This window comes from Streptomyces sp. MK7 (assembly GCF_032658145.1).
In the GTDB taxonomy this organism is placed as follows: domain Bacteria; phylum Actinomycetota; class Actinomycetes; order Streptomycetales; family Streptomycetaceae; genus Streptomyces; species Streptomyces spiralis.
This window is the reverse complement of record NZ_JAVACL010000029.1, coordinates 57,672-110,645: the sequence shown is the minus strand read 5'-3', so window position 1 is coordinate 110,645 and position 52,974 is coordinate 57,672. Positions and strand designations below refer to the sequence as shown.

Here is a 52,974-nt window from a genome sequence, read left to right as displayed (position 1 = left end):
CGTGGGCAGCGCGACGGTGACGGTGACCGCCACGGACTCGGGTTCGGGCGTCGCAGCGACCGAGTACTCCCTGGACGGCGGTCCCTACCTGCCGTACTCCGGGCCGGTGGCGGTCAACCGCGCGGGCAGCCATACCTTCCTGTACCGGGCCACCGACAAGGCGGGCAACACCTCCGCGGCCAAGTCGCTGACCCTGACCGTCGTCGACAGCAAGCCGCCCACCGACTGCCCTGAGACGGACGACCGTTCGACGGTGTTCGTCGGCACGGTCGACACGGGCATCCCGAACCGCGTCACGACGAACGGCTGCACGATCAACGAGCTGATCGAGGACCACGCGGCCTGGGCGAGCCACGGCGTATTCGTCTCGGCCGTCGAGGAACTCGTCGCGGACCTGCGGCACGAGGGCGTCGTCGACCAGCGGGAGGCCGGCGCCATCAAGAAGGCCGCCGGCCGCTGCGACGTAGGCAAGCCGCACACCGCCCGTATCGAGCGGTGAGCCGACGGCGGAGGACAGACGACGTCCTCCGCCTCCTGTCAGGGCCCGATGGAGTGGAGCCGGCCCGGCTCCACTCCATCGGGCCTGCCCGCTGTCGGGACCCCGTCAGGACCCGTCCGGCGGCTCCGTGCCGCGGACGCGGATCCCGGCGCACCCCCGCGCGACGGTGACTTCAACCCGGCTTTGTCCATTGCGAGATGAAAGTTCATCGGACTGCTGCACAACTTCTTTTGTGTTCGGCACCACGGTGCTACGGTCCTTTTGAAAGTCGCGCCCCGAAGCGCCGGGTGCGCGTACGGCTTCGGCGACGACGGGAGGGGCGGCGTGAGGCGTATGACGGCTCGACCGGCCAATGTCCACCAGGCCACGCTGCTCCGCCTGTTGCGCGACCTCGGTCCGCAGTCCCGGGTCGCCCTGGGCGACCGGGTCGAGCTGTCGCGTTCGAAGCTCGCGGTCGAGATCGACCGGCTGCTGGAGACGGGCCTCGTCGTCCAGGACGGTCTGGCCGCCTCCCGTGGCGGCCGCCGCTCGCACAACGTCCGGATCGCTCCGTCGCTGCGGTTCCTCGGCGTGGACATCGGTGCCACGTCGGTGGACGCGGCGGTCACCAACGCGGAGCTGGAGGTGCTCGGCCACCTTTCCGAGCCGCTGGACGTGCGTGAGGGGCCGGTCGCCGTGTTCGAGCGGGTGCTCGCCCTGGCCGCCAAGCTGCGCGAGGCGGGCGTGGCGGAGCACTTCGACGGCGCCGGGATCGGCGTCCCGGGACCCGTCCGGTTCCCCGAGGGCGTCCCCGTCGCACCACCGATCATGCCGGGCTGGGACGGCTTCCCCGTCCGCGAGGCGCTGAGCCAGGAACTCGGCTGCCCCGTCCTCGTCGACAACGACGTGAACCTCATGGCCCTCGGCGAGCAGCAGGCCGGTGTCGCCCGGTCCGTGCGCGACTTCCTGTGGGTCAAGGTGGGGACCGGCATCGGCTGCGGCATCGTCGTCGGCGGCGAGGTCCACCGCGGTGTCACCGGCAGCGCCGGCGACATCGGCCACATCCAGGTGGACCCCGACGGGCCGCCGTGCGCCTGCGGCAACACTGGTTGTCTGGAGGCGCACTTCGGCGGCAACGCCCTGGTGCGCGACGCGACCGCGCTGGCCGAGGGCGGCCGCTCGGCGGAACTGGCCGGACGGTTCGAGGCGACCGGACGGCTGACCGCGGAGGACGTCTCGGCGGCCGCCGGCGCCGGTGACGCCGCGGCCCTCGAACTGATCCGCCGGGGCGGCAGCCGCACCGGTCAGGTCATCGCCGGCCTGGTCAGCTTCTTCAACCCCGGCCTCGTGGTCATCGGGGGAGGGCTCACCGGGCTGGGCCACACCCTCCTGGCCAGCATCCGCACCCAGGTCTACCGGCAGTCCCTGCCGTTGGCGACCGGCAACCTGCCGATCGTCCTCGGCGAACTCGGCCAGGTCGCCGGCGTCGTCGGCGCCACCCGGCTGATCAGCGACCACATCTTCTCACCGGCCTGACGAGCCCCGCGCGGCCGGAATCCGTTCCCCGCGGACGGGCGTGACACCCGCGTTCGTTCCCCACGAACGGACGTGATTCCCGCGTCCGTTGCCCGCGCCACACGCATCCTTCAGGAGCGCCTATGGACAGTCAGCACGACTCGCCCACGATCGGGGTGGGCATGGTCGGATACGCCTTCATGGGCCGCGCCCACTCGCATGCCTGGCGCACCGTCGCCTGTGCCTTCGATCTGCCCAGACGCCCGGTCATGGCCGCCCTCGCCGGACGCGAGCGAGCGGCACTGGAAGAGGCCGCCCGGCGTCAGCTCTGGGCCGCCACCGACACCGACTGGCGGGCCCTGATCGCCCGGCCCGACGTCCAGCTGGTGGACATCTGCACCCCGGGATCCAGTCACGCCGAGATCGCGATCGCGGCGCTGGAGGCCGGCAAGCACGTGCTGTGCGAGAAGCCGCTCGCCAACACCGTCGAGGAGGCGGAGGCGATGGCCGCCGCCGCGGCCGCGGCGGCGCGTCGCGGCGTGCGCTCCATGGTGGGCTTCAGCTACCGGCGCACACCGGCGCTGGCCCTCGCCCGCCGCCTCATCGCCGACGGCCGCCTCGGCAGCCTGCGGCACGTACGTGCACAGTATCTCCAGGACTGGATCGTGGATCCGGAGTTCCCCCTGGTGTGGCGGCTTCAGCGCGAGCACGCCGGCTCCGGTGCGCTGGGCGACCTCGGAGCCCACATCGTCGACCTGGCCCAGTACCTCGTCGGCGAGCCGCTGACGGGAGTCTCGGCGCTCACCGAGACCTTCATCCGCGAACGTCCGCTCCCCGCGGCGTCCTCAGGGCTCGCGGCCGTCGCCGACGGGACGGCCCCACGCGGGCCCGTCACGGTGGACGACGCCGCACTGTTCACCGGCCGGTTCCCCGGCGGCGCCATCGCGTCCTTCGAGGCCACGCGGGTCGCCGCCGGTCGGAAGAACGCCCTGCGCATCGAGATCAACGGCGATCGCGGCAGCATCGCCTTCGATCTGGAGCGCCTCAACGAACTGGACTTCCACGACCACACCGAGGCGTCGGAGACGGCGGGCTTCAGGCGGATCCTGGTCACCGAACCCGACCACCCCTATCTCGACGGATGGTGGCCGCCGGGTCACGGACTCGGTTACGACCACACCTTCGTCCACCAGGTGCGCGATCTGCTGACGGCCATCGACGAGGACCGGGACCCCGAACCGTCCTTCGCCGACGGACTCCGGGTGCAGCGGGTGCTGGCCGCGGTGGAGCACAGTGCGGCGAACGGCAGCGCGTGGACGCCCGTCGCGCACGAGTCAGCGGTGCAAGGAGGGCCGCCGGCGTCGTCCGGCTCCGAGGCGCCGTCGTCCGGCTCCGAGGCGCCGTCGTCCGGCACCGACGACCCCGTGGCCGTCGCACCCTGAGCGACGCCGCGGCCGATGTCCACACTCCGTTCACGAAAAGGAGGTTTGCAAGGAAACATCTGATGGAAATCCGATCGGTCGAACAACAGCCATTCGCCGGCCGGTCGGACCGGAGGCGACAGGCGATGCCAACTGCCCGTGAGGTGCGGGCGCCGGAGAAATCCGGAGCGTATTCGACCGCACGCTCCGAAATATCCGCCTGCCTCCATGCAGGGTTCGCGCGCCAATGCGTGAGGAGTTCCGTGTGTCGTCGGGCGTGTGACGCGCGGTCGTACCAGATCCTGAACCCTCCAGGTCAGCAGGGCAACAGGCAGGACCACCCGGGTGGGTTGGCGTAGCGGCGGACGATACGGGGCGCCCTGGCATTCCACCGTGCCGCGAAGCCGATTGCCCAAAAGCGTTACACCTGTTGCCGCTTCTGGCCACGAACGATTCTGACGGTTCCCGAACCCTTTTCAAACAACGCCGTGAGAACTACCTTCCTCTCAGCTCGCTGTGTGAGCCAGGAACGGCCTGTACCGAGAAACCGCCGAGAATCCACGACCGGCCGGGCCCGCCGACACCACGACCGGCCCGGCCCGGGCCATCGACAAGTCGACGAACCGTCACCCGCCCCTCACGGGGCCGGCGGAGACCGCATCACAGGGAGACCCATGAGTGCCCCGCTGCTCGAGATGCAAGGCGTCGTCAAGGAGTTCCCCGGCGTCCGGGCCCTCGACGGCGTCGACCTCGACGTGGCCGCCGGCGAAGTGCACTGCCTGCTGGGCCAGAACGGCGCCGGCAAGTCGACGCTCATCAAGGTCCTCGCCGGCGCCCACCAGCCCGACGCGGGACACATCACCTGGGAGGGCGAGCCGGTGTCCCTCCCCACCCCGACGGCCGCCATGCGCCACGGGATCGCCACCATCTACCAGGAACTCGACCTGGCCGACGGTCTGACGGTCGCGGAGAACATCTACCTGGGGCACGAGCAGTCCCGGCTGGGCTTCACCCAGCGCTCACGGATGCACGAGGCCGCCCGGCACCTGCTGGGCAGGCTCGGGCACCCGGAGATACCCGTCACGCGCGAGGTGGGCGAGCTGTCCTCGGCCGGCAAGCAGCTCGTGTCCATGGCCCGCGCCCTCTCGCACGACACGAGGCTCATCATCATGGACGAGCCGTCCGCCGTCCTCGCCCACGACGAGGTGGACAACCTCTTCCGCGTCATCGGCGACCTCACCGCCGCCGGCGTGGCCGTCGTCTACATCTCGCACCGCATGGAGGAGATCCGCCGGATCGGGGACCGCGTCACCGTCCTCAAGGACGGCCGCACGGTCGCCCGCGGACTGCCCGCGCGCACCACCCCCACCTCCGAGCTGGTCTCGCTGATGACCGGCCGCACCGTCGAGTACGTCTTCCCCCCGAGGCCGCAGAGCCCGGGCCGCAAGGAGCGCCCGGCCCTTCTGGAGGTCGAGGGGATCAGCCGCCCGGGGGAGTTCCGCGACGTGTCCTTCACCGTCCGGGCCGGCGAGATCGTCGGGCTGGCGGGCCTGGTCGGCTCCGGCCGCTCGGAGATCCTCGAAACGGTCTACGGGGCCCGGCGCCCGGCCTCGGGGCACATCAGCGTGGCCGGGACCGCGCTGCGACCCGGCAGCATCACCGCCGCCGTCCGGGCCGGCATCGGGCTCGCCCCGGAGGAACGCAAGAGCCAGGCGCTGTTCCTGCACTCCTCCATCGCCCACAACGTCTCCATGTCCTCGCTGCGGCGCTTCGCCCGCGCCGGATTCCTCGACTCCCGCTCCGAGCTGGCCGCCACGACGGAAGCGGTCCGCAGCCTCGACCTGCGGCCCCCCGACCCGACCCGGCCGGTGCGCACCCTGTCCGGCGGCAACCAGCAGAAGGCCGTCGTCGCCCGCTGGCTGCTCAAGGACTGCCGGCTGCTGCTGCTGGACGAACCCACCCGTGGCGTCGACGTCGGCGCGCGGGCCGAGCTCTACACACTCATCCGGCGGCTCGCCGACTCGGGAGTCGGCGTGCTCCTCGTCTCCAGCGAGGTGCCCGAGGTCCTCGGCCTCGCCGACCGCGTCCTCGTGATGCGCGAAGGGCGGGTGGTCCGCGAGGCCGCCGCCCTGGACCTCGACGAATCGAAAGTGCTCGACCTCGTCATGGAAGGGAGCTCCGCGTGAGCCAGCAGACCAGTCCCCCCGGCGGGAGCGGTCCGCTGCCCGCCACCGGCCAGGGATCACCGTCCGGATCCGCCCGGAAGACCGGCTCGTCCCCGGGCAAGGGCAGCGGACCGTCCTTCCTCGGGCACATGGGCAGGGTGCGCAACCTCGGCCTGTTCGTCGTCCTCGTGCTGCTGTGCGTCATCGGCGCACTGACCTCGGGCAACTTCGCGACCAGGCAGAACGCCCTGGTGATCCTCAGCAGCGCGGCCGTCATCGGGGTCATCACGATCGGCCAGACCTTCGTCATCATCGGCGGCGGCATCGACCTGTCCGTCGGTGCGATCGTGGCGCTCGCCTCCGTGTGGTGCACCACCGTGGCGACCCAGTCCTACGGACTGGGCGGCATGGTCTTCTGCGCGCTCGCCGTGGGCGCGGTCGTCGGCCTGATCAACGGCCTGATCATCTCCTACGGCAACATCGTGGCGTTCATCGTCACGATCGCCATGATGGCGAGCGCCCGCGGACTGGCCGAGCGGATCTCCGACCGGCAGTCCCAGGTGGTCACGGTCGAGTCGTTCAACTCCATCGCCTCCACCAAGTGGCTCGGCATACCGCTGCTGGTCTACATCCTGGCGGTGGCCGTGGCCCTGGGCTGGGTACTGCTCAACCGCACCACCTTCGGCCGCCGGACGTTCGCCATCGGCGGCAACCAGGAGGCCGCGCGCCTCGCCGGCCTCGACGTGCGCCGCCACACCCTGGTGCTGTACGTCCTGTCCGGCCTGTGCTGCGGCATCGCCGCGGTCATGCTGACCGCGCGGACCACCTCCGGCGCGAGCAACCTCGGCAACCTCTACGAACTGGACTCGATCGCCGCGGTGATCATCGGCGGGACGCTGCTGACCGGCGGCCGGGGCTCGCTCGTCGGCTCGATCCTGGGCGTCCTGGTGTTCACCACGATCACCAACATCTTCGTGCTGAACAACCTCACCACCGACATCCAGCAGATCGCCAAGGGCCTGATCATCGTCGCCGCCGTGCTGATCCAGCGGCGCGGACGCCGGACCGCGACCCCGTAGCAGCGGCGCGGTCGGCGGCCCAGTCCCCGCTGCCGCCGACCGCGCCGCCCCGGCCCAGCCGCGCGGCACGTCCGCATCGACCACGGCAGGCACAACCCAGACAGGACACCCGTGACGGGAAGGACCAGCGAGATGGACAAGCGCGGACTCGGCGGCATGGACCGCAGAAGGCTGCTCCTCAGTGGCGCGGTACTCGGCGGCGGAGCCCTGGTCGCCGGCTGCACCAGCAACAAGAGCGACGCCTCCACCGACGACGTCAAGGGCGCGAGCAAGGCCGGCACCGACAACGACAAGCCGGGCAAGCAGGTGACGATCGGCTTCTCGGCCCCGGCCGCCGACCACGGCTGGATGGCGGCCATCACCAAGAACGCCCAGGCGCAGGCCAAGCAGTACTCCGATGTGCACTTCGAGGCCGTCGAGGGCACCAACGACGTCAACGCGCAGATCAGCCAGGTCCAGACGCTGATCGGCAAGAAGGTGGACGTCCTGGTCATCCTGCCGTTCGACGGCAAGGCGCTGACCTCCGTCGCCCAGCAGGCGATGGACGCCGGCATCCCCGTCATCAACGTCGACCGCGTCTTCGACACACCCCTCGCGTACCGGACGTGGATCGGCGGCGACAACTTCGGCATGGGGCTCAACGCCGGCCTCTACATCGGCAGGACCCTCAAGGCCAAGGGCGTCTCCTCGCCCGTGATCGGCGAGATCGCCGGAATCGACAATCTCGAACTCACCAAGCAGCGCAGCGCCGGGTTCAAGAAGGGCCTGGCCAAGTACGGCTACCGCGTGGGGATCCGGCAGGCCGCCGACTTCACCGCCGACTCCGGCCAGCAGGTGATGAGCAACGTGCTGCAGGCACGCTCGCATCTCGACGCGGTGTGGAACCACGACGACGACCAGGGCATCGGCGTGGAGGCGGCCATCAAGCAGGCGGGCCGCAGCGAGTTCTTCATGGTCGGCGGCGCCGGCTCCAAGCACGCCATGCAGGAGATCAAGGCGGACAACTCCGTGCTCAAGGCCACGGTCGTCTACCCGTCGAACATGTCCGCCTCCGCGATCAAGCTCGCCCGGCTCGTCGCCCAGCACAAGGGCATGAACGACCTCGTCGGTGAGGACCTGCCGTCCTCGGTGACCCTGTTCTCCGCCACCGTGACCAAGGAGAACGTCGACCAGTACCTGCCCGGCGCCTTCAGCTGACCCAGTGTCTCCCGTCCCCGTACAACAGGTCTCGAAAGGTTGATGATGTCCCGTAGAGGTATCGTCGCGCTCCTGTCCGCGGCCGCCGTGGCCCTGCCCCTGGCGGCCGCCGGCGCCACCACCGCGCACGCGGCGGAACCGGCGTTCAAGGTACTGGTGTTCTCCAAGACGACCGGCTACCGGCACGACTCCATCCCCGACGGCGTCGCCGCGATCCAGAAGCTCGGCCAGGAGAACGGCTTCGCCGTCGACACCACCGAGGACGCCACCCAGTTCAACGACGCCGACCTGGCGAAGTACCAGACGGTCGTCTTCGTCTCCACCACCGGCGACCCGCTGGACCAGCAGTCCGAGAAGGACGCCTTCCAGCGCTACATCGAGCACGGCGGCGGATACGTCGGCATCCACGCCGCCGCCGACTCCGGCTACACCTGGTCCTGGTACGGCGGCCTGGTGGGCGCGTACTTCCGCGACCACCCGTCCATCCAGCAGGCGACCGTGAACGTCGTGGGCCAGGGCACCGCCGCCACCCGCGGCCTGCCCAACCGCTGGATCCGCACCGACGAGTGGTACAACTACCGCTCCAACCCCCGCCCGAACGTACGTGTCCTGGCAACGCTGGACGAGCGGACGTACGACCCGGTCGGCTACACCGGCGGGTCGATGGGCGAGGACCACCCCATCGCATGGTGCCACCCCTACGACGGCGGACGGTCCTTCTACACCGGAATGGGCCACACCAAGGAGAGCTACGCCGATCCGCTGTTCCTGTCGCACATCCTCGGCGGCATCCGGATGACGGCCGGCGCGGCGAAGTTCAACTGCGACCCGGACAGCACCGACTGACCGGCACGGCCGCCCGCGGGCGAGGCGGGGACAGCGACATCGACAGCGAGGAACGAGGCGCCGGGCGCGACCGCGCCCGGGGCCGACGGAGGTGACGAGATGCCAGATCAGCGCAGTCGCACGGGTGTCTGGTTGGCGGGGGCGCGCGGATCGGTGGCCACCACGGTCGTCGCCGGCACCGCCGCACTGCGGGCGGGGCTGGCCGGGCCGACCGGATGCGTCACCGAGCAGCCGGGATTCCCCGACGCCGGCCTGCCCGCCCTGTCCGGCCTGGTCTTCGGGGGCCACGACATCGCCTGCACCCCCCTGCCCAAACGGGCCGAGCAACTGGTGGAGGCCGGGGTGCTGCCCCACGGGCTGCCCACGGCCGTCCACGACGACCTGGCCGCGGCCGACGCCGAGATACGCCCGGCCCCTCTCCCGGGCCCGGACACCAGCCAGGCGGACGCCGTCGAGGCGATCCGCGCCGACATCACCGCCTTCCGCGAGCGGCACGGCCTCGCACGCGTGGTCGTCGTCAACGTCTCCTCGACCGAACCGGTCGTGACGGCGCACCCGGCACACAGCTCGGCACAGGCCCTGCGCGCCGCGCTCGACGCCGGTGAGGACGTACTGCCGTCCAGCTCCCTGTACGCCCTGGCCGCGATCACGTCCGGGTGCGCGCACGTCGACTTCACGCCCTCCGCCGGCATGCGGATCCCGGCCCTGCGGGAGCTGGCCGAGCAGGCCGGCCTGCCGTACGCCGGGAACGACGGCAAGACCGGGGAGACCCTGCTCAAGGCGACCCTCGGCCCGATGTTCGCCGCCCGCGGCCTGCGGGTACGGGCCTGGTCCGGCACCAACCTGCTCGGCGGCGGCGACGGCGAGACCCTCGCCGACCCGGCCGCGATGGCCAGCAAGACCGCCTCCAAGCAGCGGGTGCTCGCCGAGACGCTCGGACACCCCGTCGAGGGCGAGGTCCACATCGACTACGTGCCCTCCCTCGGCGACTGGAAGACCGCCTGGGACCACGTGACCTTCGAGGGGTTCCTCGGCGTACGGATGAACCTCCAGTTCACGTGGGCCGGTTGCGACTCGGCACTGGCCGCGCCCCTGGTGCTCGACCTCGCCCGGCTGACGGCCCGCGCCCATGAGCGGGGCATCTCCGGCCCCCTCGGCGAACTGGCCTTCTTCTTCAAGGACCCCGTCTTCAAGGACCCCGCCGCAGGCGGCGACCACGCCGTGATGAGCCAGTACGAGACGCTGCGGGCCTTCGCCGCTCGGCTCGGGGCCGGGCTGTGACCCGCCCGCCCACGCTCCGGCCCGACCCGGGCCCCGCCCGGAGGGGGGCCGGGGACACGGGGCCGGGCGTCGACCAGGCCGGAGGTCCGCACCCGGGGCCCACAGCCACCGGGCCCGCAGAATCCGCAGGATCCGTTGGACCCGCCGGGTCCGCGGGGGCCTCCGGGTCTGCTGCCGGGTCTGCCGAGGCCATTGGGTCTACCGGGGCTGCCGGTCCCGCGGGGTCCGCCAGGTCCGCCGGATCTGGGTCAGCGGGGGCCGGGCCCATTGGGCCTGTTGGGTCCGCCGGATCTGCCGTGCCCGCTGGGGCGATTGGGTCGACTGGAGCCTTCGGGTCTGCCGGGGCCGCTGGGTCCGCAGGATCTTGGTCTGCCGGGGCCGGGCCTGCCGGAGCCGCCGGGTCCGCAGGATCTGGATCTGCCGGGGCCGGACCCGTTGGGTCTGCCGGGGCCTCCGGGGCTGTCGGGTCCGATCCGGCCGGGAAGCCGTCGTTGCGACCGCGGCTGCGCGACCTGGCCGAACTGGTGCGCGCGCCGGCCGCGCTCACCGTGCCGGGGGACGTCCTGGCGGGAGCGGCCGCCGCCGGCCAGCGCCCCGATCTGTCCACGGCCGTTCTGGCCGCCTCCTCGGTCTGCCTGTACTGGGCCGGGATGGCGCTCAACGACTGGGCCGACCGCGACCTGGACGCGGTCGAACGCCCCGAACGGCCGATCCCCTCCGGCCGCGTGGCCGCACCCGTCGCCCTGGGCACCGCCGTGGCCCTGACCACGGCCTCCCTCGGCCTGGCCGCGGCCGCCGACGGCCGTCGCGCGCTCGGCGTCGCCGTGCCCCTCGCGGCGACCGTCTGGGCGTACGACCTGTGGGCCAAGCCCCGCCCGGTGGGCCCCGCGGTGATGGCCGCCGCCCGGGGGCTCGACGTCCTGCTCGGCGCCCGCGCGGGCCGGACGCGGTCCGTCCTCCCGGCGGCCGCGACCGTCGCCGGGCACACCCTCGCCGTCACCGCGCTCAGCCGTGCCGAGGTCACCGGCGCGCAGCCGTGGCTGCCCCGGACGACACTCGCGGCCACCACAGCCGTCGCGGCGGCGACGGCGCTCGGCGCCGGCCCCGCCCGCCGCCACGGCACGGGCCGCCGGCACCGACTGGGCGTCGTCGGCGGCCTTCTCGCGTACGGCGCGACGGCCGGACGCGCCCAGGCACAGGCGGTCGCCGACCCTTCACCCGGCACGGTCCGCACGGCCGTGGGCGCGGGAATCCTCGGCCTGATCCCGCTCCAGGTCGCGCTCACCGCGGGCGCGGGCGCCCTTCGCTCCGCCCTTCCGCTCGCCGCGGCCTTCCCGCTGGCCCGAGCCCTGTCCAGGCGGGTGTCCCCGACATGAGCGCACCACACGACCGCGACACCACGACCGCCGCGCCCGTCACGACCCCGGAGCCCGTCACGACCACGCAGCCCGCGCCGTCCGCCGTGCCCGTGACATCCGCCGAGCCCGCCCTGCGCTACGGGTTCGGCACCAACGGTTTCTCCAATCACCGTCTCCAGGACGCGCTCACCGTCATCGCCGACCTCGGCTACGACGGCGTGGCGCTCACCCTCGACCACCACCACCTCGACCCCTTCGCTCCCGGCCTGGCCGCGCGGACCGCGGCCCTCGCCCGGCAGCTGGACCGTCTCGGGCTCACCGTCGTCGTCGAGACCGGGGCCCGCTACCTGCTCGACCCCTGGCACAAGCACGAGCCCACCCTGCTGGCGGCCGAAGGACGGGAACGCAGGGTGGACTTCCTGCGCCGGGCGGTGGCCGTCGGCGCGGACCTCGGCGCGCAGGCCGTCTCCTTCTGGGCCGGCGTCAGACCCGCCCGGCTCGACCCGCGCACGGCCTGGGACCGGCTGGTCGCCGGATGCGCGGACGCCGTCGAGGCGGCGGAGAAGGCGGGCGTACCACTGGGCTTCGAACCCGAACCGGGGATGCTCGTGGAGAGCATCGACGAGTACACCAGGCTGGCCTCCGCGCTCGGTGACCCGGCGCCGTTCGGCCTGACCCTCGACATCGGCCACTGCCGTTGCCTGGAGCCGTACCCGGTGCCCGAGTGCGTGCGCCGGGCAGGCGACCGGCTGGTGAACGTGCAGATCGACGACATGCGCCGGGGCACCCACGAGCACCTGGAGTTCGGCAGCGGCGAGATCGACTTCCCGCCCGTGCTCAGCGCCCTCGACGAGGTCGGCTACCGAGGGCTGGTCGCCGTGGAACTTCCCCGGCACAGCCACGACGCCCCGGGCGTGGCCCGCCGCTCCCTGGACTTCCTGCGCTCGTGCGACCCCGCGATCCGTCGCGCGGTCCGTCGTGAGGAGGAGATGGCATGACCCCCGATCACCTCAGAACCACTCTGACCGACCGGATGACCGAGCAGGGCTCGAAGTGGCTCGCCGGCGCGTGCGCCTCGGTCGCCGCCGAACCGGGAGTCGTCTGCGGTCTGTTCCCGCTGGCCGGACGCCGCTGCGGACGCGGCCCGCTGGACCCCGCCGACCCGTACGGCTGGACGGTGGACGACGCGGCCCGCGCACTCCTGCTGGCCGCCCTGCCCCTGACCGGCGCCCCGCTGCTGGAGGAGATCGGCGAGCTCTACCGCACCGGTGACGCGGCCGAGCGGCGCGCCGTGCTGCGCGCCCTGCCCCTGCTGCCCGTCGGTGACGGCGCGCTGCCGCTCGTGCGTGACGCCCTGCGCACCAACGACACCCGGCTGATCGCGGCGGCCCTCGGCGACTACGCGACCGACCACCTGGACGCGGAAACCTACCGCCAGGGCGTGCTCAAGTGCGTCTTCACCGGCATTCCGCTGGCCGCGCTGCCGGGTCTGCCCGGCCGGGCGGACGTGGAAACGGCCCGCATGATGGCCGCGTTCGCCCACGAGCGCAGGGCCGCGGGACGCACCGTGCCCGACGACATCGCTCCGGTCCTCGCGCTCTTCCCGGACGTGACCGTGCCCGGCCCCCGGGACCTTCAGGACGTCTCCACCGCGACCACCCCCGCCACCGCGACCTCCTCGACCACCGACCGTCCCAGCCACCGGGAGGCGTGATGCGCATCTTCGACCCGCACATCCACATGACCTCGCGCACCACCGACGACTACGAGGCGATGCACGCGGCCGGCGTACGCGCCCTGGTGGAGCCCGCGTTCTGGCTCGGCCAGCCGCGCACCTCCGTGGGCAGCTTCCTGGACTACTTCGACTCCCTCATCGGCTGGGAGCCCTTCCGCGCCGCCCAGTTCGGCATCCGCCACCACTGCACCATCGCCCTGAACCCCAAGGAGGCCAACGACCCGCGCTGCGCGGAGGTGCTCCAGCACCTGCCGCGCTACCTGCCCAAGGACGGTGTGGTCGCCGTCGGCGAGATCGGCTACGACTCGATGACGCCCGAGGAGGACGAGGCGTTCGCCGCGCAGCTGCAGCTCGCCGTCACCCACGACCTGCCGGCTCTGGTGCACACCCCGCACCGCGACAAGGCGGCGGGCGTGGACCGCACCCTGGCCGTGGTGAAGGAGTCGGGAATCGCCCCCGAGCGCGTCGTCGTCGACCACCTCAACGAGGTGACGGTACGGCAGGTCGCCGGCTCCGGCTGCTGGATGGGGTTCTCCATCTACCCCGACACCAAGATGGACGAGCGCCGCATGGTCGCCGTGCTGCGCGAGTTCGGCACCGAGCGGGTCCTCGTCAACTCGGCCGCGGACTGGGGCCGGAGCGACCCTTTGAAGACCCGGAAGACCGCGGACGCCATGCTCGCCGCCGGCTTCACCGCCGACGAGGTGGACACCGTCCTGTGGCGCAACCCCGTCGCGTTCTACGGCCAGAGCGGCAAGCTGGAGCTCGAGGACTCGGACGCGGCCGGCGCCGACGCCACCTACGAGGGCAACTCCGTGCTGCGCGGCGTCCGGGCGGAGGTGTAGCGGTGCGTCTGCTCCACCCCGACGGCACGGTGGTCCACCTCGCGTACTGCACCAACGTCCACCCCGCCGAGGACCTCGACGGGGTGCTGGCCCAACTGGCCCGGCACGCCGAGCCGGTGCGCGAGCGGCTGGGCGCCCCCGTCCTCGGCCTGGGCCTGTGGCTGGCCCGCGACGCCGCGGCGGCCCTCGCCGCGGACGACGCGGCGGTCGGCGGCCTCCGCCGGGAGCTGACCGCCCGCGGCCTGGAGGTCGTCACCCTCAACGGCTTCCCCTACCGCGGCTTCCACGACCCCGTCGTCAAGCACGCCGTCTACCGGCCGGACTGGACCGAGCCCGACCGGCTGCACTACACCCTCGACCTCGCCCGTGTGCTCGCCGCGCTGCTGCCCGAGGACGCCGCGCACGGCAGCGTCTCCACCGTGCCCCTGGGCTGGCGGACCCCGTGGACGGCCGGACAGGCCGACCAGGCCGCCCGAACGCTCGACACACTGGCCGACGGCCTCGCCGACCTCGCCGCCGACACCGGCCGGACGATCAGGGTCGGCCTGGAACCCGAGCCGGGCTGCGTCGTCGAGACCACCGCCGAGGCCGTCCGGCACCTCGCCCGTGTGGACACCGACCGCATCGGCGTCTGCCTGGACGCCTGCCACCTGGCGGTCGGCTTCGAGGAGCCGGCCGCCGCGCTCGCCCGCCTGGAGGCGGCCGGACTGACGGTGGTCAAGACCCAGGCGTCCTGCGCCCTCCAGGCCGCCGACCCGTCCGATCCGGCCACCCGGGCGGCACTGGCCCGGTTCGCCGAGCCCCGCTTCCTGCACCAGGTCCGCGAGCAGGGCGCCCCGCCCCGGGCCGTGGACGACCTGGACGACGCCCTCGCCGGCGGCCTGCCCGGCCGCGACCCGTGGCGCGTCCACTTCCACGTGCCGCTGCACGCCGACCCGGAGCCGCCGCTGACCACCACCCGCCCCGAACTGGAGGCGACCCTCGCCGCCCTGCTCGGCGGGGACACCGCCCGCACCGCACACGTGGAGGCCGAGACCTACACCTGGGGAGTGCTCCCCGAGGCCGCCCGGCCGCAGGGCCCCGACGCCCTCGCCGACGGCATCGCGGCCGAACTCGCCTTCACCCGCGACCACCTGATCTCTCTCGGCCTGAAGGAGGTCGCCCCATGAGCCCCGGCCCCACACCCCTCCTCGTCCTCGACGTCGTCGGCCTCACCCCCCGGCTGCTCGCCCACATGCCCCGGCTGCGCGCCCTGGGCGAGGCGGGCTTCACCTCGCGTCTCGACACCGCCTTCCCCGCCGTCACCTGCACCGTGCAGTCCACCCTGCTCACCGGGCAGCCCGCCACCGGCCACGGCATCGTCGGCAACGGCTGGTACTTCCGCGAACTCGGCGAAGTGCTCCTGTGGCGGCAGCACAACGCCCTCGTCGGCGGGGAGAAGCTGTGGGAGGCGGCGCGGCGCGCCCACCCCGGCTACCGTGTGGCCAACATCTGCTGGTGGTACGCCATGGGCGCCGACGTCGACCTCACCGTCACGCCACGGCCGATCTACTACTCCGACGGCCGCAAGGAACCCGACTGCTACACGTACCCGCCGCAGCTGCACGACGAACTCACCGCCGAACTGGGCACGTTCCCGCTGTTCACCTACTGGGGACCGACCGCCTCCCTCACCTCCTCCCGGTGGATCGCCGAAGCCGCCCGGCACATCCTCACCACCCAGGCCCCCGACCTCACCCTCGTCTACGTCCCCCACCTCGACTACGACCTCCAGCGGTACGGACCCGACGACCCCCGCGCCGCCGCTGCCGCTGCCGACGTCGACCGCGTCCTCGCCCCGCTGCTCGACGCCGCCGCCGCACGCTCGGTCACCGTCGTCGCCCTGTCCGAGTACGGCATCACGAACGTCTCCCGGGCGGTGGACATCAACCGCGTCCTGCGCCGGGCCGGGCTGCTGCACGTCCACACCCAGGACGGCATGGAATACCTCGACCCGTGGACGTCGGCCGCCTTCGCCGTCGCCGACCACCAGGTCGCCCACGTCTACGTCGCCGACCCGGCCGACACCGAACGCGTCCGCGAACTGGTGGCCGGCACCGACGGCGTGGCCGAGGTGCTCACCGAGGCCGGCAAGAAGGCGTACGGCATCGACCACCCGCGCGCCGGCGACCTCGTCGCCGTCGCCGAGCCGGACTCCTGGTTCACCTACTACTACTGGCTCGACGACGACCACGCCCCGGACTTCGCCCGCCTGGTCGAGATCCACCGCAAACCGGGATACGACCCGGCCGAGCTGTTCATGGACCCCAAGGACCCCACGGTCAAGCTGCGCGCCGCCGCGGCGCTCGCCCGCAAGAAGCTCGGCATGCGCTACCGCATGAGCGTCGTCCCCCTCGACCCGTCCCCGGTGCGCGGCAGCCACGGCCGCCTGCCCGACCACCCCGACGACGGCCCCGTACTGCTGTGCTCCCGGCCCGACGAGGCGCGTGACCACTACGACGCCACCGAGGTGAAGGACCTGCTGCTGCGCCTGGCCGACCTGGCGAACTGAAACCGAGCGACGAACCACCGGAGGAACCGAGATGCCACGCCCGATCACCCTGTTCACCGGCCAGTGGGCCGACATGCCGTTCGAGGAGGTCTGCCGGCTGGCGGCGAAGTGGGGCTACGACGGGTTGGAGATCGCCTGCTGGGGCGACCACTTCGAGGTCGACAAGGCCCTGGCCGACGACGACTACATCCCGCGCCGCCGCGCCCTGCTGGAGAAGTACAACCTGCGCTGCTGGACCCTCTCCTGTCACCTGACGGGCCAGGCCGTCTGCGACCACCCCATCGACGAACGCCACAAGGGCATCCTCCCCGCCCGCATCTGGGGCGACGGTGAACCGGAGGGCGTCCGGCAGCGCGCCGCCCAGGAGATCAAGGACACCGCACGCGCCGCCGCGGCCTTCGGGGTGGAAACGGTCGTCGGCTTCACGGGTTCCTCCATCTGGCACACGGTGGCGATGTTCCCACCCGTACCGCCGGAGATGATCGAGCGCGGCTACGCGGACTTCGCCGAGCGGTGGAACCCCATCCTCGACGTCTTCGACGAGGTCGGCGTGCGCTTCGCCCACGAGGTCCACCCTTCCGAGATCGCCTACGACTACTGGTCGACGGTGCGCACCCTGGAGGCGATCGGCCACCGGGAGGCGTTCGGGCTCAACTTCGACCCGTCCCACTTCGTCTGGCAGGACCTGGACCCGGTCGGCTTCCTGTGGGACTTCAAGGACCGCATCTACCACGTGGACTGCAAGGAATCGGTCAAGCGGTTCAACGGGCGCAACGGCCGCCTCGGCTCCCACCTGCCGTGGGGGGACCCGCGCCGCGGCTGGGACTTCGTCTCCACCGGCCACGGGGACGTCCCCTGGGAGGCCTGCTTCCGCATGCTCAACTCCATCGGCTACGACGGCCCGATCTCGGTGGAGTGGGAGGACGCCGGCATGGACCGCCTGGCCGGCGCCCCGGACGCCCTGAAGTTCATCCGGGGTCTGGTGGCGATCGAGCCGTCGGCGCGGTCCTTCGACTCGGCGTTCTCGTCCGGCGACTGACGAGGTGACGGCCGGGGCTTCGTTGCGGGCGCCCTCGTGGTCCGGTGAGGCACGGGACCCTCGCGTGCCCGCGAGAGTCCCTGCCGGTCACCGCGCCCGCGCGGTCGCGGGCGACTGATCGGACCGCACGGTGCGCCGCTGCGGCAGTGCCGTGCAAGCAGTGCTCCCACGCCCACCGCGCCGCGGACCCGCCCGGGAACTGGAGGGGCTCCAGGGGCAGGGCAGGCGACCTTGACGGGTGCCGGGCCGCAGCCGATATTGGTCCGGCGTTCCCGGCGCGTTGTCATGCTCGACTTCGGCGTGCGCTCTTGTCCTGCTCGACTCAGCACGGCCTCGTCCCGGCCATTCGTCCATTCCTTCCAGGCGGAGCAGATGAAGAAGAGCAAGAGACTGTGCGGCGCGGCCGGGGTCCTCGGCGTACTCGGCGGCCTCGTCATGGCCGGCGTGACACCGGCGCAGGCGTCCATGGACCTCACGGGCTCCATGGGCGCCCCGGGCCCCACGGCCCTCCGTTCGAACCCGCAACCGGGCCGGCACGCCTACCCGCCGGACGCCCTGCCGCTGGGCCCCTCCGACCTCACCGAGACGCGTACGACGACAACCCTGCAGCCCGGTGTCACCCTCACCCGCATCGTGCGCGGAGAGTCCGACCCGGCGCTCGGCTGGACCGTAGAGGTGTCCATCCCCGGCGGTGACACCTCACCGGACCCCGACGCCCCGCCGACCGCCCTGAAGGACAGGGCGAGCGCCGACGAACTGGCCGGCCGGCTGGAGCGGGACGGCTTCAGCCCCCGGGTCGAGCAGGTCACCACGCCGAAGACGGCCGACTACGCCGGCGGCACGCTCGGGTGGCGGGTCCGGGTCGGACGGTACGACACGCAGTCCGCCGCGACGGACGAACGCGGGCGGCTGAAGGCGGCCGGATACACGGGATCCGCCGTGTACACCGGCTGGGACGGCGATGCCACGGACCGGGGCCCGTGGCACATCGACGTGCTCACCATCGACCCCCGCCGGTTCCGCGGCAGCCTCGAGGCGTCGTACGGCCCCGACCTGGAGAACCGCGAGACGACCAGCGAACTGTCGAACGCGGCCGGCGCGACCGCGGCGGTCAACGCCGGCTTCTTCGTCCTCGACCCCAACGCGGGCGCCCCGGGTGACCCGGCCGGCGTCGGCGTGTACGACGGACGCCTGCTCAGCGAACCGGTGAACGGACGCCCCGGCCTGGTGATCCACGGCAACGGCCGGCAGTCGGAGATCGCCCGGTTCACCTGGCGGGGGCGGGTCGTCGGCGCGGACACCTCGCTGAGCCTGACCGGCATCAACCGGGTACCGGGCCTGATCCGGAACTGCGGCGGCGAGCACGACATCCCGACCTCACTGCCGCTGCACGACGTGACGTGCACCAACCCCGACGAACTCGTGGCCTTCACCCCCGACTTCGGTCAGCGCACGCCGCAGGGTGAGGGAGCGGAGGCCGTGCTGGACGCCCACGGCCGGGTCGTACAGCTGCGCTCGCCGCGCGGCGGCCCGCTTCCGGCGGGCGGCAGCTCCGTACAGGCGACCGGACGGCGCGTCGCGGAGCTGACCGCCCTGGCGCAGGCGGGCCACCGTCTGCACATCAGCACGACGTTGCTGGACGGGCACGGGCACCCGGTGAAGCCCTCACCCACGACCGACATCGTGAACGGCGGCCCCGAACTGGTCCGCGACGGGCGGCTCCACGTCACCCCGGCCACCGACGGCATGGTGCACCCGGGCGACCCGAGCTGGTACTACGGCTGGGTGCACAAGCGCAACCCGCGCACGCTGGCCGGCGTGGACGCCGCCGGCCGGACCGTGCTCGTCACCGCCGACGGACGCAGCACCGGCGCACTCGGGCTCAGCATCACCGAGAGCGCCGAGGTCGCCAAGGCCCTCGGACTGCGCGACGCGATGAACCTCGACGGCGGCGGCTCGACCACCCTGGTCGCCGACCACACCGTCCTCAACCACCCGTCCGACGCCACCGGCGAACGCCCCGTCGGAGACGCGCTGCTGATCCTGCCCGACAGGAACTGACCCCGCGACGCCGCGCCCGCGGGCGCCCCGGCAGGGCACCGCGGGCGCGGGGAATTTCAGGCGCCGGAAGTTCCGGGGCGTTTTCCGGAATCGGCACAGGTCCGCTGGTCGGCCAGTGGACTGGACCACAGACGGTGCCCGAAACCCCTTTCGGACGAGGGGTATTCGCTGCTTCTATTGACGTGTTCGCGACAAGCGTAACGCGCGAGGGCCCTGTCGCGGCGCCGCACAGGCACAGCTCCGCCCAGCACGCCCAAGCCCCCACCCCGGTGACGCGCTCCCCGGATCGCCCACGGCCCCACACCCTTGTCCGCAGCCGCGGCACCGAAGCCGCGGTGACGAGCGCCAGCCTCGGTGCTACGCGAGTAGACCCGCACGAACCGTACCTCCTTGCACATCCCAGCACCTCCTTGCACCTCCCCACACCCCACAACCGGAAAGCCCAGGAGGAAAGCCTTGTTCTCGCGAATTCGCAGTGCCCGAACTCTGACCGTGGCCGGCGTCCTCGGCGCGAGCATCGCCCTGACGGCGACCATGACGGCGGGCACGGCCTCCGCCAGACCCGCGCCGTCGGGCGACACCATCCCGCTCGGCCAGGGATACGCGGGCGTCGGCTACGTCCAGGACAGCAAGGACTTCAAGCCGGACACGCGCCAACTCCAGCTGAGCAGCACGGCCGTGGTGAGCCCGTCCTTCGCCACGAACCCCCCGCCCGGCATCGACGTCTCGCACTACCAGGGGACGATCAACTGGGCGTCGGTGAAATCGGCGGGCATCCAGTTCGCCTGGATCAAGGCCACCGAGGGCACCTCGTACAAGGACTCCCAGTTCAGTGCCAACTACCTGCACGCCTACAACAACAACGTGATCCGGGGCGCGTACCACTTCGCGCGGCCGGACCTGTCCACCGGCGCGACACAGGCGACCTACTTCGCCAACAACGGCGGCGCCTGGTCGAGGGACAACCTGACGCTGCCCGGGATGCTCGACCTCGAAGGCGGCTGCTACAACAAGTCGGCCAGTGCCATGCAGTCATGGATCCTCGACTTCTACAACACGTACAAGTCGAAGACCGGCCGCGACGTCGTCATCTACACGAGCGCCAGCTGGTGGAACACCTGCACCGGCGGTTGGAGCGGCATGTCCGCCAGGAGCCCGCTCTGGGTGGCGAGCTGGACCTCCGCGTCGGACCCCACCATCCCGAACGGCTTCCCGTACGCGACGGTCTGGCAGTACACCTCCACCGGCAGCGTCAGCGGCATCTCCGGCAACGTGGACCGCGACCGCTTCAACGGCGACCGCACCCGGCTGCTGGCCCTGGCCAACAACACGGCGTGACACAGCTCAAGCCCCAGGTGGAGCAGGACACGGTCCCGCTCCACCTGGGTACCGCCGCAGGAGTGTGGGCACCGGCGCTGAGTCACCGGTTCGCCGTCACGCCGGGGCGCCGCCCGAGTAGTCGCTGTTGAAGGTGGTCTCGACGGTGGTGGCGACGGGCTCGGCGACGCCCGTGCCCGTCAGGATGAGCCCCAGCTCTCTGTTGTTGTCGAGCGAGTTGCTGCTGATGTTCATGGAGCCGGCCTCCACCTTCTGGGTGGACAGGCCGTAGTCGGCGACCATCGCCTTGGCGTGGATGTAGAAGCCGTTGGGGTCGGAGTAGCCGACGACCTTGCCGCCCGCCGCCTTGATGGCGGACACCTGGCCGGCGTAACTGGACGGGTTCTCCAGCACCACCCGCACGGCCACGCCCGCCTTGGCCCGGGCCACGATGGCGTTGACCACCGTGCTGTCACTGAACTCCAGCTCCTCGACGTCGAGTTCGGAGGTGGCGCCGTTGATGACGGACAGCAGCCGGTTGCGGGAGTCGGTGGGGGACCAGAGCAGGTGGTCGCCGTCGGTGGGGGTGATCGAGGTGCCCGTGTAGTCGGCGTTGAAGACCTTCTCGATCGAGGCGACGTCGCGTGTGTCGTCGTCGAACACGCCGTAGTCACGGCTGGTCGTGTAGTACTGCGAGGTGAGGTTGCCGGTCATGATCAGGGACTTCACGCCGTCCACCGTGATGGTCTTCTGGTGCGTGTAGACGAAGGCGGACGGCGACCACACCACGCCGACTCCCGCGCTGCCCAGGGAGTTGTACGCAGAGCTGTTGGCGGTCTTGTGCTGGCGGTCCAGTACGACCCGGACGGTGACACCCTTGTTCTTCAGGGCTATGAGGTCGTTGACGGCGGTGGTGTCCTCCAGCTCGTACATGGTCATGTCGAGAGAGGTGCTGGCCGAGTTGATGAAGTCGTAGATGGTGGGCTGGCTGCCGCTGCGCGAGAAGGCGAACGCCGAGTATTCGGCGGCGTTCGCGGGGAGGGCGGTTGCCACCACCGCGGCACCGGCGGCCAGGGCGACACCCGCGCGGCCGAGGACCTTCCACAGCATGCTTGACTCCTAGTCGAGTTGGCACTGGTGGAGCACGACGCGTGCATGACACCACGCGCGTAGAACGCTGTGGAGGGGCAGCTTGGTGAACATGGCGTGAGTAACCGGCCGTTGCCGCGGACATAACGGACGCCGTGCAGGTGGAAGGTGGTGCGAGGGTTTCCCTCGAAATGGCAAAAGCTTCCTATGGCCTCATGCGGCGCCTGTCACGAGCTCGGAAGAAAGGGGGGCTCACCCCCGCGGGTGGGGACGGTCGATCTCGGTGGTCGCGCCGTCAGTGTGTGAAGGTAAGGTCTCGCTGTGGACATGACGAGCCCTGGATGGTACCCGGACCCGTGGCACGAGGGCGGCGGCCCGGCCGGGGCAGCGGTGGTGGGACGGTACGACCTGGACCGAGCATGTGCAGGCGCCGCAGCCGTCCGGCAGGCGGAAGCGGCGCCGCGGCCCGGTCGTGGGCCTCATGGCCGGCGCCCTCGTCCTGGTCGCCGGGGGCGTCACGGCGGCGGTGGTGCTGACTGACGGCGACGGCGGCCCCACGGCACCGTCGGCCCACGGGGCTGCCTCCCCTGACCGGCACGCGCCGAGCCCGTCGGCGTCGCACCGCGCCCAACCGAGCCCTTCCGGATCCGCGGGCGAGGACCGCCACAGTGGCGGGAGCCGGCCACCGCGGCAGCGCCCCGCCGTCACCGGACGCGTCGACGATACGGTCAACGGCCTTCGCGTCCCCGTGCTGCGCGGCTGGCGCGGCACTCCCACCAAGACCGGCTCGGGTCTCGGGTACGGCAGCGTGTACCACTGCCCGGCGGTGCCCGCCGACTACTGCCTGCCCGGCGGGGCGTACACGCGGGCCATCGCGCATCCTGGCGACCTGACCCTCAAGGAGCTGGCACAGGCCGAGATCGGCGAGGTCGCGCAGAGCACCTACGGTACGAACACGAGCGGCCTGAAGGACTACGGCGGCATCACCGGACATCGTCGGACCGCCGCGGGGGCTGTGACGGTCGCGGGCCGGAAAGGGTACTTCATCCGCTGGAAGGTCAGCATGGGCAAGGGGCCCGACGCCGTCGTGGAAGCGGTGGTGTTCCCCTCGCCGCAGGTCCAGGGCCGCTATCTGCTGCTCGGCTTCGGCTTCGACGACAACAGCAGAGGTCCGTCCGTGACGGACATGCAATGGATCACTGATGGCATCGAGCGCCTCGACGGCGGTGGCAGCGGCATAAGCGCCTGAGCGTGGCGCCGCCCGGCCGTCACCGGAACGTCCGGCAGTCGAGACCCGCAGAGCACCCCGGCCAGTGCACGTCCGCAACTGGTCGCCGATCAAGTCCGCCGCATCAACTCCTGCAGAGTGACGGCGACAGGTGGGAGGTGCGCGTCACCGTCCGCCTGAGCGGCCGTGGGCTTCTGCGGCCGTCGGCGGCCGTCGTACTCGGCCTGACCGCCCGGCGGATAGGCCGATCCGTGGCCCGCGCCGTGGACGATCTGGCCGAGAGCTGGAACGCCGGGGTGCCGCGGCTGGTGGCGATGGACAGGGGCGAGGTGAGAGCCGCGCTGACGGCTCGGCCGTGAGGCGCGGGTGCCCGTGAGTCGCGGGCGCTCCACAGGCCCGGTCGCCGCCGTCTACTCCGGAGGCGTGGGCGTCTCGGGAGTGCGGTACATCGCCTGCACGTCCAGCTCCAGTTGCACGGTCGGTCCGACGACAGCGATGCCGCGGGCCAGCATGGAACGCCAGTTGAGGGTGAAGTCCTCGCGGTGCAGCTCCGCCGTCGCCAGTGCCGCGCAGCGCAGTTCCTGCTCGTAACCGCCGTTCACCGTGCCGAGGTACGTCGTGTCCAGGCCCACGGAGCGGCTGGTGCCGTGCATGGTGAGCGTGCCGTGCAGCGTCCACTTGGAGCCGCCGCGGTAGACGAACCGGTTGCTGACGAAGTCGATGTACGGATAGCGCTCGACGTCGAGGAAGTCGGCGGAACGCAGGTGGTTGTCACGGGTCCTGTTGCCCGTGGCGATGCTGGAGGCGTCGATGCGCACCGACACCTGGGAGTCGGCCATGTCCGGCGCGACGCGGATGCCGCCGTCGAATCGGGTGAAGCGGCCGTGGACGTGCGCCATGCCCACGTGCTTGGCGATGAAACGGATCGCGGTGTGCGGAGGGTCGAACAACCAGGTGCCGGGTGCCGGGAGTTCCAGCTGACGGGCGGGCAGCAGCGCGATACGCGCGGGGGAGAGGGCGACGCCGGCGGCAATGTCGACGCTCTCGCGTGCGGGTGTCAGTCCCTCCGCGGTGGCCATCACGCTGTAGGAGCCGGGCGGCAGCGTCGCCATGAACAGGCCGTACGGATCGGTGGTGCCACGCGCGAGGACGCGGTGGCTGTCCACCGCGGTCACCGTGACCTCGGCACCGCCCATGGGCTGCCCCATGGGATCGACGACTTCACAGCCGTACGCACCCGCGCCGGCCGGCAGGGGCATCGACAGGCCCGACGCGGGACCGGAAGAGCTACGGGAACGCCGACGTCGGAGCAGCCCGAGGGCCATGCTGTTCACCTTTCTTCACGCGTGTCACCACTGCGAGGCCCGCTCATGTGTCGGCGTTCGTGGTCGCCGAAATCTTCCAGAGACTGGTTGCAGGCGCGATGAGATCAACTCTTCAACGATCATAGGGCAGCCAGTGCGGAGCAGTGCTTCACCGGTGCCGGACGTGTGAAGGCCACTGAGAAGTCCTTGATCACCACGAAAGACCGTAATCGTGGGCCCCGCCGCCATGCCTTGGGTACGTTGCTTTGCATCGCTGCTGTGGCGAACGACACTCGAACTCCCGCGACATTCACGAGCGACTCGTGATTCCGTCACACACACCACACATCCGCCGCCACAGGTGCCACCTGGCGTCGGAGGCTGGAGGAGAGGCGGACACATGTCCCGCTTCGGTGAACCGGTTGCCGCCGGTGCGATGTGCCGACACCGTGATCTGCGCCGTCGTTGGTTCGGCGGACTGCTCCGAGCCGACGCGTGCTACGCGGTACCAGGAGGGGGTGTTCGGGCAGTACAAGCCGTGCGTGGAGATGGCCGTGCGCGGGCTCGGGCGGCCGGGTCGGCGGCACCGCCGACACGGTCCTCAGGGTCGGCGCGATGGGCATCCCGGTGATGTCGTCCAGTTCCTCTTCGTCGGCCGGCGCCACCGAGCCCGGCGCCTCCGGGGTGACACGGCTCGCGAAACCGTCCGCCGTCGCGGGTTTTGCCTGTCCAGTGTCTCGCGGGCGACCTTTGTGCTCGGGCCGGGCGCGGGACGGTGCCGTCGGCCCTCGCCGCCCGCCGGCGGCGAGGGCCGTGGCCGGAACGGGAACGTTCCGATTCCGGCCGCGGGCTGTTGCGTGCCGCCTCAGAGCAGGCTGACCCCATAGGCGCTCAGCGCCTCGGTGACCGGCTGGAAGAACGTGGTGCCGCCGGAGGTGCAGTCGCCGCTGCCTCCGGAGGTCAGGCCGATGGCCTTGTTGCCGTCGTACAGCGGGCCGCCGGAGTCGCCGGGCTCCGCGCACACCGTGGTCTGGATCAGGCCGTAGACCGTGCCGCCGCCCTTGCTGTAGCGGACGGTGGCGTTCAGCGCGGTGACCTTGCCGGAGTGCACGCCGGTGGTGGAACCGTCGCGAGTGACGGTCTCGCCCACGTAGGCGTCCGCAGCGCTGTACCCGCCGGAGTGGCTGAGCGAGGTGTTGTCGTAGCGCACCAGGGCGTAGTCGTCGCCCGGGAAGCTGTAGCCGACGTTGCTCCCGATGAGGGTGTTGCGGTTCTGGTCGGTGTACCAGGTGCTGACGTCCTTGGCGCAGTGGCCGGCTGTCAGGAAGTAGTAGGTCCCGTTCTTGACCACGTTGAAGCCGAGCGAGCAGCGGTAGAGATAGCGGCCGCCGACGCCCCAGATGGCATCGCCGGGATTGACCTCCGGGCTGAAGGTGCCGGCGGTCCGCTGGACGCGCACCGCGTCGCCGTAGCGCGCGGCGGTCTGCTTGAGTGTGGCGAGGTCGGCGCGCGAGACCGTGCTGTCAGCGGTCACGAACAATCTGCCCTGCTTGTCGTAGCCCCAGGAGATGCCCTCGATCCCCGTGGCGTCGACCGCGGAGGCGGCGCTCTTGGCCTGCTGCGCGGGGCTCGGGGCGGCCTGTGCGGGCCCTGCCAGGGCGCCGGCGGCGATCAGGGCGGACGCTATCGCGGTGGCGAAGGTGGTGCGCTTGAACCTCAAGACGGCCTCCTCAGGCGTCAGCAAGGATTGGCGGCCGGAACCACGACGGGTCACGTCGTGTTCCTGTCAAAGCTGAGTATTCTGGCCAACTCCCCGCAGGCACAAGGGAACGTAATGAACTGTCCAAGCGCGGAGTTGAACGGGCGTCACGGGTGCTGTGGGATGCCTGCAACGCTCGTGTCGGTCGCCACGACGTCGGTTCCGAAGAGCCTTCCCCCATGTGTCCTGCCCTGCGGAGACGGAAAGGCGGCGGAGGCGTTCGCCGCGGGTGCCGCTGACCGCGATCAGCGAAGAGGGTCGGCCGAGGTCTCCGGCGTACGCTGCCGCAGTCAGCCGAGCCTGGGACCAGTGTGCCGTCCGGCCTGCGGTTATGTGCCCGCTGTGGGGGTTACGTGATTCTTCCGTGGATGGTTAACCTGTCGGGGTGTGCGGCCCCGAGCGGTTCCGCCGGGGAACGGCTTCGTACCGCGGCGCGCGAAGCCGCCCCCCGAACCCGCCGTCCGTTCACTGTGATCACCCTCGGAGCCCGAACATGCCCCTGCTCGCCGATGAAGAGGACACGCGCAAGGTCCAGACGGCGGTCGCGGGTTCGCCGGGCGCCGACCACCCGGTGTACTTGCCCATGGACGGCTCCGACTTCGACCGCTTCATCCGGGCCTACCCGGCCAGGGAGTTCTACTGCGGCACGCTTCTCGGGGGCTGCGGCCGGAAACTGTCGGCACGCAAGTACCGTGACAAGAAGTGCCACTTCGCACATGTTGTGTCGGGTCACTGCCGGCGCGTGTCGACGAACGAGGCCAGCGCTGACCACCTCTACATCGGCAGGGCTCTCGCGGCCTGGATGAAGGAGCAGAAGTACAAGAACGTGCAGGTGCGGTACAAACAGCGCGGGCAGAGCCTTCGCGAGGTGGTCGACGTCACCTATACGCGTGGCGGAGACGTACACCGTCACCTCGCGCGAGTACAGCTGGCCCGGCGGTCCAAAGCGGAATGGGAACGCACCGACGCGGAGCTCCACGGTCAGTGGGCCGGCGTCCAGTGGCTGTTCGGACCCGACAGCATGCTGGCCAACTGGCAGATGGACAGGCAGGGGTACGCCATCCGGATCCAGTGCCGTCCACTCGGGGTCACACGCGTGGTGGAAGTCGGCGTACAGTTCCCGGATTCCCCTGTCGAGTGGGTCTCCCTTTCCCAGTGCCGGATGACCGCCCACGGCATACAAGCTCCCGCACTGGAGCTCACCGAGAGCGGGCTCGTCCCCCGAGGCCGGGAGATGCCCTCGCCCACGAGGCCGGTCGTCCGGAGGCAGCCGGCCGAACCTCCCGCAGAACGTCACACCGAACAGCCGCCCTCGGCACGCAGCGATCCGGCGCCCGCCCTCGCCGCCCCCGAATCCACGAGGAGCGGTCCACCCCCATCGGCTCTGACGCTGGACCGCATCCGTGCGCGGGAGGACAGGGAGACCACCGAGCGCCTGATCGTCCTCCTCGATCATCTCGATCGGGTGGGGGACGACCTCCATCTCGACCAGATGCAGACCGTCCTGCGCAAGGTCAGGGCGTATGAGGAAGCCTTGTGGCACCGGCCGGGTACCGCCCTGCGAGCGCGTGTCGCCACGTGGCGCGCCCACGCTGCCGCCATGGCCGCGCGTCCCACTTTCCGGGAGATATGTGCTTGTGCCGAGCTGGTTCGATGGACCCTGGGCATGGCCGCCCGGACGGGACGTCCGCTCACGTGGACGGAGCTCGGGTCACGTCTGGACGCTCGGCTGCCGGCGCTTCACCCGAACGACAAGGTGTCGATACTGGTCGAGGCGGACCGCGGGACGTGCTCGGACCGGCCGCTTCTGTCGGCCCTCGTGGCCGCTCGAGGAAACCGGGTGCATCCGCTGTACGCCGACGTGCTGGACCACCTGGACCGCCCGGTTCCTGCTCCCGAGGATGCGCAGGCCTCGTGGGAGGAGGATCTGCGCAGCCATCGCCGAGACCGGAGACTTCAGGGCCAGCAGTTCGTGATCACAAATTCCGGTGCTTCGAGTCTCGTGCTTCCCTAGACTCGTTCGTACCGCGCCGCTCGCGTCGAGCGTGCGCACCGAGCAGGAGCGGGCTGTCCGCGCCGGGACCACGGTGGTGACCGCCACCGTCCCGCCGGCCGAGCTGTTCGGCTACGCGACCCGACTGCGCAGCCGTACCCAGGGCCGGGGCACCTTCACCACCCGTCTTGCCGGGTACGCCCCCGCGCCGGGGGCCGTCCCGGACTCGGCGCCTGCCGGGTAGCTGTAGAGCGTGCCGTCGGTGAAGTCCGTGCCGGGCGGCGGTTCGCCGGGCCGGTCCCTCCCGTGGTGCCGGAGGACCGGCCCCCACCGCGCCACGGTCCGCCCCACGCCGCCCCGTCCCACGCCGCCCCGCCCCACACACCAACGCACCGCTCACAGCCCCCGGTTGCCCACTCTCCGTAGCATTCGCGACCTTCACCGATTCCTCCGTGCCGCAACCCTTGACGGACCTCCGTCGAAGGGTTTAACTCACGTCCTAAATTAAGCCGTGAGGGTGCTTCACGAGTTGAACGGTCGAACGCTCCCTCTGGTTCTCACTCCCGGAAAGGGACACCAGGAGCCATGCGCAGCATCCGAGCCGCGGCCGTAGGCGCCGTCACCTTGTCTCTCGCCCTTGCCGCCTCGGCCTGCGGAGGCGGTTCGTCGACGGGCGGAGGGTCGGGCGACTCACCGAAGACGCTCACGTACTGGGCCTCCAACCAGGGCGCCAGCATCGAGGTCGACAAGAAGGTCCTCCAGCCCGAACTCGACAAGTTCGAGAAGCAGTACGGGATCAAGGTGAAGCTGGAGGTCGTGCCCTGGTCGGACCTGCTCAACCGGATCCTGACCGCGACCACCTCCGGGCAGGGGCCCGACGTCCTCAACATCGGCAACACCTGGAGCGCGTCGCTCCAGGCCACCGGCGCGCTGCTGCCGTGGGACGCGAAGAACTTCGCGAAGATCGGCGGCAAGGACCGCTTCGTCGACTCCGCCCTCGGCTCCACCGGCGTCCAGGGCCAGGACCCGGCCGCCGTACCGCTGTACTCGATGGCGTACGCGCTCTACTACAACAAGAAGATCTTCGCCGACGCCGGGATCGCCAAGCCGCCCGCCACCTGGGACGAGCTGGTCGCCGACGGGAAGAAGATCCAGGCCAAGGGCAAGCAGGTCCTCGGCGCCGAGGGGGCCAACGTCTCCGAGAACATCCACCACGTCTTCGTCTTCGCCAAGCAGCACGGCGCCGACTTCTTCACCGCCGACGGCAAGCCCGACTTCACCAACGACGGAGCGGTCGCCGCCGTCAAGCAGTACGTCGACCTGATGGCCAAGGACAAGGTCGTCCCGCAGGGCAACGCCGAGTACGCGCAGAACCAGTCGGTGAGCGACTTCGCCAAGGGGAAGACGGCGATGCTGCTGTGGCAGTCGGCCTCCGCCAACCTCAAGTCCCAGGGGATGAGCGAGGACGCCTACGGCATCGCCCCCGTGCCCGTGCAGTCCGGTACGCCCGGCACCGGCACCCAGGTCAACTCGATGGTTGCCGGCATCAACATGGCCGTCTTCAAGAACACCCACAACCTCGACGGCGCCACGAAGTTCGTGAAGTTCATGACCAGCGACGACGAGCAGAAGATCCTCAACACGGCCTACAGCTCCATCCCGCCGGTCAAGTCCGCCCAGGCGGACCCCTCGTTCAACACCCCGGCCAACGCCGTCCTGAAGAACACCCTGGCCACCAGCGCCGCCGCGCTGCCCCAGGTCGCCCAGGAGTCCCAGTTCGAGACGACCGTCGGCACCGCCGTCAAGGAGCTGTTCGCCGACGCCGCCGCCGGGCGCGCGGTCACCACCGACTCGGTGAAGGCCAAGCTCGAAAAGGCCCAGCAGCAGATGCCGGCGAAGTGAGCACGATGACCACCACCACCGCCGTCAGGGAGACGGCGGGCACCACGGCCCCCGGTGCGGCGCCCACCCCGCGCCGCACCGGGCGGCTGAGGCGCATCGGACTGCCGTACCTGCTGCTCCTGCCCGCCCTGCTCCTCGAACTCCTGGTCCACCTCGTGCCGATGGTCATCGGCGTCGTGATGAGCTTCAAGGAGCTCACCCAGTTCTACATCCGCGACTGGGGCAGCGCCCCCTGGTCCGGCCTCGGCAACTACAAGGTGTCGGTGGACTTCGACGCCCCCGTCGGCGAGGCCCTGCTCCACTCCTTCTTCGTCACCGTCGGCTTCACCCTGCTGTCGGTCGGCCTGTGCTGGCTGATCGGCACGACCGCGGCGATCTGCATGCAGGACACCTTCCGCGGCCGCGGCCTGCTGCGCGCGCTGTTCCTGGTGCCGTACGCGCTGCCCGTCTACGCGGCCGTCATCACCTGGGTGTTCATGTTCCAGCACGACAACGGCCTGGTGAACCACGTCCTGCACGACCAGCTGCACCTGACCGGCAAGCCGTCCTTCTGGCTGATCGGCGACAACAGCTTCGTCGCGCTGCTCGTGGTGTCGGTGTGGAAGGGCTGGCCGTTCGCCTTCCTGATCATCATGGCCGGGCTGCAGAACATCCCACGGGAGCTGTACGAGGCGGCCGCCCTGGACGGCGCCGGGATGTGGCAGCAGATCCGCCGCATCACCCTCCCGTCCCTCCGCCCGGTCAACCAGGTGCTCGTCCTGGTGCTGTTCCTGTGGACGTTCAACGACTTCAACACGCCGTACGTCCTGTTCGGCAAGGCCGCACCGGAGGCCGCGGACCTCATCTCGGTCCACATCTACCAGGCCTCGTTCGTCACCTGGAACTTCGGCACCGGCTCCGCGATGTCCGTCCTGCTGCTGCTCTTCCTGCTGGTGGTGACGGGCGCGTACCTGCTGCTCACCTCGCGCGGACGGAGGACCTCCGATGTCTGACTCCATCCGGTCCTCCTACAGGTCCTCCTATCAGTCCTCCGGCCAGACCTCCCAGCCCACCTCCTTCAGGTCCCCGATGGCCCCGCCGCGCTCCTTTCTCTGGTCCCGGCGGATCTTCCTCACGCTGCTCACCGGGTTCGTCCTGGTGCCGGTGTACGTCATGGTCTCCAGCTCCCTGAAGCCGCTGGCCGACGTCACGGGCAAGTTCCGCTGGCTGCCGAGCGGCCTGACGATCCGCCCCTACATCGACATCTGGTCGACGGTCCCGCTGGCGAGGTACTTCGTGAACTCGCTGATCGTGGCGGGCGCGGCGACGGTCTGCTCGGTGGTGATCGCGGTCTTCGCCGCGTACGCCGTGAGCCGCTACAGCTTCCGCGGCAAGCGCGTCTTCACTGTCACCGTGCTGTCCACCCAGATGTTCCCGGGCATCCTCTTCCTCCTCCCGCTGTTCCTCCTCTACGTCAACATCGGCAACGCCACCGGCATCGCCCTGTTCGGCTCCCGCGGCGGCCTGATCCTCACGTACCTCACCTTCTCCCTCCCGTTCTCCATCTGGATGCTGATCGGCTACTTCGACTCGGTGCCGCGCGACCTGGACGAGGCGGCACTGGTGGACGGCTGCGGGCCGCTCGGCGCGCTGTTCCGCGTCGTCGTGCCGGCCGCGGTACCCGGCATCGTCGCCGTCGCCGTCTACGCCTTCATGACCGCCTGGGGCGAGGTGCTCTTCGCCTCCGTGATGACCAACGACACCACCCGCACGCTCGCCGTGGGCCTGCAGGGCTACTCCACGCTGAACGACGTGTACTGGAACCAGATCATGGCCGCGTCGCTCGTCGTCAGCGTCCCCGTGGTCGCCGGCTTCCTGCTGCTGCAGCGCTACCTCGTCGCCGGGCTGACGGCAGGAGCCGTCAAGTGACCGACCGCTTCGATCCCGAAGGGACTTCTGTGACCATCGATCTCGCCGCGCTCCCGCACGACTTCCTGTGGGGCACGGCCACCTCGGCGTACCAGATCGAGGGAGCCGTCGCCGAGGACGGCCGCTCCCCGTCCATCTGGGACACCTTCTCCCACACCCCCGGGAAGATCGACAACGACGACCACGGCGACACCGCCTGCGACCACTACCACCGCTGGCGCGAGGACATCGCCCTGATGCGGCGCCTGGGCACCAACGCCTACCGGCTGTCCATCGCCTGGCCGCGCGTCGTGCCCGGCGGCGAGGGACCGGTGAACCCCAAGGGGCTCGCCTTCTACGACCGGTTGATCGACGCCCTGCTGGAAGCGGGCATCACCCCGTCCGTCACCCTCTACCACTGGGACCTCCCGCAGGTCCTCCAGGACCGCGGCGGCTGGCCCGAGCGGGCGACCGCCGAGCACTTCGCCGCCTACGCGTCGGTGGTCGCCGAACGCCTGGGCGACCGGGTCACCCACTGGGCCACCCTCAACGAGCCGTCCTGCTCGGCCTGGATCGGTCACCTCGAGGGCAAGATGGCCCCCGGCCTCACCGACCTGACGCCGGCCGTCCGCGCCTCGTACCACCTCCTGCTCGGCCACGGCCTGGCCGTACGGGCGATCCGCGCCGCCGCCCCTAACGCCCGGATCGGCATCGTCAACAACCTCTCCACGGTCCACCCCGCCACCGACCGCCCCGAGGACGCGGCGGCCGCCCGCCGCCACGACGGCCACGTCAACCGCTGGTGGCTGGACCCGGTGCACGGTCGCGGCTTCCCCGCCGACATGCGCGAGGTCTACGGCGTCGACCTCCCCGAACGCCCCGGCGACGCGGAGACCATCGCCGCCCCCCTGGACTGGCTCGGCCTCAACTACTACTTCCCGGCGTACGTCGCGGACGACCCCACCGGCCCGGCACCCCACGCCCGCTCGGTACGCCGCCCGGACGTGCCGCGCACCGGCATGGACTGGGAGATCGACGCGAGCGGCATCGAATCCCTGCTCCTGCGCCTCACCGACGACTACGGTGCCCGCAAGCTCTACGTCACCGAGAACGGCTCCGCCTTCCCGGACGTCGTCCGCCCCGACGGCACCATCGACGACCCCCAGCGCCAGGACTACCTCGTCCAGCACCTCGCGGCCTGCGCCGCCGCCGCCCGCAAGGGCGCCCCCCTCGCCGGCTACTTCGCCTGGTCCCTCCTGGACAACTTCGAATGGGCCTACGGCTACGATAAGCGTTTCGGCCTCGTCCACGTCGACTACGCCACCCAGGCACGCACCGTCAAGGGCAGCGGCCACCGGTACGCGGACATCATCCGCGCCCACCGCGCCGGAGGACGCCGGGCCGCCTGAGCCCGGCCCGGACGGCCGGGGGCACGGGAGGGGGAGCCCGTGCCCCCGGTACGCACCACTCCGAGGTTGCCGGGGCTCGGCACATTGCCCGTTCTCCACGAGCGACGACCAGGGCCCCGGCTTGTCCGCACGGCAACTGACCGTGGAGTGCGGCACGTTATTGGTGCGGACTTATTGACGCTGCATACCGACGATGATTCATTTCGTGGCTGAGAGCGCTCTCTCACGCGGAGGCCGGCCGCGATTCCGTTTACCCAACGCCGTTTCAAGGAGAGCCGTGTCTGTGATTCCCTCTCGTCGTGCCCTGCTCCGCGGGGCGGCGGCCGCTGCCGCAGCGGTGCCGCTGGCCGGAGCAACCGCGGGAGCCGCCTTCGCGTCGTCCCCCGTCTCCGCCTCCGCCTCCGCCTCCGCCGCCGGCTCGGGCGGTCACGGTGCCGCCGGTCACGGGACGGCCGGTCTGGGGCCGAACGTCCTGGTCTTCGACACGTCGATGGGCGACGCGGCGATCCAGGCGCAGATCGACGCCGTGTTCGCCGTCCAGCAGTCCAACCAGTTCGGCCCCGAGCGGTACGCCCTGGCGTTCAAGCCGGGCACGTACAACGTCGAGATCAACGTCGGTTTCTACACCCACGTCCTGGGGCTCGGCGCCAGTCCCGAGGACGTCGTGATCAACGGTCATGTGACCGTCGACGCCCAGTGGTTCGGCGGCAACGGCACCCAGGACTTCTGGCGGGCAGCCGAGAACCTGACCATCGTGCCGCCGGACGGGCTGGATCGCTGGGCCGTCGCCCAGGCCGCGCCCATGCGGCGCGTCCACGTCAAGGGCGACATGATCCTCATGCCGAGCCCGCCCGGCAACGGGTGGTCCAGTGGCGGCTTCCTGGCCGACAGCGTGGTGGACGGCCAGATCAACTCGGGCTCGCAGCAGCAGTGGCTGTCGCGTAACGACACCATCGGCAGCTGGACCGGCGCCAACTGGAACATGGTCTTCGTCGGCGTCCAGGGCGCACCCGCCACGTCCTTCCCGACCCCGCCCTACACGACCGTCGACCGCACCCCGGTGGTCCGGGAGAAGCCGTTCCTGACCGTGGACCGGCGCGGGGCGTACCACGTCTTCGTGCCCGCGCTGCGCCGCAACAGCACCGGCACCTCCTGGGCCGGCGGGCCGGCCGCCGGCCACAGCATCCCGCTGACCGAGTTCCACGTCGCACAGCCGGGCGACTCAGCCGCGAGCATCAACGCGGCGCTCGCTCGCGGCAAGCACCTCCTGCTCACCCCGGGCATCTACCCGCTGTCCGCGCCGCTGCGGGTCTCCCGGCCGGGCACCGTCGTTCTCGGCCTCGGTCTGGCCACCCTCCAGGCCGTCAAGGGCAACTCACTCGTCGAGGTCGCCGACATCGGTGACGTCTCCGTGGCCGGCGTGATCCTCGAAGCCGCCTCCGCGAGCTCCCCCGTGCTGCTGCGCGTCGGCGACGGCCACACCCGCAAGAACCACGCACGCCGGCCCACCGCGCTCTTCGACGTCTTCCCGCGCATCGGCGGCGCCGTCCCCGGCGGCACCGAGGTCAGCATCCAGATCGACAGCAACGACGTGATCGTCGACCACGTCTGGGCCTGGCGCGCCGACCACGGCCTCGACGGCACGGTCGGCTGGTCGGTCAACCCCGCGGGCGTCGGCTTCCTCGTCAACGGCGACCGGGTCACCACCTACGGCCTGTTCGTCGAGCACCACCAGAACTACGAGGTGCTCTGGAACGGCAACCACGGCCGCACCTACTTCTTCCAGAACGAGCACCCCTACGACGTCCCGACGCAGTCGGCCTGGAAGCACGGCAGCACCAACGGCTTCGCCGCCTACAAGGTCGGCGACCACGTCACCGAGCACCACGCGTGGGGCCTGGGCAGCTACGCCTACTTCAACCTCAACGCGAACATCTACACCGACCGCGCCTACGAGGTCCCCGACACTCCGGGCGTCGTCTTCACCTCGCTGATGACCGTCTGCCTCAACGGCGCGGGCGGCGGCGGAATCCTGCACTGCATCAACAACACGGGCGATCCCGTGGAGAACGGCTTCGGAACCTACAACATGAAGTCGTACTCGAACGGCGTCGGGGTGGTCTGACCTGCGCCGCGGGCGGTGCGGCTCGCACGGCGCACTCCGCCCACACGGTCTTGCCGGGCCTGCCGTCGGCACGGGCCTACAGCCCCAGCGGTCGGTCAGGGCCTCGGCAAGGAGGAGGAGGCCACGGCCGTCGTCGCGCGGGTCGCCTCCGATGTGCGGCGGGTAGGTGGGGGAGGCGTGCGCCGCGGGGGTTGGCCGCACTGAAAGTTACGCGGGCGGTGGCACGGCGGACAGTGGCACACCTACGCCGTCGAGTGGGCCCCGACAGCCATGCGCTTCTGCGCCGACGACCCTCTGGTCCAGGAGACCACCCGCAACGTCCTCGAGTCGACGCGCGGCCAGTGGGTCTACGACCACCCCCAGTACGGCATCCTCAACCTCGCCCTCGGCCGCGCGTACCCGGCCGGCTGGAACAAGGTGACCAGCCCTTACCGGGGGCTGCCTCAGTCGAGCGTGGACAAGGTCGCGGGTGGGGGAATGCGGGCTGAGGCGGATTCGGTGCGGGGGGAGCAGAAGGTTTGCGGGGCCGATAGCGCACGAACACCGATCACCGCCCCCCAACCAAAGGACAGCCAGGTATTCTTGATCACATCGTCATAGCGGCCCGACGGGCTTCCGCTCCACCTCGGTGGAGTCTCGAAGGACATGCCCCCACCCGCACGAGTTACTTCGTGCTGCCTGGGGGAAGTCCGTGCTGTTCCGCGAGTCCGCACACACGATCGCCGCAAGAGCGCTGGACAGTTCGCTGTACCTCCACCTCACCGAGCAGTTCGTCCACATGCACGGATACCGCCCCGGCACCTCCGAGGTCCGTTCCTGGGAGCGGAGCATCCCCGCACTGGCGGCTGCGCTCAACGACGCAGGACTCGGCGAGGTGGAGGTGATGCTGGAGTACGCCCTCCCGCTCAACAGCAAGCGCGCCGACGCTGTCCTCGCCGGAGTGCACCCCGCCACCGGCGAGCCGTCGTACGTGGTCGTCGAGCTGAAGCAGTGGAGCCAGGCCGAACCGGACGAGGACGACCCGGCGCTGTGCCGGATCGACGCCTACGCGCACCCCGTCCTCAATCCCGTCGAGCAGGTACGCCGCTACTGCGAGTACCTCGTCAACTTCAACGGCGCGGTGGCCGAGCACCCAGGCCGGGTCAGTGGCGTGGCATACCTGCACAACGCCACTGAGTTCGGCGTGAGCGGTCTGCGTGCGATCGAACTCGATGACCACGGCCAGATGTTCACGGGTGAGCGACGCGGCGAATTCATCGACCACCTCCGCGCCAGGCTCAGCGACAAAGTGCCGGGCGCCCGCGCGGCCGACGAACTTCAGGCGGGCAAGACGGTCCCGTCGAAGCAGCTCATGTCGGTCGCCGCCCAGGAGGTGCGCGATCGAGAGCAGTTCGTTCTCCTGGACGAGCAGCAGGTCGCGTACCGCATGGTGCTCAACGCCGTACGCAAGGCCAAGCAGTCCGACCACAAGGAGATAGTGGTCATCACCGGCGGCCCCGGCACCGGCAAGAGCGTCATCGCGCTCTCGCTGCTCGGCGAGCTGTACCGGCAGGGCGTCCCGGCCCTGCACGCCACCGGCTCCCAGTCGTTCACCAAGACGATGCGCAAGGTCGCGGGCACGCGCAAACGCGAGGTACAGGACCTCTTCAAGTACTTCAACAGCTTCATGGCGGCCGAGAAGAACTCTCTCGACGTCCTGATCTGCGACGAGGCCCACCGGATCCGCGAGACCTCGGCCAACCGCTACACACCAGCGGTCCACCGCACCGGCAAGCGGCAGATCGACGAACTCATCGACGTCGCCCGCGTGCCTGTCTTCCTCCTCGACGAGCACCAGGTGGTGCGCCCTGGAGAGATGGGCACCGTGGAGGACATCAAGGCGGCTGCGGCGGCCAAGGGCTTCGAATGCCACGTCGTACCGCTGGAGAGCCAGTTCCGCTGCGGCGGAAGTGACGCCTACCTGCGCTGGGTGATACGTCTCCTCGGCCTGGAGGCGGGCGGCCCGGTGGCCTGGGAACCCGACGACCGCATGCAACTGCTGGTCGCCGACAGTCCCCAGGAAATGGAAAAGTTCCTCCAGGCCCGCAGGGACCAGGGCTACGGCGCCCGCATGTCCGCCGGCTACTGCTGGCCTTGGTCCAAGGAACCCAGGCCTGGCGATCCGCTCCCCGCCGATGTCGTCATCGGCGACTGGGCCCGCCCCTGGAACCTCCGCGGCGACCGCTCCGTCTCCGGCGCACCGCCGTCCGCCCTGTGGGCCACCGACCCGGCCGGCTTCGGTCAGGTCGGCTGCGTCTACACCGCACAGGGCTTCGAGTACGACTGGTCCGGCGTGATCATCGGCCCCGACCTGGTCTGGCGCGGCGATCGCTGGATCACGGACCGCAGGCAGTCCAAGGACCCGGTCTTCAAGAAGTCGACCTCCGACGACGACGTCGACCGCCTCATCCGCAACACCTACAAGGTGCTGCTGACCCGCGGCATGATCGGCACGATCGTGTACTCCACGGACCCGGAGACGCGGGAGAAGCTGCGGGCACTGGTGGGCGGAGTGGAGGCACGGGACGCGGTGCCGGCCTGACGGGCACCGGCCCGAGGCCGTGAGCTGCGTAATGCATGCAGCGCAGTTAAAATGCCTGCATGACTGCTCTGACGATCCGAGACGTCCCGGACGACACGCTCGCCATACTGAAGGCCCGAGCAGCCCGGATGGGCAAGTCGCTCCAGGCGTACGCACTTGATCTGCTCGTCGGCGAAGCGGCCAGGCCGACGCTGGCCGAGGCCGCAGCCCGCGCCGAAGCGGAAGCGGGTGCGGCCTTGAGTCCTTCGGACGTACTGGGCGCGATCGACGACGCGAGGGCCGGTCGTTGATCGTCGCCGACTGCTCCGCACTGGTGTTCTTCCTTACGGATGCGGGACCGATCGGGCACCGGATCCGTGAACGGGTGGGGAAGGAGGACCGGATCGCCGCACCTCATCTGATCGACTACGAGATCATGTCCGCTCTGCTCGGCCTGGCGCGAGGTCGGCGCGGCGGCGAGCCGAAGCTCGATGCGACGCAACTGCGCAAGGCCCTGGCCACCTACCGGGACCTCGCCGTCGACCGGCACGAAACCCTGGTCCTGTGGGAGCGCGTCAAAGACCTCTCCAGCAATCTGTCCGCGTACGACGCACAGTACGTCGCGCTGGCAGAGGCCCTGGGCGTACCTCTTCTCACCTGTGACGCCAGGATCGGCCGGAGCGGCGCGGCACGCTGCCCGATCGAGACCTTCGAGACGGGGCCCTGACTTCGGCCCAAGGTGTGACAGGTGGTCGCAGTAGGGCGGTTGTCATCGGATGCCCTGACACGGCGCGGCCGAGTTCAGTACCGTGCATGCTCTGATGAGTTCGCGTGCTGCGAGGGGGGACTCGTGAAGCTCACCTATGTCTGCTTCGAGGGAACACCGGAAGAACTCGATGCCTCCACGCTGATCCGCGGGATACTCCAGCCCGGGTCCGGCACGGTCGACGCGGCCCGGAGGGCGGCGCTGGTCGTCGATCATCCCGACAGCGCCGAGGATGTGGACTTCGGATGGCGCATCGAGGGCGACGTACCTGGTGTGGCGGAGGAGGGGCAGGACACGGTGAAGGCGCAACTCGCCTTCAACCCCGCCGCCCAGCAGTTCGTCGACTTCCTGGCCAAGGCCGGATCCTGGGAGAACGTCGTGGTCCACGGCATCAAACGCAAGACTTGGCAGGCGGGCGAGCCGCTGGACTACTCCGGGTACCTCCGCCTGCGCCGCAAGGGCAGCCAGTACGGCGGTTTCGCCTATGCCTTCGCGTCGACAGGCCTGGTCAACTTTCGTCTGCGGCGCAGCGACCAGATCGAGAAGCTGGCCCCTCAGGCCTATTTCCTGACCGCCGGCAACCCCGAATACAGGGTGAGCATCCTCGTTCGGGACGAAGACACCCTTGAGCAGGCGCTCGCACTGGCGGAACTCGCTTACGACGCCACATGACCATCCTTGTCCGGCAAAGGGAGATTTGACGGCTTTCGGTTTCTGTTGGGCATTCATGTGGACTCGGTGAATGCGGCGGAAACCGGAATGCCTGGGGCGCTGTCGTATGTCCTATAGTCCCGTCCTTCACGGGCTCTTCTCATGGCACATACAGCCACTAGGATCAGCCTGCGGGGTCTGACCACGGGTAACGGCGGCCCTTGAGGGACACGAGGAGCGGGGAACAGGCATGCGGGAAGGCCGGTGGGTCACGGTCACCGAGTCCGAGTTCGAGCACGAACGCCGCGGCCTGGAGGCGATCCGCCAGAAGCTGCCGGACTCCGACCCCTGGCGTGCCTGGTCGAACTTCACCTTCACCGCGAACACCGGTCACGTCCGCGAGGTCGACCTGCTGGTGGTCGCCCCCGGCGGCCTGTGCATGATCGAGCTGAAGGACTGGCACGGCTCGGTCACCTCCGAGAACGGGACCTGGGTGCAGACCACGCCCAGTGGCCACCGCCGCACGCACGGCAACCCGCTGCACCTGGTCAACCGCAAGGCCAAGGAGCTGGCCGGCCTGCTCGCCCAGACCGGCGCCAAGCGGGTCTGGGTCGCCGAGGCCGTCTGCTTCACCGACAACAGCCTCCGCGTGCGGCTGCCCGCCCACGACCAGAACGGCGTGTATACCGTCGACGAGCTGGTCGACATGCTCAAGCAGCCCCCGGCCGACGAGCGGCGCCGCGTCACCGCGATCGGCTCGCGCGAGGTCACCGCGGCCCTGAAGAGCATCGGCATCCGCAAGAGCGACGCCCAGTACAAGGTCGGCCCGTACGAGCTGGAGCGGAAGTCCTTCGACTCCGGGCCCACCTGGGCGGACTACCTGGCCCGCCACAGCGACCTGCCCGAGGCCGCGCGCGTGCGCATCTACCTCAGTGAGCGCGGTTCCGACGCATCCATCCGCCAGTCCGTCGAGAACGCCGCCCGGCGCGAGGCCGCGGTGCTGGGCCGGTTCAAGCACCCCGGCGTCGTCCAGCTCAAGCAGTACTTTCCCTCCGGGCACGCCGCCGGCCCCGCGCTGATCTTCGACTACCACCCGGACACCCTGAAGCTGGACGAGTACCTGGTCCAGTACGGGGAGAAGCTGGACATCCTCGGCCGGATGGCACTGGTGCGCCAGCTCGCCGAGACGATGCGCTCCGCGCACGCCAGCCGCATCCACCACCGCGCGCTCGCCGCCCGCTCCGTCCACGTCGTCCCCCGTCCGCGCGGCCGGAAGGGACAGGCCGTAGGGGAGGAGGCCGCCTGGCTCACGCCACACCTGCAGATCTCCGACTGGCAGATCGCCACGCAGCGGAGTGGCGACTCCTCGCAGGGCCGGGGCATGACCCGGTTCGCGCCGACGGCCCTGTCCGCCATGCATCTGAGCGACGACGCCGACGCCTACCTGGCCCCGGAACTCACCGCCCTCCACCCCGACCCGGTCTACCTCGACGTCTACGGACTCGGCGTCCTCACGTACCTGCTGGTCACCGGCAAGGCCCCGGCCGCCAGCCAGGCCGAGCTGCTGGCCCGCCTGGAGGCGGGCGAGGGTCTGCGCCCCAGCTCCCTGGTGGACGGCCTGTCCGAGGACGTGGACGAGCTGGTGCAGGCCGCCACCGCCTACCGCCCGGGGCAGCGCCTCTCCAGCGTCGACGAGTTCCTGGAGCTGCTGGAGGTCGTCGAGGACTCCCTCACCGCCCCCGCCGCGGCTCTCGACACGCAGGCCGAGGAGGAGACCGGGGCAACCGCCGACAAGGACCCGCTGGAGGTCGTCGCCGGCGACGTGCTCGCCGGCCGGTGGGAGGTCCGCCGCCGCCTCGGCACCGGCTCCACCAGCCGCGCCTTCCTCGTCCGCGACCTGGAGGCGGAGGCCCGCAAGACCCGTCCGCTGGCCGTGCTGAAGGTCGCCCTCTCCGACAGCCGGGGCGAGATCCTGATCCGCGAGGCCGAGGTCATGGGCCGCCTACGCCCGGACTCCCGCATCATCCGCCTCGCCGAGCCCGAGCCGCTGCACATCGGCGGCCGCACCGTCCTGGTGCTGGAGTACGTCGGCGACGAGCGCGACGACGCCGGCCAGGGCGCCGAGGGCACGGCCCGCCCGCGCCGCCGCGAGGAGACCGTCGCCCGCCAGCTCCGCGAGAACGGCCGCCTCCAGGTCGACCAGCTGGAGGCGTACGGCGACTACCTCTTCGGCGCCGTCGACTTCCTCGAGGGCGAGGGCGTCTGGCACCGCGACATCAAGCCCGACAACATCGCCGTCCGCATCCGCCCCAACCGCACCCGCGAACTCGTCCTCATCGACTTCTCGCTGGCCGGCTACCCGGCGAAGAACACCGACGCGGGCACCGACGGCTACCTCGACCCCTTCGTCGACGTCATCACACGCGGCTCCTACGACTCGCACGCCGAGCGGTACGCCGTCGCCGTCACCCTGCACCAGATGGCCTCCGGCGAGCTGCCCAAGTGGGGCGACGGCAGCGTCCTGCCCCGCATGACCGACCAGAAGGAGTGGCCGCACCCGACCATCGCGGCCGAAGCCTTCGACCCGGCCGTGCGCGACGGGCTCGTCGCCTTCTTCCAGAAGGCCCTGCACCGCGACGCGAGCAAGCGGTTCCCCGAGCTCAAGCCGATGCGGGACGCCTGGCGCAAGGTCTTCCTCGACGCCTCGCAGACCGTCCCCTCCAGCCACCGCACCCGCCCCGCGGCCCCCGCCGAGGGGACCGCGCCCGCCGAGGGCGCCGCCGCGGCCATCGCGGATGCCGAGCCGGAGACCGCCGAGCAGCAGCGCGACCGGCTCGCCGCCGAGGTCACCCGCGACACCCCGCTGACCGTCTCCGGCCTCACGCCCGCCGCCCAGTCCTTCCTCTACGGCCTGGGCATCACGACGGTCGGCGAACTCCTCGACTACAGCCGCCGCAAGCTCGTCAACGCCCCCGGCCTCGGCGCCAAGACCCGCAACGAGGTCCAGCAGCGCCAGCGCGAGTGGGGCGTGCGGCTGAGCGAGGTCCCCGTCTCGCCGCTCACGCCCAAGGGCCGTGCGGAGGCGAAGGAGGAGCTGGAGCAGCTCACCGCCGCCGAGTCGGCCCTCGTCGGCCGGCTCGCGACGGGCGAGTCGGCGGGCGCCCTGTCCGCCCGCACCCTGCGCTCCGTCAGCCTGGACACCCTCGCCACCCTCTTCGTACCGGCCGTCAACAACAACGGCTCCAACCGCAACAAGGCGGAGATGGTGCGGCTACTGCTGCGCCTGCCCGACGAGCACGGCGTCCTTCCCGGCATCGGCGTCTGGCCGAAGCAGAAGGACGTCGCCGACGCGCTCGGCCTCAGCCACGGCCGCATCCCGCAGATGCTCAAGGAGGAGCGCAAGCGCTGGAAGGCGGAGCCCGCCGTCCAGGCACTGCGGGACGAAATCATCGCCCTGCTTCTGAGCATGGGGCGCGTCGCCTCCGCCGTGGAGATTGCCGACGCCCTCGCCGTCCGCCGCGGCACCCACCTCGCCGGACGCGAGCAGCGGCGCGCGATGGCCCTGGCGGCGGTACGGGCCGTCGTCGAGGTCGAGCAACTGGTGCCGCAGGAGGCCGAGTTCCAGCACCAGCCGAACCGCAAGGCCACCGACGAGTCGATGGGTGCCGGCCTCCTCGCCCTCGACGTGCGCGAGAACGACGCCCCAGACACCCCGACCGCGCCCGGCCTGCTCGACTACGCGACCCGGCTCGGCAAGACGGCCGACCGGCTCGCCAAGCTGGACACCCTGCCGACGGCCGCGACCGTCCTGGCGGAACTGGGCGCGCTGACGGTCCCGCCCGGCGCCGTCGACTGGGACGAGCGGCGCATGGTGGAGCTGGCCGCCGCCGCGTCGGTGAACGCCGCCGCCACCCCGCGCCTGGAGATCTACCCGCGCGACCTGCCCCTCGTCCGGGCGCTGCGCCTCACCCAGGCCGGGCTCGTCCGCTGGATCCCGGGCGTGCCGGAGGGCCGGCAGCCCGGCCTGACCGGCGAGGACGTGCACGAGCGGGTCCGCGCCCGCTTCCCCGAGCTGGTCGTCCCGGACGGGCGCGGCGGCACGACCCACGAACTGCCCACCGGTGGTCCGCTCACCAAGGCGCTGCGCGACGCGGGCTTCGAGCTGTCGCTGAGCATGCGCGAGGACACGGGCACCCTGCGCTACCTGCCGACGCGGGTGGACGACGCCTCCAGCTACCTCACGACGGGGGCGTGGCGGCAGTCGACGCGCACGGGCGCGGTGACACGGTACGCGGACGACCCGCAGCTCGCGGGCGCGGTGCGCGCGGAGGAACGGCTCCTCGCCTCGGCCCGCCGGGACGGGTACCGGGTGCTGACCGTACGGCAGCCGCTCATGCGGGACGCGGTGCGGGAACTGGGCGCCGAACGGCTGGGCGCGCAGGCGGTGTCGGTGACCGAGCTGTTCCTGGAGGCCCTGCACGGGCAGGTCACGCCGGGGACCAAGCCGACCTGGGAGACCCTGCTCAAGGCGGACGCCGCCGAGCCGGGTTCGAAGGGCGCGGTGCGGTTCGCGGAGTACGCGCGCACGGCATGGGGCTCGGTCGAGCCCCGGATCGTGGAGCTGCTGAGCAACGGCGGTGGCGGTGGCGGTGCGGGTCCTGTGCTGCTGACGGAGGCCGGGGTGTTCGCCCGGTACGACGCGATGGGCGTCCTGGACCGGCTGGCATCGGCGGCCCGGCGGGGCGGGCGGGGGCTGTGGCTCCTGGTCCCGCAGAGCGACCCGTCGCGCGAGCCCCGGCTCGGGCAGGTAGCCGTGCCGTACCAGGCCGGCCTGGGGGAGTGGATTCAGCTTCCGGACACGTGGGTGGGAAATGCCCATCGCGGGTCCGGTCAGGTTGTGTCGAGTGGTGTCGAGGGAGACGCGAAGTGATCGACCGCAAGGCTCTGTTGGACGACCTGAAGCAGCAGGTCAAGGCGGTCGAGGCCGACCTGGGCAAGCAGGTGAGGGCGCTCGGTAAGGTCGGTGCGCGGCTGCGGGCCGAGTACGACCAGGCGCGCAAGCTGGGGCGTACGGCGGCGACGTGGAACTCGTGGCTGGACGAGCGGGTCACGCAGGTCGCGGTCGCGTGGGTGCTGGGGACTGTCTTCGTGCGGTTCTGCGAGGACAACCGGCTGATTCCTGAGCCGTACCTGACGGGGCCGGACGGCGACCGGCGTGAGCTGGCGGAGTCGCGGTACGACGCGTACGTGGAGTCGGACGATAACCCGACCTACCGCGGCTGGCTGGAGAAGGCGTTCGATGAGCTGGGCCAGGGCCAGGCCGGCCGCCTGCTCTTCGACAAGCGGCACAACCCGCTGTACCAGATCCCGCTCTCGCACGACGGTGCGCGCGAGCTGGTCGAGTTCTGGCGGGGGCGGGATGAGGCTGGTGTCCTCGTCCACGACTTCACCGACCCGCTGAACGAGGACGGTACGGAGGGCTGGGACACGCGGTTCCTAGGGGATCTGTACCAGGACCTGAGTGAGCTCGCCCGGAAGACGTACGCGCTGCTCCAGACGCCAGAGTTCGTGGAGGAGTTCATCCTCGACCGGACGATGAATCCTGCGGTGCGGGAGTTCGGGTACGAGGGTCTGAAGATGATTGACCCTACGTGTGGGTCGGGGCACTTTGTGCTGGGGGCGTTTCGGCGGTTGGTGCGGCTGTGGGGGGAAGGGCAGCCGGGGAGGGATGCGCACGAGCGAGTGCGGGCGGCGCTGGACTCGGTGCATGGGGTGGACATCAATCCGTTCGCGGTGGCTATTGCCCGGTTCCGGCTGTTGGTTGCAGCCATGGCCGCCAGTGGGCTGCGGACGCTGGCGGAGGCGGCCAAGTACGAGTGGCCGGTTCATCTGGCGGTGGGGGACTCGCTCATCAAGGCTCGGCAGTTGGGGTTGTTCGACGGTCTTGAAGGCGGGGACGCGGACGAGCTCGCGACGTTCGCGTACGCCACGGAGGATGTGCACGAGCACCCTGGAATACTGCAGCAAGGCCGCTACCACGTGGTGGTGGGCAATCCGCCGTATATCACGGTGAAGGACAAGCAGCTTAATGCGTTGTATAAGGAACTGTACAATGCATGTGCCATGCAGTACGCGCTATCGGTTCCGTTCGCTCAGCGGTTTTTCGAATTGGCCAAGAGTGGCGATGTCGAGGGAAATGGGTTCGGCATGGTCGGTCAGATTACCGCAAACTCGTTCATGAAACGAGAGTTCGGCACTAAACTTATCGAGAACTACTTCGCCCACGAGGTCGAGCTCACCGAGGCCATTGACACCTCTGGTGCCTACATCCCTGGGCACGGCACGCCGACGGTCATTCTGGTTGGAAAGCGCCGTGCCGGGAGCAGTCGGTCGACGACGATTCGTACGGTTCGCAGTGTGCAAGGGGAGCCTTCTGCGCCGGAGAACGCCGAAGAGGGATTGGTCTGGGGTGCCATCGTTGAGCAGATCGACAAACCCGGTTCGGCCAGCCAATGGGTATCCGTGGACGATCTTGACCGAATGCGGTACTTCGCGCGCCAGCCATGGATCTTGACTGATGGCGGACTAGAATTGAACGCTCAAATTGAGAGTGCGCAAGCCGTCAAACTCTCATCCGAGGCAGAGAGTATTGGGTTCTGTGCTGTAACCCGAGAAGATGACGCCTACATGATCGGAGAAACTGCTGCGCGGCGACTGGGTGTCCCTTCTGGGAATATCCGATCGTTCTATGGTGGGGCATCTGTCAGGGATTGGGGTGTTCAAGACGGCATCGGCACTCTCTTCCCTTATGACGACACAACACAGTCCGCGCAGATTGATGGTGCGACTGAGCGTCTGCTCTGGCGCAACCGAGTACTTCTTCGGAGGCGCAAGGCCCTTTCTGGCACGCAAGAAGAACAGGGTCTGACCTGGTTCGAGTTTTCTAGCTTCAACCGCAGGCGTTATTGGGCCCCCTTCCTAATCGCCTTCTCCTTCGTTGCCACGCACAACCAGTTCACTCTGCGTCGTGACCAAAGCGGGTTCATTCGAACCGCGCCGGTGATCAAATTGCGAGAGGGGGCGAGTGAGGACGAACACCTCCGGCTGCTTGGGCTGCTTAACAGTTCCACGGCTGGGTTTTGGCTCCGGCAGGTCAGCCATGACAAGGGACGTCCTGGGGCAGACGTAGCAGGAGCCGATGAGCCTTGGGAGCATCGATTCGAGTTCACGGGAACCAAACTGGAGGAATTCCCGCTCCCTTCCGAGTTTCCCTTGAAGCTTGGAACTGCTCTGGACAGCTTTGCTCAGGAGCTGGCTGCGAATAGCCCCACTGCTATCGCGTCAAGCAGTGTACCTACTGCGGCTGCACTGCGTGAGGGTCGAAAGAAGTGGGAGGCTATCCGCGGTCGCATGATCGCTGCCCAAGAAGAACTCGATTGGCAAGTCTACACCGGCTACGGTCTCCTTGAGCAGGAGATTACTGTGCCTGTTGAGGACATTCCTGTGATTACTCCCGCTGAACGAGCCTTCGCTATTGTGTTGGCTCGCAAGGTGGAACGTGGCGAGGTCAACACCTCGTGGTTTGGGCACCACAATCACAAGTTCGCTCCCATCACGGAGATCCCGGCCCACTGGCCCGCCCCCTACCGCAAGATCGTCCAGAAGCGCATCGACGTCATCGAGTCAAACCGGGCTATCGGCATGATTGAGCGGCCTGAGTACAAGCGTCGCTGGGCCACTGAGGGTTGGGACGCGCTCCAAGAGAAGGCTCTGCGCTCCTGGCTGCTCGACCGGATGGAGAAGCGCGACCTCTGGTTCGACGAGAATGGGCAGCCGACCATCCTCACCCTGGCCCGCCTCACCGACGCCCTCGCGCGCGACGAGGACTTCGTCTCCGTGGCCAAGCTCTACGCGCCCCGCAAGGACCTCCCCAAGGTCGTCGCCGACTTGATCACCGATGAGCACGTGCCGTTCCTCTCCGCCCTGCGCTACAAGCCCTCCGGGCTCAAGAAGCGCGCCGACTGGGAAGAGGTGTGGGACCTCCAGCGCAAGGAGGACGCCGCGCCCGACGAGCCGGCCAAGCGGAAGATCCGGGACTCCATCCCCGTGCCGCCGAAGTACACCTCGGCCGACTTCCTGCGCCCCTCCTACTGGAAGGCGCGCGGCAAGCTGGACGTGCCCAAGGAGCGGTTCATCTCGTACGGGCAGACCAACGCCGCCACCCCCGAGCTGTACGGCTGGGCCGGCTGGGACCACAAGGAGCAGGCGCAGGCGCTGGCGACGTACTTCACCAACACCGCGCTGTCCACCGAGGAGATCACCCCGTTCCTCGCCGGCCTGCTGGAACTCCAGCCGTGGCTGTCCCAGTGGCACAACGAGTTCGACATGCTCTACAGCGGCTCCCCGGCGGACTTCTTCGCCGGTTACCGCCAGCAGAAGCAGGGCGAGCACGGACTCACCGACGACGACCTCCGTAGCTGGCGTCCTCCGGCCGCGACTCGTGGTCGTCGCGCAGCAGCGAAGAAGTAGCCAGGAGTAGATCGACTTCCGTCGGTTCAGGGGCCACCCGGTGTGTGAGCGGGTGGCCCTTTGCCTGCGCATGCAGCTCCGCCCACACGGTCTTGCCCGGGGCTGCTGTGCGAGGGCTGACGCCCCAGTCGTCCGCGAGGGCGGCGACCAGAAGGAGGCCCCGGCCGGACTCCGAAAGCGAGTCGGTCGCCTGGCGACTGGCCGGAGGCCGTTTCTCAGCGCGGGTGTCGGTCACCGCGATACGGAAGGTTCCCTCGGCCAGGGTGAGTTGGACGTGGAAGTCTCTGCCGGGGACGTGACCGTGGCGTACGGCGTTGGCGGTGAGTTCCGACGTGATGAGGGTGAGCGTCTCGTTGACCGGGGTTGAGTAGGGATGGCCCCAGTCGTTCAGGCGGTGCGAGACGAGTCGGCGGGCGAGGCGGGCACCGCGCGGCGTGGACGTGAAGCGCATGGTGAACTCGCGTTCGGGTGCGAGGTGCTGCGGCATATGCCCGTTCGGGGGAGTTGCTGACTTCATAGGGTCAACGGTGTCGGACTCTGCGTAGCGTTGACCAGGAGCGATGCGCTGACGGGTACGGCCTGTACACGCGGTCGGTGTGCTTGTACGTGGTCTTGGGCGTGACCGGTTCCCGGGCCCCATGTTGGCTGACTGGGCGGTTGCACGAGAGGAGCTACGGCGTGGACGACGAGGTTCAGCAGCCGGAGTACGAGGTTGGGGCGGGCATTCTGGGCTTGTTCGGACGGCAGTTGAAGCTGTTGCGGGAGCGGGCGGGGATGGACCGTGCGGGGTTCGGGTCGCTGACCGGATACTCGGCCTCGACGATCGCCTCGTTCGAGCAGGGGAGACGTATTCCGCCGCCGAGGTTCATCGACCAGGCGGACGAAGCGCTCGGGGCCGGTGGGGTGTTGGGCGCGAGTAAGGAGGAGGTGGCTCGGGCTCAGTATCCGGCCTTCTTTCGCGATGCGGCCAGGCTGGAGGCCAAGGCAGCAGCCCTGCATGTGTACGCCACCAAGGCAGTACCAGGGCTTTTGCAGACGGAAGAATATGCGCGAGCGGTGTTCTCCATGTGGCGTCCACTGCTGGACGAGGAGACAATCAACCAGAGGGTCGTGGCTCGTCTGGCGCGCCAGGAGATCTTCTCCCGGATCCCGTTGCCCACCATCAGCTTCGTCATCGAGGAGTTCGTTCTGCGACGACCGCTCGGTGGGCGGGCTGTGATGCAGGGCCAGTTGGAGCAGATCCTGCTGTATGGGCACCGGCGCAACGTGGAAATCCAGGTGATGCCGATCGAGCGGGACGAGCATGCTGGGTTGGAAGGCCCCTTCACCTTGATCGAGACGCACGAAGGGCAGAGGATCGCCTACGTGGAGGCGTACAAGGACAGCCGTCTCTACACGGAGCGGAGGCAGGTACGGGAGATCGAGGAGCAGTACGGCATCCTTCGGGCCCAGGCGCTCACTCCGCGCGAGTCGCTGGCCCTCGTCGAGAAGTTGCTTGGAGAGAGATGAACGTCCAACAGCTCATAACGCCGGTACCTGAGTCGGCCTGGATCAGGAGTAGTTACAGCACAGGCTCGGGCGGCGAATGCGTAGAGATAGCCGCCACCCCCACCAGGGTCCACGTCCGCGACTCGAAGGACACCACCCGCGCCCCGTTGGCCGTGGACCCCACGGCCTGGACCGAGTTCGTCACCTTCGCGGCACTCTGAACAGAGACAGGGCCCTCGGCAAGCGCGCCGCTTGCCGAGGGCCCCGCGCACGTCCGCTCGCGCAACACCTTCAGTAGCCCAGGCGCCCTGCTCGCCGGATGCCCGCGCCGGCGCAGACCGGTGCGGCCGTCCACGTCCGTCTCGGACCCGGTGCCGTGCTCGGCTGCGACTGAGGTCAGAACGCCTTCAGATAGACCCTGGCCCGATCGTCCTTGAGCGCCTGGACGTAGATGTCGATCCACTGCACCTTCTTGCGGCGATCGTCCTTCACGCACGGGGGGCAGACACCGGCCGAGCGGGCTCCCTTCAGCGTTTGCGGCTCGGCCAGCCCGAGGTGCCGGAACAGCTCGCCATCCGGGGTGAAGTCGACCTTCTTCACCTTCAGCGGTTCTTCTGGACGAAGGTCCGCCGCGATGCCTTCGGCGTTCTTCTCGCTGGTGACGAACGAGAGGAGGTAGATGTCCTCCTGGGGGTTGATCTGCACGGCTCCCTTGACCTCGGTCGCACCCTTGGGCGCCGTCACGTGCATGAACGCCGACGCCTCGGGCGCGCCGGCGTTCTCGTCCCACCGTGAGGTGTGCCCGCCGGTCACACGGCGATCGTCCGTGTCCGGGCTGGAGCAGGCGGAAAGCAAGACAGTGGCTGCCACCGCCGCGATGAGGAGGGCACCTCGTTTGGTCGTCACCGGTTCTCCTCGTCACCGCGTGAGACGTCGCCGCGGGTTCCTTCTCGTCCTTGGTCCGGCGGGTTCACTGTCGGTTTAGCATCGCTGTCCAGGTCGTACGTGTACGTGGAGCTACTGCCTCGCATGTCGAACTCCTGAGCAAGTCCGGTCTTGTGCAACCGTCCCATCTCGGAGTCCGGGATCACCACGCCGCCGGGGAAGGTGGTCGACTTGCCGGCGTCCCAGTTGTACCGGTCCCACACGTTGGCCTGGTATTCGAGCGAAACCTTGGGCTTGCCGTCCACCCCGGGGGTGACGGTGACCATCCCCGACACGTTCTGCTGGTGGGAGCCGACCGCGTGGAACCACTCGTCGCTTTGGAAGGTGCGACCGACCGCCTTGCTCTCCACCGGCACGACGACCGTCTTGTCACCACCGGCCTTCTCGAAGGCGTCGAGCCCTTGCTGTCGCCACGCGTCCTGGTTCTGGGCGATGTGGACCGAGACATCATCGCGGAATCCGGCATCGTCCTTGAGGATGCGGTCGATGTCCAGGTCCAGTGGCTCACCCGTCGCACTCAGGTAATGCTCCATGTTGCGTGACGCCGCGTTCTCGCCGCTGACGTCGCCGCCGGCCGCGATGGCCTGCGCGCGGGCCAGGTACCACAGATCCTCGGCCGTGGGCTTTTCGGTGTCGAAGGCTCCGGACCCCGAGTCAGCAGCATGCCAGTGGTACAGCGGGCTCATGATCCCCGCCTTCCGTAACTCGTCGCCCTTCTCCTGAAGCAGGACGCCGCGCGTGACCGGATCGAGGCCGCGCCACCACTCGGCGACCGCCTTCTTGCCCTTGGGGACGTGCTGCGCCTTCGCCCTCTCCGCAAGCGACGGGTACGGGTCGGGCCCCGCTTCCCGGTTGAAACCGCCGATCGTGCCGTCCAAGGGGTCGCTGTCCTGCATCACGGAGGCGAGAGCGAGTCTGAACCCCTCGTCCGCGTCGTTCAGGGCCGCCACCGCCGAATCCAGTTGCGCGGCCCATCCGGCAGCAGCCTCGCGGGAGCTCTCCTGGTAGTCAGGATCGTGCACGTAGGCCATGTACTCGCTGTGATCCAGCTTGGACGTGTCGAAGGCGACGGCGCCTTGCTCGGACACCTTCATGCCGGCCTTCACCGCGTCCTCCCGGACGTACTCGATCTTCTTGCGAAGACGGCTGAATTCAGCGTGCGCGTCCCGGAGCAGTTCGGCGACGGCCTTCGCCTCGCTCTGCGCTCCCTGGTACTCCTTCCACGTCACGTCGAAGCGCGCGGAGCCGACGTCGGCACTCAGGCCCACCCATGTGTCACCGAGGGAAATGCCATGCACTTGCTGTTCGTAGGTCCGCGCGAGCTTGTCGAAGTCCTTTGCCATGGCGGCCCAGTCGTCGGCAGCCGTGGTGAGCTTCGACAGGTCGGTGCCCATGATCTCGTAGTACGTCACCATGACTGAACTCCTGTTATGGCGCCCGCGGTTCGGTCGGACCTGTGCGATCAGAACGAGTCGAGCACGGAGGACTTGCGGATGCCCAGCTCGATGCCGGTGTCCGTGTTCTGCAGCAGCGTGTTCGTGGCGCGCAACGCGGCCTTCTCCGAGCCGAGGCGGTTCATCAGCGTCGTGAGCTGCTCGCTCCACGTCGTACGCGCGGTCTTCAGAGCAGGTCCGGTGAGCCACCCCCCAAACTCCCGTGCGGCTGCCCCCGTGCTCTCACGCGCCTGGATGCCGTCCCTGTGAGTGTCAGGCTCCAGGTGCCTCTCGATCGCCTCGACTGCCTTCTTCTTCTCCGCGGGGCTCGAAGCGAGATCCTTGCCGCCGGACGGCGAGCCTCCACCGCCATCGAGCGGGACCGCATGGTTCAGGCGCATCCGGGTCGGCGCCGCACCGCCCGGTGACATGTCGTCTTCGGTCATGATCTCTCCCCCGAGCGTGATCAGATGCCCGCAACTTTACGTGAGGCGCGGTTAGGGCTGCAAAGTGCTGGTGAGCCGGAAACCGGCCTCGCTGACGCGGTACGGACCGCGTCAGCGAAGGCGTACCTGACCCTGGACGGCACGCGAATCCTGGCGGCTCCTCCGCGATCCACGGCGCCCAGCCACCCGGATCCCCGGACTTGTCCAGGCCGTCTCCACCCTTCATCTCCGGCTCAGAGCGAGGACGGGAAACGGTCAACGCATGCCGGCCCTTGGAGCGCGGAGCTACTGTAAGTTCCTGCCATGAAGCAGGGTAAAGAGGTCGAGAACCCCGAGTCGCGTTTCTTCGCGGTGCTGCTGGCGGCAGCGAAGCTTCCGGGTGTGCGTATCCACAGGCAGGCGTACCTCCGAAGTGCACTGGCTCGCCACTGCTCCGAGGAGGAGATCCGACGAGCGATAGAAGAGACTCCCGCGGCGGCGGGTATCACTGTCGACGTTCTGGAGAAGGCGGCCAACGACTCGATCCGCTACGAGACCGCCAAGGTGGAAGCCCGGCCTGAGACACATGGCCA

Annotated in this window: 40 protein-coding genes and 4 pseudogenes; 37 read left to right on the top strand and 7 right to left on the bottom strand. The window is 69.9% G+C overall.

Going from position 1 to position 52,974, the window contains the following annotated elements; translation table 11 throughout:
* The 17 genes from R2S09_RS27285 to R2S09_RS27205 all read left to right on the top strand — a co-directional run.
* Nucleotides 1-499: OmpL47-type beta-barrel domain-containing protein (locus R2S09_RS27285; protein ID WP_399144769.1), on the top strand; the 499-nt coding region annotated here is incomplete at its 5' end.
* 333 nt (nt 500-832) lie between these two features.
* Nucleotides 833-2,014 carry an ROK family transcriptional regulator gene (locus R2S09_RS27280; RefSeq protein ID WP_306191284.1) on the top strand — a complete coding sequence of 394 codons (1,182 nt, stop codon included), beginning with the start codon at nt 833-835 and terminating at the stop codon, nt 2,012-2,014.
* A 122-nt stretch (nt 2,015-2,136) separates the two neighbouring features.
* Entirely contained in the window at nt 2,137-3,435 is a 1,299-nt protein-coding gene (locus R2S09_RS27275) for a Gfo/Idh/MocA family oxidoreductase (RefSeq protein ID WP_316743855.1), read from the top strand.
* Nucleotides 3,436-4,088: 653 nt separating this feature from the next.
* A complete protein-coding gene (locus R2S09_RS27270) occupies nt 4,089-5,600 on the top strand; it encodes a sugar ABC transporter ATP-binding protein (RefSeq protein WP_316743853.1) in 1,512 nt (503 codons plus the stop codon).
* Nucleotides 5,601-5,635: 35 nt separating this feature from the next.
* Nucleotides 5,636-6,658 carry an ABC transporter permease gene (locus tag R2S09_RS27265; RefSeq protein WP_372337795.1) on the top strand — a complete coding sequence of 341 codons (1,023 nt, stop codon included), beginning with the start codon at nt 5,636-5,638 and terminating at the stop codon, nt 6,656-6,658.
* 132 nt (nt 6,659-6,790) lie between these two features.
* Nucleotides 6,791-7,855, top strand: coding sequence for a substrate-binding domain-containing protein (locus tag R2S09_RS27260; protein ID WP_372337794.1), 1,065 nt, complete (start codon nt 6,791-6,793; stop codon nt 7,853-7,855).
* A gap of 45 nt (nt 7,856-7,900) precedes the next feature.
* Complete coding sequence (locus R2S09_RS27255; RefSeq protein ID WP_316743851.1) at nt 7,901-8,701, top strand: ThuA domain-containing protein; 801 nt, start codon at nt 7,901-7,903, stop codon at nt 8,699-8,701.
* Nucleotides 8,702-8,800: 99 nt separating this feature from the next.
* Entirely contained in the window at nt 8,801-9,982 is a 1,182-nt protein-coding gene (locus R2S09_RS27250) for an inositol-3-phosphate synthase (protein ID WP_306191289.1), read from the top strand.
* Between the two features lie 491 nt (nt 9,983-10,473).
* Nucleotides 10,474-11,358, top strand: coding sequence for an SCO3242 family prenyltransferase (locus R2S09_RS27245; RefSeq protein ID WP_316743848.1), 885 nt, complete (start codon nt 10,474-10,476; stop codon nt 11,356-11,358).
* The gene (locus R2S09_RS27240; RefSeq protein WP_316743846.1) at nt 11,355-12,338 is read left to right on the top strand and encodes a sugar phosphate isomerase/epimerase family protein; all 984 of its coding nucleotides are present in this window, start codon (nt 11,355-11,357) and stop codon (nt 12,336-12,338) included. The genes R2S09_RS27245 and R2S09_RS27240 overlap by 4 nt, the downstream gene beginning before the upstream one ends.
* Nucleotides 12,335-13,054 (top strand): EboA domain-containing protein, encoded by a 720-nt coding sequence (locus R2S09_RS27235; protein ID WP_316743844.1) that lies wholly within the window; start codon nt 12,335-12,337, stop codon nt 13,052-13,054. Before R2S09_RS27240 ends, R2S09_RS27235 begins: the two co-directional genes overlap by 4 nt.
* Nucleotides 13,054-13,920, top strand: coding sequence for a TatD family hydrolase (locus R2S09_RS27230; RefSeq protein WP_316743842.1), 867 nt, complete (start codon nt 13,054-13,056; stop codon nt 13,918-13,920). Before R2S09_RS27235 ends, R2S09_RS27230 begins: the two co-directional genes overlap by 1 nt.
* Nucleotides 13,921-13,922: 2 nt before the next feature.
* Nucleotides 13,923-15,089 (top strand): metabolite traffic protein EboE, encoded by a 1,167-nt coding sequence (gene eboE, locus R2S09_RS27225; protein ID WP_316743840.1) that lies wholly within the window; start codon nt 13,923-13,925, stop codon nt 15,087-15,089.
* Nucleotides 15,086-16,471: an alkaline phosphatase family protein gene (locus tag R2S09_RS27220; protein WP_316743838.1), complete on the top strand. Its 1,386-nt coding sequence runs from the start codon at nt 15,086-15,088 to the stop codon at nt 16,469-16,471. Before eboE ends, R2S09_RS27220 begins: the two co-directional genes overlap by 4 nt.
* 31 nt (nt 16,472-16,502) lie before the next feature.
* Complete coding sequence (locus R2S09_RS27215) at nt 16,503-17,510, top strand: sugar phosphate isomerase/epimerase family protein (RefSeq protein ID WP_316743836.1); 1,008 nt, start codon at nt 16,503-16,505, stop codon at nt 17,508-17,510.
* A gap of 372 nt (nt 17,511-17,882) precedes the next feature.
* Nucleotides 17,883-19,571, top strand: a complete 1,689-nt coding sequence (locus R2S09_RS27210; RefSeq protein WP_316743834.1) for a phosphodiester glycosidase family protein — start codon at nt 17,883-17,885, stop codon at nt 19,569-19,571.
* A gap of 534 nt (nt 19,572-20,105) precedes the next feature.
* Nucleotides 20,106-20,909 (top strand): GH25 family lysozyme, encoded by an 804-nt coding sequence (locus R2S09_RS27205; RefSeq protein WP_316743862.1) that lies wholly within the window; start codon nt 20,106-20,108, stop codon nt 20,907-20,909.
* Between the two features lie 96 nt (nt 20,910-21,005).
* Here R2S09_RS27205 and R2S09_RS27200 read toward each other — a convergent pair whose 3' ends face one another.
* Nucleotides 21,006-21,998, bottom strand: coding sequence for a phospholipase D-like domain-containing protein (locus tag R2S09_RS27200; RefSeq protein WP_316743832.1), 993 nt, complete (start codon nt 21,996-21,998; stop codon nt 21,006-21,008).
* A gap of 316 nt (nt 21,999-22,314) precedes the next feature.
* Between R2S09_RS27200 and R2S09_RS40650 the strand changes: the two are divergent.
* The 3 genes and pseudogenes from R2S09_RS40650 to R2S09_RS27190 form a co-directional block, all read left to right on the top strand.
* Nucleotides 22,315-22,413 (top strand): annotated as a pseudogene (locus R2S09_RS40650) (DUF2510 domain-containing protein); the annotation flags it as partial.
* A gap of 45 nt (nt 22,414-22,458) precedes the next feature.
* On the top strand, nt 22,459-23,226 hold the full coding sequence (locus tag R2S09_RS27195; RefSeq protein ID WP_316743830.1) for a hypothetical protein: 768 nt from the start codon (nt 22,459-22,461) through the stop codon (nt 23,224-23,226).
* Nucleotides 23,227-23,363: 137 nt separating this feature from the next.
* Entirely contained in the window at nt 23,364-23,564 is a 201-nt protein-coding gene (locus tag R2S09_RS27190) for a hypothetical protein (protein WP_316743828.1), read from the top strand.
* Nucleotides 23,565-23,615: 51 nt separating this feature from the next.
* Here R2S09_RS27190 and R2S09_RS27185 read toward each other — a convergent pair whose 3' ends face one another.
* The gene (locus R2S09_RS27185) at nt 23,616-24,530 is read right to left on the bottom strand and encodes a YceI family protein (RefSeq protein WP_306191323.1); all 915 of its coding nucleotides are present in this window, start codon (nt 24,528-24,530) and stop codon (nt 23,616-23,618) included.
* Between the two features lie 844 nt (nt 24,531-25,374).
* Nucleotides 25,375-26,229: a S1 family peptidase gene (locus R2S09_RS27180; protein WP_316743825.1), complete on the bottom strand. Its 855-nt coding sequence runs from the start codon at nt 26,227-26,229 to the stop codon at nt 25,375-25,377.
* Between the two features lie 532 nt (nt 26,230-26,761).
* Here R2S09_RS27180 and R2S09_RS27175 point away from each other — a divergent pair.
* The 14 genes and pseudogenes from R2S09_RS27175 (at nt 26,762) to pglX (ending at nt 48,090) form a co-directional block, all read left to right on the top strand.
* Nucleotides 26,762-28,282, top strand: coding sequence for a competence protein CoiA family protein (locus R2S09_RS27175; RefSeq protein WP_316743823.1), 1,521 nt, complete (start codon nt 26,762-26,764; stop codon nt 28,280-28,282).
* A 58-nt stretch (nt 28,283-28,340) separates the two neighbouring features.
* Nucleotides 28,341-28,505: pseudogene (locus tag R2S09_RS27170) on the top strand (hypothetical protein); the annotation flags it as partial.
* A 341-nt stretch (nt 28,506-28,846) separates the two neighbouring features.
* Nucleotides 28,847-30,163: a sugar ABC transporter substrate-binding protein gene (locus R2S09_RS27165; RefSeq protein WP_316743822.1), complete on the top strand. Its 1,317-nt coding sequence runs from the start codon at nt 28,847-28,849 to the stop codon at nt 30,161-30,163.
* Between the two features lie 5 nt (nt 30,164-30,168).
* Nucleotides 30,169-31,155, top strand: a complete 987-nt coding sequence (locus R2S09_RS27160) for a sugar ABC transporter permease (protein WP_316743821.1) — start codon at nt 30,169-30,171, stop codon at nt 31,153-31,155.
* A gap of 76 nt (nt 31,156-31,231) precedes the next feature.
* Nucleotides 31,232-32,071, top strand: coding sequence for a carbohydrate ABC transporter permease (locus R2S09_RS27155; protein ID WP_030174916.1), 840 nt, complete (start codon nt 31,232-31,234; stop codon nt 32,069-32,071).
* Nucleotides 32,072-32,100: 29 nt separating this feature from the next.
* Nucleotides 32,101-33,459 carry a GH1 family beta-glucosidase gene (locus R2S09_RS27150; protein WP_316743861.1) on the top strand — a complete coding sequence of 453 codons (1,359 nt, stop codon included), beginning with the start codon at nt 32,101-32,103 and terminating at the stop codon, nt 33,457-33,459.
* A gap of 277 nt (nt 33,460-33,736) precedes the next feature.
* A complete protein-coding gene (locus R2S09_RS27145; RefSeq protein WP_316743819.1) occupies nt 33,737-35,584 on the top strand; it encodes an adenylyl cyclase in 1,848 nt (615 codons plus the stop codon).
* Nucleotides 35,585-35,792: 208 nt separating this feature from the next.
* Nucleotides 35,793-36,100: pseudogene (locus R2S09_RS27140) on the top strand (family 16 glycosylhydrolase); the annotation flags it as partial.
* 175 nt (nt 36,101-36,275) lie between these two features.
* Nucleotides 36,276-38,165, top strand: a complete 1,890-nt coding sequence (locus R2S09_RS27135; protein WP_316743817.1) for a DUF2075 domain-containing protein — start codon at nt 36,276-36,278, stop codon at nt 38,163-38,165.
* Nucleotides 38,166-38,224: 59 nt separating this feature from the next.
* The gene (locus R2S09_RS27130) at nt 38,225-38,455 is read left to right on the top strand and encodes a FitA-like ribbon-helix-helix domain-containing protein (protein WP_316743815.1); all 231 of its coding nucleotides are present in this window, start codon (nt 38,225-38,227) and stop codon (nt 38,453-38,455) included.
* Nucleotides 38,452-38,871 (top strand): type II toxin-antitoxin system VapC family toxin, encoded by a 420-nt coding sequence (locus tag R2S09_RS27125; RefSeq protein ID WP_316743813.1) that lies wholly within the window; start codon nt 38,452-38,454, stop codon nt 38,869-38,871. Before R2S09_RS27130 ends, R2S09_RS27125 begins: the two co-directional genes overlap by 4 nt.
* 123 nt (nt 38,872-38,994) lie before the next feature.
* Nucleotides 38,995-39,582, top strand: a complete 588-nt coding sequence (locus R2S09_RS27120) for a hypothetical protein (protein ID WP_316743811.1) — start codon at nt 38,995-38,997, stop codon at nt 39,580-39,582.
* A gap of 229 nt (nt 39,583-39,811) precedes the next feature.
* Entirely contained in the window at nt 39,812-44,491 is a 4,680-nt protein-coding gene (gene pglW / locus R2S09_RS27115; protein ID WP_316743809.1) for a BREX system serine/threonine kinase PglW, read from the top strand.
* On the top strand, nt 44,488-48,090 hold the full coding sequence (pglX, locus tag R2S09_RS27110) for a BREX-2 system adenine-specific DNA-methyltransferase PglX (protein WP_316743808.1): 3,603 nt from the start codon (nt 44,488-44,490) through the stop codon (nt 48,088-48,090). The genes pglW and pglX overlap by 4 nt, the downstream gene beginning before the upstream one ends.
* Here the strand turns inward: pglX and R2S09_RS27105 are convergent.
* Nucleotides 48,017-48,607, bottom strand: coding sequence for an ATP-binding protein (locus tag R2S09_RS27105; RefSeq protein WP_316743805.1), 591 nt, complete (start codon nt 48,605-48,607; stop codon nt 48,017-48,019). The two genes, pglX and R2S09_RS27105, sit on opposite strands and share 74 nt — an antisense overlap.
* A 161-nt stretch (nt 48,608-48,768) precedes the next feature.
* On the opposite strand from R2S09_RS27105, the gene R2S09_RS27100 reads away from it, so the two are divergent.
* Both R2S09_RS27100 and R2S09_RS27095 read left to right on the top strand, forming a co-directional pair.
* A complete protein-coding gene (locus tag R2S09_RS27100) occupies nt 48,769-49,599 on the top strand; it encodes a helix-turn-helix transcriptional regulator (RefSeq protein ID WP_316743802.1) in 831 nt (276 codons plus the stop codon).
* Nucleotides 49,596-49,799, top strand: coding sequence for a DUF397 domain-containing protein (locus R2S09_RS27095; RefSeq protein WP_316743800.1), 204 nt, complete (start codon nt 49,596-49,598; stop codon nt 49,797-49,799). Before R2S09_RS27100 ends, R2S09_RS27095 begins: the two co-directional genes overlap by 4 nt.
* Nucleotides 49,800-49,974: 175 nt before the next feature.
* Here R2S09_RS27095 and R2S09_RS27090 read toward each other — a convergent pair whose 3' ends face one another.
* From R2S09_RS27090 to R2S09_RS27080, 3 genes are all read right to left on the bottom strand, one after another.
* Complete coding sequence (locus tag R2S09_RS27090) at nt 49,975-50,391, bottom strand: hypothetical protein (RefSeq protein ID WP_399144771.1); 417 nt, start codon at nt 50,389-50,391, stop codon at nt 49,975-49,977.
* An 89-nt stretch (nt 50,392-50,480) separates the two neighbouring features.
* A complete protein-coding gene (locus tag R2S09_RS27085) occupies nt 50,481-51,938 on the bottom strand; it encodes a hypothetical protein (RefSeq protein ID WP_316743797.1) in 1,458 nt (485 codons plus the stop codon).
* Nucleotides 51,939-51,985: 47 nt separating this feature from the next.
* Nucleotides 51,986-52,402 (bottom strand): hypothetical protein, encoded by a 417-nt coding sequence (locus R2S09_RS27080; protein WP_316743795.1) that lies wholly within the window; start codon nt 52,400-52,402, stop codon nt 51,986-51,988.
* Nucleotides 52,403-52,705: 303 nt separating this feature from the next.
* On the opposite strand from R2S09_RS27080, the pseudogene R2S09_RS27075 reads away from it, so the two are divergent.
* Nucleotides 52,706-52,955, top strand: a pseudogene (locus R2S09_RS27075) (hypothetical protein); the annotation flags it as partial.
* Nucleotides 52,956-52,974 lie beyond the last annotated feature (19 nt).

Excerpts from the sequence above, each read along its gene's own strand:
- R2S09_RS27130 (WP_316743815.1), top strand. The coding sequence starts at position 38,225 with ATGACTGCTCTGACGATCCGAGACGTCCCGGACGACACGCTCGCCATA.
- R2S09_RS27205 (WP_316743862.1), top strand. The coding sequence starts at position 20,106 with ATGACGGCGGGCACGGCCTCCGCCAGACCCGCGCCGTCGGGCGACACC.
- R2S09_RS27095 (WP_316743800.1), top strand. The coding sequence starts at position 49,596 with ATGAACGTCCAACAGCTCATAACGCCGGTACCTGAGTCGGCCTGGATC.
- R2S09_RS27220 (WP_316743838.1), top strand. The coding sequence starts at position 15,086 with ATGAGCCCCGGCCCCACACCCCTCCTCGTCCTCGACGTCGTCGGCCTC.
- R2S09_RS27085 (WP_316743797.1), bottom strand. The coding sequence starts at position 51,938 with ATGGTGACGTACTACGAGATCATGGGCACCGACCTGTCGAAGCTCACC.
- R2S09_RS27160 (WP_316743821.1), top strand. The coding sequence starts at position 30,169 with ATGACCACCACCACCGCCGTCAGGGAGACGGCGGGCACCACGGCCCCC.
- R2S09_RS27280 (WP_306191284.1), top strand. The coding sequence starts at position 833 with ATGACGGCTCGACCGGCCAATGTCCACCAGGCCACGCTGCTCCGCCTG.
- R2S09_RS27155 (WP_030174916.1), top strand. The coding sequence starts at position 31,232 with ATGGCCCCGCCGCGCTCCTTTCTCTGGTCCCGGCGGATCTTCCTCACG.
- R2S09_RS27235 (WP_316743844.1), top strand. The coding sequence starts at position 12,335 with ATGACCCCCGATCACCTCAGAACCACTCTGACCGACCGGATGACCGAG.
- R2S09_RS27200 (WP_316743832.1), bottom strand. The coding sequence starts at position 21,998 with ATGCTGTGGAAGGTCCTCGGCCGCGCGGGTGTCGCCCTGGCCGCCGGT.
- R2S09_RS27185 (WP_306191323.1), bottom strand. The coding sequence starts at position 24,530 with ATGGCCCTCGGGCTGCTCCGACGTCGGCGTTCCCGTAGCTCTTCCGGT.
- R2S09_RS27080 (WP_316743795.1), bottom strand. The coding sequence starts at position 52,402 with ATGACCGAAGACGACATGTCACCGGGCGGTGCGGCGCCGACCCGGATG.
- R2S09_RS27195 (WP_316743830.1), top strand. The coding sequence starts at position 22,459 with ATGGCCGGCGCCCTCGTCCTGGTCGCCGGGGGCGTCACGGCGGCGGTG.
- R2S09_RS27175 (WP_316743823.1), top strand. The coding sequence starts at position 26,762 with ATGCCCCTGCTCGCCGATGAAGAGGACACGCGCAAGGTCCAGACGGCG.
- R2S09_RS27270 (WP_316743853.1), top strand. The coding sequence starts at position 4,089 with ATGAGTGCCCCGCTGCTCGAGATGCAAGGCGTCGTCAAGGAGTTCCCC.
- R2S09_RS27210 (WP_316743834.1), top strand. The coding sequence starts at position 17,883 with ATGAAGAAGAGCAAGAGACTGTGCGGCGCGGCCGGGGTCCTCGGCGTA.
- R2S09_RS27250 (WP_306191289.1), top strand. The coding sequence starts at position 8,801 with ATGCCAGATCAGCGCAGTCGCACGGGTGTCTGGTTGGCGGGGGCGCGC.
- R2S09_RS27255 (WP_316743851.1), top strand. The coding sequence starts at position 7,901 with ATGTCCCGTAGAGGTATCGTCGCGCTCCTGTCCGCGGCCGCCGTGGCC.
- R2S09_RS27215 (WP_316743836.1), top strand. The coding sequence starts at position 16,503 with ATGCCACGCCCGATCACCCTGTTCACCGGCCAGTGGGCCGACATGCCG.
- R2S09_RS27240 (WP_316743846.1), top strand. The coding sequence starts at position 11,355 with ATGAGCGCACCACACGACCGCGACACCACGACCGCCGCGCCCGTCACG.
- R2S09_RS27165 (WP_316743822.1), top strand. The coding sequence starts at position 28,847 with ATGCGCAGCATCCGAGCCGCGGCCGTAGGCGCCGTCACCTTGTCTCTC.
- R2S09_RS27105 (WP_316743805.1), bottom strand. The coding sequence starts at position 48,607 with ATGAAGTCAGCAACTCCCCCGAACGGGCATATGCCGCAGCACCTCGCA.
- R2S09_RS27260 (WP_372337794.1), top strand. The coding sequence starts at position 6,791 with ATGGACAAGCGCGGACTCGGCGGCATGGACCGCAGAAGGCTGCTCCTC.
- R2S09_RS27230 (WP_316743842.1), top strand. The coding sequence starts at position 13,054 with ATGCGCATCTTCGACCCGCACATCCACATGACCTCGCGCACCACCGAC.
- pglW (WP_316743809.1), top strand. The coding sequence starts at position 39,812 with ATGCGGGAAGGCCGGTGGGTCACGGTCACCGAGTCCGAGTTCGAGCAC.
- R2S09_RS27275 (WP_316743855.1), top strand. The coding sequence starts at position 2,137 with ATGGACAGTCAGCACGACTCGCCCACGATCGGGGTGGGCATGGTCGGA.